Source organism: Paraburkholderia sp. CNPSo 3272 (assembly GCF_024206495.1).
GTDB lineage: Bacteria > Pseudomonadota > Gammaproteobacteria > Burkholderiales > Burkholderiaceae > Paraburkholderia.
The window spans coordinates 1-57,014 of sequence record NZ_JAMBPQ010000004.1 but is presented as its reverse complement, the minus strand read 5'-3'; the positions used below and the strand labels follow the sequence as shown (position 1 = coordinate 57,014).

Below are 57,014 nucleotides of genomic sequence, written 5' to 3'. Positions count from 1 at the left end.
AGCGCGTCGCACACGCTCTCACCCGGTTTGGCGTCGATGACCGCGCCTTCAGGGCACAGTTCGACATGGGGCAGCACCACGATTTGAGGCATTGTGATTTCCGTATCCAATAACTTTCATATCGGGCGCATGCCCCGCCTCCGACGGCGGCATGTGCCCATTCTACTGTCGGTGCGCGCTCAGCCACATCGGGAAAGCACGCACGCATGCGCCGTTTGCTAACGACGCGTTCGCCTTTAAGCTGTCGAGGCTGTTGACGCGCTCCTGGCCGCGCCTTTAGCCGATCTCGTCGAGCTTCTTGCCTGCCAGCGCGCGCTTGATGCCCTTGTCCATGCGGCGCGCGGCGAATTCGTCGGTGCCTTCGGAAAGCGCCTTCGTGGCGGCTTCGATCGCGCCGGCGTCCTCGCCCTGTGCGACTTGCGCGAGCGCGGCGATCAGCGCATCGACTTGCACGCGTTCGGCTTCGTCGAGCAGTTCGCCATCGGCGCCCAAAGCGGCGTTCGTCGCTTCGATGATGCGTTGCGCCTCGACCTGCGCCTCGCGCAGCGCGCGGGCGCGCATATCGACTTCGGCGGTCTTGAAGCTGTCTTCGAGCATGCGGGCCACGTCGTCGTCGGCGAGACCGTAGGACGGTTTCACCACCACCGAGGCTTCCACGCCCGATAGCTGCTCGCGCGCGAAAACCGACAAGAGGCCGTCCGCATCCACCTGGTAAGTCACGCGAATGCGCGCCGCGCCCGCCGCCATCGGCGGAATGCCGCGCAGCTCGAAACGCGCGAGCGAGCGGCAGTCGGCGACTAGCTCGCGCTCGCCCTGCACCACGTGAATCGCCATGGCCGTCTGGCCGTCCTTGAAGGTCGTGAAGTCCTGCGCACGCGCGACCGGAATGGTCGAATTGCGCGGGATGATCTTCTCGACGAGGCCACCCATCGTCTCCACCCCGAGCGACAGCGGGATGACGTCGAGCAACAGCCAGTCATCGTCGCCGCCGCGGTTGCCCGCCAGCAAGTCGGCCTGGATCGCCGCGCCGAGCGCGACGACCTGATCGGGGTCCAGGTTCGTGAGAGGCGCCTGGCCGAAGTGCTGCTCCACGGCGCGGCGGATCACGGGCATGCGCGTCGCGCCGCCGACCAGCACCACGCCCTTCACGTCCTTCGCGGCCACCTTCGCGTCGCGCAGCGCCTTCTTCGTCGGCGTGAGCGTGCGCTGCACGAGCGCTTGCGTGAGCGCTTCGAAGCGCGGCTCGTCGATCGTCAGCGCGACCTGCTGGCCGCTCGACAGCGTTGCCTCGATGCGCGCTTCGGGCGCCGACGAGAGCGCTTCCTTCGCATCGCGCACGCGGTCGAGCAACAGACGCACGTCTTCGGGCGCGAGCGCCGCGCGCTCGATGCCGGACTGCTCCAGCGCATAAGCAAAGAGCGCATGGTCGAAATCATCGCCGCCGAGCGCCGAATCGCCGCCGGCCGCCAGCACTTCGAACACGCCCTTCGTGAGCTTGAGGATCGACAGGTCGAAGGTGCCGCCGCCGAGGTCGTAGACCGCGTAGAGGCCTTCGGCGCCGTTGTCGAGCCCGTACGCGATCGCCGCCGCGGTCGGCTCGTTGAGCAGACGCAGCACGTTCAGGCCCGCGAGACGCGCGGCGTCCTTGGTCGCCTGGCGCTGCGCTTCGTCGAAATACGCCGGCACCGTGATGACGGCGCCCACGAGCTCGTCGCCGAGCGTGTCTTCGGCGCGCTGGCGCAGCGTCGCGAGAATTTCCGCCGAAACTTCGACGGGGCTCTTCACGCCGTCAATCGTCCGGATTTGCACCATGCCCGGCGCGTCGACGAAGTCGTACGGCGCGTTGGCCGCGCCTTCGACCTCGGACTTGCCGCGGCCCATGAAGCGCTTGACCGACACGATCGTGTTACGCGGATCGGTCGCGGCTTGCGCCTTCGCCGTGCGGCCGATGCGGCGGCCGCCGTTCGCGAGATAGCGCACGACCGAGGGCAGCAGCACGTGGCCGTCTTCGTCGGGCAGCACGTCGGGCACGCCGCTGCGCACTGCGGCGACCAGCGAGTTCGTCGTGCCGAGGTCGATGCCGACGGCGAGTCGCCGCTGATGCGGCGCCGGTGCCATGCCGGGTTCGGAGATTTGCAGTAAGGCCATCTGTGTGTTTTAACCTGATGGGCGACAAGCGCCCGATATCCGTTTGCGCGCCCGGCTTCAGCCTTCGAGCCGCTCGATCTGCGAGTCGATTTCGCTCGCCACGCGCTCGATGAACATGAGCTGGCGCACCGCCTCGGCCGCGGGCTGGTTCGAGCCGCTGTCGAGCAGCGCCGCGAGCTTCGTGAAGCGCACGCGTTCGTCGTCGCGCAGCTCGCCCGCGAGCGCGTCGAGCGCATCGACGTTCTTCGCGCCGACCGCGTCTTCGATCGCCTCGCGCCACTCCATCTGCTGCATGAGGAACGCGGGCTCCATCGCGGTATTGTTCTCCGCGCCAACGTCGATGCCGCGCAGATGCAGCAGATACTTCGCGCGCTTGAGCGGATCGCGCAGCGTCTGATACGCCTCGTTCGTGCGCGTGGCCCATTGCATGGCGATGCGCTTTTGCGCCTCGCCGGCCGCGGCGAAGCGGTCGGGATGCACCTGCCCCTGCACCGTGCGGTAGGCATGGTCGAGCGCGTCCGCGTCGATCGCGAACTGCTCGGGCAGGCCGAACAGCACGAAGTGGCTGTCGGAAAGCGACCGGGAAGGCGTGGAAGGCGGGCTCATCGGCTGGAACGTTCTTGTGGGGCTATGAGGGCTGACGGGCCCTAACAGCTACGGCCGTCAAAATCAAAAAGGCGGCACAGGCCGCCTTTTCACCGCTCTACGCGGGCTCAAACGCGGAAGGACTCGCCGCAGCCGCACTCGTCCTTCACATTCGGGTTATTGAACCGGAAGCCCTCGTTCAGGCCTTCGCGCACGAAGTCGAGCTGCGTGCCGTCGATATAGGCGAGACTCTTCGGGTCGACGATGACCTTCACGCCGTGGCTCTCGAAGACGTTGTCCTCGGGCGCGAGTTCGTCGACGTACTCGAGCTTGTACGCGAGGCCCGAGCAGCCCGTCGTGCGCACGCCAAGACGCAGGCCCACGCCCTTGCCGCGACGGGTCAGGTACTTTTGCACGTGCTGTGCCGCTTTTTCAGTCAACGTAATTGCCATAGCATCTTCGCCGCGCCTCGCGCCGCCAGTTGGGCTTTCGCCTTCCCTCGCGTCGCGACGCAACCCTGCTGCATCCAAAATCGTTAGTCCAGAGCGCCGAACTCGTGGGCTCGACGCCGTCCTGCGTCTACTACGCCGCAGCGCTGTGCTTTACGCCGCGTCGGCCTTCGCTTCGGTCGTGTGACGCTGGCGATAGTCGGCAACCGCTGCCTTGATCGCGTCTTCCGCAAGAATCGAGCAGTGGATCTTCACCGGCGGCAGCGCCAGTTCTTCGGCGATCTGCGTGTTCTTGATGTCGAGCGCCTGGTCGAGCGTCTTGCCCTTCACCCACTCGGTCACGAGCGAGCTCGAAGCGATCGCCGAGCCGCAGCCGTAGGTCTTGAACTTCGCGTCTTCGATCACACCGTCCGCGCCCACGCGGATCTGCAGCTTCATCACGTCGCCGCACGCCGGCGCGCCGACCATGCCGGTGCCCACTGCGTCGTCGTCCTTCGAGAACGAGCCAACGTTGCGCGGGTTTTCGTAGTGGTCCAGAACCTTGTCGCTATATGCCATGATCACACTCCTTCAATTCGTGTTTGCCGCGCTGCACGCAGTTGACTGCACTAGTTGCCTGCTGGTTGCGCTGCGGCGGGTCGTTGTTCGCTGCTGACTGCGCCGCTTTGCTCAGTGCGCTGCCCACTGGATGGTGGACAGATCGATGCCGTCCTGATGCATTTCCCACAGCGGCGAAAGCTCGCGCAGCTTGGCGATCTTCGTCTTCAGCAGGTTGATCACGTAATCCACGTCCTGTTCCGTCGTGAAGCGGCCCACCGTAAAGCGGATCGAGCTGTGCGCCAGCTCGTCGTTGCGGCCGAGCGCGCGCAGCACGTACGACGGCTCGAGCGATGCGGACGTGCACGCCGAACCCGACGACACCGCCACGTCCTTCACCGCCATGATCAGCGACTCGCCTTCGACGAAGTTGAAGCTGATGTTCAGGTTGTGCGGGACACGCTGTTCCATGTCGCCGTTCACGTAGGTTTCCTCGATTTCCTTCAGGCCGCGCAGGAGCTTGTCGCGCAGCATGCGCACGCGCTCGTTTTCCGTGGCCATCTCTTCACGCGCGATGCGGAACGCTTCGCCCATGCCGACGATCTGGTGCGTGGCCAGCGTGCCCGAGCGCATGCCGCGCTCGTGGCCGCCGCCGTGCATCTGCGCTTCGATGCGCACGCGCGGCTTGCGGCGCACGTAAAGCGCGCCGATGCCCTTCGGGCCGTACGTCTTGTGCGCCGAGAACGACATGAGGTCGACCTTGAGCTTTTGCAGGTCGATGGGCGCCTTGCCCGTGGATTGCGCAGCGTCGACGTGGAAAATGATGCCCTTTTCGCGGCAGATCTCGCCGATCGTCGCGATGTCCTGGATCACGCCGATCTCGTTGTTCACGTGCATGACGGAAACGAGGATCGTGTCGGGGCGCAGCGCGGCCTTGAACGCTTCGAGGTCGATCAGGCCGTCGTCCTTGACGTCCAGATACGTGACTTCGTAGCCTTCGCGCTCGAGTTCGCGGCAGGTGTCGAGCACGGCCTTGTGCTCGGTCTTCACCGTGATGATGTGCTTGCCACGGCTCTTGTAGAAGTGTGCAGCGCCCTTGATCGCGAGGTTATCCGATTCGGTTGCACCGGAGGTCCAGATGATTTCGCGCGGGTCGGCGTTGACGAGCGCGGCGACCTGCTCGCGCGCTTCTTCGACTGCGCGCTCCGCATCCCAGCCATAGGCGTGGCTGCGCGACGCCGGATTGCCGAACTGCTCGCGCAGATACGGAATCATCTTGTCCACCACGCGCGGGTCGACGGGGGTCGTCGCGCTGTAGTCCATGTAAATGGGCAGGTGGGGAATGTCGTTATTCATCTATCGCTCCGGGGAATCTTGTGTACTGCGCTGTACTGTCTGTTTTGCCCAACTACGGCGTTCTGGCGGCGCTCGAAGGCGTTACGAACCCGCCATGTTGAAGATCGAGTTCGGACCCAGCGGCATCGCCCTGACCGGCTCCACCGCCGGCGCCTCGGCGCGGCGGTCGCGCAGGACGGCGGGCGCGGCGCCTTCACGGGCGCGCTGCTTGTCGACCAGATCCTTGAGCGACACCGAATCGAGGTACTCGACCATTTTCTGATTCAGCGTCGACCAGAGTTCGTGGGTCATGCAGTGGCCGTCGTGCTGCTTGGTGCCCTCGCAGGCGCCCTTGCCGCCGCACTGGGTGGCGTCGAGCGGCTCGTCCACGGCGATGATGATGTCCGCGACCGTGACGTCCTCCGCGCGGCGCGCGAGGTTGTACCCGCCGCCCGGCCCGCGGACCGATTCGACGATTTCGTGACGGCGCAGCTTGCCGAACAGCTGTTCGAGGTACGACAGCGAGATGTGCTGCCGCTGGCTGATACCCGCAAGCGTCACCGGGCCCTGCTCCTGGCGCAGCGCCAGGTCAATCATCGCCGTGACGGCGAAACGGCCTTTAGTGGTGAGTCTCATGATGTATGGGAACCGCAATTCTCGACAATTTTCGTCAAGTATAAATACATGACTAGTTTAGTCAAGTATCAACGTCGCGATCTGGGTTATTAGGTGCGCAGCGAATCGCAAAAAATGGCGCGATTTCCACGTTCGGCGGATTCGCGCCGCTCATCTCAATCCGCCAGTTGCGGACGCAATGCGGCGAGCAAACCCGCGCAGGCGGCCTCGCACTGATCGAGCACCGTTTCGAAGCCCGCATCACCACCAAAATAGGGATCCACCACAACGCGCGTTTCGGCCTCCGGTGCGAACTCCATCAGCAAACGGATCTTGTCGCGCTCGCTCGCCGGGCAGACGCCCTGAAGCGCGGTGACGTTGGCATCGTCCATCGCCACGATCAGGTCGAAACGGCGAAAATCGTCGGCGGCGATCTGGCGGGCGCGCAACGCGGCGAGCTCGTAGCCTCGCAGGCCGCCGGCGCGCTGGGCGCGCTCGTCGGGTGCCTCGCCGATATGCCAATCACCCGTCCCCGCCGAATCGATCTCGACGCGCCCCGCCAGCCTGGCCTCGTCGACGAGACGCAGCATCACGGCCTCGGCCGTGGGCGAGCGGCAGATATTGCCAAGGCAAACGAAGCAGACGGAAACCTTTTTCATTCGTGGGGGCTGGGGCGACGGAAGGCGTTCAGCGCGCGTCGGCGAATCTCAAATTATACAAAGCGCGCGAAGCACGCGCGGCGCGTTCGCGCCAGCGCGATCTTCAGATTGCGTTCGAGCGCGGCAGCGTAGCGATGCCGTTCATCGCCTTCACCGGCGTCTTGCCTTCGCCGCCCACGAGGCCGTACGACACGGCGCGCGCGAGTTCTGCCGTAACCTGATCGGCGGCGAGCGGCATTTGCTGCTCGGCGGTCTTCCATGCATGGATCCATGCGATCACCGCGAGCGGCAGGATCAGCGCCAGCGGCCAGTACACCGTTATTTTCTTTCTCATGATGCGACTCTCTATCGACTGTGAAGCGACAGGTGCGGACGCACTATCGCCAGTCGAGATGATATAGAGAGTCGCAATCAGGAAAAACCCGGTACGGACGAACACACTGTTGCGCCAGCTTAAATAGTCGACAACCTGGACTTGACCGAAGCGCGAGTGTCAGGCCTGTTCCGGGCGCTTCGTGGTGTCCAGATGCGTGTGCCGCGCCGCGTACAACTCGCGAAACGTGCGACCGACCGGCGCGGGCATGTCGCGCCCGTTGGTCCAGCCGCGCGCGAACGGCAGCTTGCGAATGAGCCTCGTGTGGCCGCCCATGCGCTCGAGTATGCGCACGCCGAGTTTGGTGAGCAGCGCATAGGCCGTTGGGTGAAGCGCGAGCCAGCCCCAGGCTGCAAGCGCCGCGCGCTCGCGCCACGGGCGCAGATGCCGCTCCGTCTGTTTCTCGCGCAGTTTGCGCAGCAGGTCCGAAAGCGGAATGCCCACCGGGCAGACGCTGTTGCACTCGCCGCACAGCGTTGCGGCCTGCGGCAGATCGAGTGTCTTTTCGATGCCGACGTAGCTTGGCGTGAGCACAGAGCCCATCGGTCCCGGATAGACCCAGCCGTACGCGTGGCCGCCCACCTTCTGATAGACCGGGCAGTGGTTCATGCACGCCCCGCAACGGATGCAGCGCAGCATCTCCTGGAATTCGCCGCCGATCAGGCCGGTGCGGCCGCCGTCCACGAGCACGACGTACATGTGCTCGGGGCCGTCCTGGTCCTCGGGTCCGCGCGGGCCCGTGAGCACCGAGAAGTAGTTCGACGTGGCCTGCCCCGTCGCCGAACGCGGCAACAGACGCATGGCCGTGGCGAGGTCTTCGAGCGTAGGCAGCACCTTCTCGATGCCCGTCACCGCCACATGCACGCGCGGCATCACGGTGCACATGCCCTCGTTGCCCTCGTTAGTCACCAGCACGACCGAGCCCGTCTCCGCAACGAGGAAGTTGCCGCCCGTCACGCCCATGTCCGCCGAGAGAAAATGCGGTCGCAGGACTTCGCGCGCCTCGCGGGTCATGTCGGGAATCTCGGTCAGGCGCGGCTTGTCGTGCGTCTTCGCGAAGAGATCGGCGATCTCGTCCTTGTCCTTGTGGACGACGGGCGCAATGATGTGGCTCGGCGGCTCGTTGTCGTTGATCTGCAGGATGTACTCGCCCAGATCGGTCTCGATGGACTGCACGCCCATTTCTGCGAGCACCGTATTGAGCCGCATCTCCTCGGAGACCATCGACTTCGTCTTGATGACCTTGCGCACGTCGTGGCGCCGCGCGATGTCCGCAACCAGCTTCGCGGCGTCTTGCGCCGTTTGCGCGTAGAGCACGGTCACGCCGCGCCGCGTCGCCTCGGTCTCGAACTGCTCGAGCCAGACGTCGAGGTTTTCGAGCGCCCGATTGCGGCGCGCCTTGAGGGCCGCGCGCGTGGCGGGGAAATCGATCGCGGTGATCGCCTCCGCGCGCGCCGAGACGAATTTGGTCGAAAGTTTCTTGAGGTTGTGCTGCAGACGCTGATCGGCCAGCTTCTGACCGGCGCGCGCCTTGAACTGCATCGATTGGACTTGCATGGCGTGAGGGCGAGGTTGAGCGGTGTTCGGCGAAGTCTGGGGCCGAGTTTTGCGTCTATATGCAGATTGCGTGCGAAACGAGCGGCGGCAGTCGGCGGCGCATCACACGTCGCCGGCCAGCACTTGCGCAATATGCAGCACGCGCGTGGTGGTGTCGCCGGTGCGACGCAAACGCCCTTCGATGTTCAACATGCAGCCGAGGTCGCCGAGCACCACCGCGCTCGCACCGCTCGCCTGAACATTCGCGCATTTTTCGTCAGCAATGGCCGTCGAGATGTCGCCGTACTTCACTGCAAAGGTCCCGCCGAAGCCGCAGCAGTGCTCGCAGTCCTTCATCTCGCGCACTTCGACGCCGCGCTGGGCGAGCAACGCGCGCGGCTGCGTCTTGACGCCAAGCTCACGCAGGCCTGAACACGAGTCGTGATACGTCACCGGCCCGCTGAACTCCCCTTGCGGCAGCGCGACCTTTGCGACGTTCACGAGGAAATCCGTGAGTTCGTAGACGCGCTCGCGCAACTTGCCGTAGCGCGCCATCAATTCCGGATCGTCACGAAACAGATCGCCGTAGTGCACGCGGATCATGCCGCCGCAAGAACCCGAAGGGACGACGAGATAGTCGAACTGCTCGAATTCGCGCAGCGTCTTTTCAGCGAGATCACGCGCGATGGCGCGCTCGCCGGAGTTGTAGGCCGGCTGGCCGCAGCAGGTTTGCGCAGCCGGCACAACGACTTCATAGCCCGCCTCTTCGAGCAATTTGAGCGTCGAAAAGCCAATTTCCGGACGCATCGTGTCGATGAGGCACGTGACGAACAAACCGACTCGCATGGGGACTCCTCGTTAAAACCGTCCCCGATTATCCGCTGTTTCGCCGCCATGACCAACGCCGGCCTGCGTTGCCTTCGCCGGTCGGGTGCAATGCCGCAGTGCAGCGAGAGCCTCTGTTCCGGCGCTTACTTTTTTCACAATACGAGATACAATGCATTTTCCGCCTCACGTGTCAAACGAATCTGAACTCATGAGCGACACCCATCCAGATCCGAAGACCTCGATCCAGGTGATCGAGCGCATGATGCGCCTGCTGGATGCGCTGGCCGCGCACACCGACCCGGTCAGCCTGAAGGAGCTTGCGCAGCGCACCGAACTGCATCCTTCGACTGCACACCGCATCCTGAACGATATGGTGAGTTGCCGTCTCGTCGACCGCTCCGATCCCGGCACCTACCGGCTTGGCATGCGGTTGCTCGAACTCGGCAATCTCGTAAAAGCGCGGCTTTCGGTGCGTGACGCGGCACTCACGCCGATGCGCGAACTGCACCGTCTCACGGGCCAGACCGTCAACCTTTCCGTGCGCCAGGGCGACGAAATCGTCTATATCGAACGCGCCTATTCGGAGCGCTCGGGCATGCAGGTGGTGCGCGCCATTGGCGGCCGGGCCCCGCTGCACCTCACTTCGGTCGGCAAGCTCTTTCTGGCGGCCGACGAAGCGAACCGCGTGCGCGCGTACGCCACGCGCACCGGCCTGTCGGGGCACACCCGCAACAGCATTACCGACCTCGGGCGCCTCGAGCGCGAACTCGCTCACGTACGCCAGCAATTCTGCGCACGTGATAATGAAGAGCTCGAACTGGGTGTGCGCTGCATCGCCGCCGGCATCTACGACGACACGGGCAAACTCGTGGCGGGCCTTTCGCTCTCGGCGCCCGCGGACCGCCTGCAGGATTCGTGGCTCGGCCAGTTGAGCAAGACGGCGCTCACGATTTCGGAGTCACTGGGCTATCACCCGGAGCCCGCTGAAGGCAACGTGCAGCCCGCCTAAAGTCAAGGCGAAGCAACATCGAGAAGAGCGGAGGCGCGCCCTCCGCTTTTTTTGCTTGCTGCCTGCCTCACACGTCGACACCGGACGAACGGCACACGCCAGAAAGCAAAACGCCCCGCAGTTGCGGGGCGTTTGTCGGGTAAAGCCGAAAAGGCCGAGATCAGGTACCAGCGCCGCCTGCATCGGCGCTCGTGATGCGCGGCTGCTGGTCGGCGCCGCCATTGTCGAGCCATGTGCGCACGCGCGTGGCATCCGCGAAGCGCGAGTACTTCCCGCTCGAATCGAGCAAGACCATGATCACCGGACGGTTGTGAATCGTCGTCTGCATGACGAGGCACTCACCTGCTTCGTTGATGAAGCCCGTCTTTTGCAGGCCGATGTCCCACGACGCATTGCGGACCAGTGCGTTCGTGCTGTTGTAGGCGAGATTGCGCTTGCCCGTGAACACATCGTAGCTGCGGTCGGTCGAGAACTGCCGAATCATCGGGTACTGGTAGGCCGCGTTCACCATCTTCACGAGATCACGCGCGGTCGAGACGTTGTGGCTCGTGAGCCCCGTCGAATTCTCGAAGTGCGTATCGGTCATGCCGAGTTGCTTCGCCTTCGCGTTCATCGCCGCGATGAACGCCGGACGGCCCCCCGGGTAATAGCGCGAGAGCGCCGCAGCCGCGCGGTTTTCCGACGCCATCAGTGCGATGTGCAACATGTCCTCGCGCGAGAGCACAGAGCCCACCGAAAGTCGCGAACCCGTGTTCTTCTCGTAGTCGCGGTCTTCGTCCGTGACTTCGATCTGTTCCGAGAGCGACTCCTTCGAGTCGAGCACGACCATCGCGGTCATGAGCTTCGAGATCGAGGCGATCGGCACGACGGCGTGCGAGTTCTTGTCGAACAGCGGCTCGAGCGTGTTCTGATCGACCACGTACGCCACGCCCGAGCGCAGCATCAGCGAGTCGGGCGACTCGTGCAGACCGAACGCCTGACCCACCGTCGGCTGGCGCGGTTCGAACGCGACACGGCGCACCGCCGAGTGATGGCGCCCGTTCATCGTATAACTGACGCGGCGTTTTTTGGCCACCGGACGCGCGTCCTCGTCCTTTGCGGCGACGGTGCGGACTGCGGTCGCCTTATTGCTGGCTTTGGCCGTTTCCGCCTCGGCCTTCGCAACCTTCCTGGTGGCTTTTTTCGCCTTGGCCGTCTTGGCCGGTGCAGCGTCTTGCGACGCAGCAAAGGCGCCCTCAGGCGCCACGAGCGTCGCACTGATCGCGACGGAAACAGCAACCGACAATGCGGTGCTGATAACCGACGACGGTATCAGTGAGAACGACAGGAGCTTGTCGGATTTCATTGGTGTTCTTGATGGAGCGGCGGGATCGTTCGCCAAGTGTAGTAAAACCACGAAAAATTCGCAAATTGAAGCACTTATAGGCGCTCATTAAACCGAAGTATGACCTCCGATTGATCTAGCCAATGCACTTCCCGCATTCGATGGAGCCAGACAATTGCCAAGTCACTCCTCTCCCCGCGACGCCGCTTGCTGACAACGTTTGCGGCACACGCAAAATGCGCTTGCTGCGTTAACGGCGTTCGTCGCAGGAACTTGAACTGAGGAGAATACGGGTGAGATTTGTCTGACCACCAGTGCCGCCGTGCCGCGCGACGCGCGTTCGACCGCAATGGATCATTAACGTTCCATGAAGGATTTCGGTGGACCCACCCAGGTAAAATCCTATAGGCGCGTTCACCTGATCCATGCCGCATCTTGCCAGAAGCCGCGTTTGCGCGCTCGCGCCACCCTGCGCGCGGCTCCGGCAAGGCGCCGTGAGCGCCACGCGACGGGCATTGGCATGTTGTCGCGCTTGCGCCATGCGCGGGGCATAAGTGTTTGTTTAATAATAAGTTATCGATATTGTGCGACGCACCAGAAAATCTTGACTTTCTTCCGGAGCGTCCTAAAATCGAGTCAATGTTGCGACGCACAAAGCGAGCGACAGAACACCAGCGTCGTGCCACTTAATTCAGGCGACCCACGAAGGCCGCCGACATCCAGGAGCGTAAACATGAGTCTGCTGACCCCTGAGCAATTCGCCGCTGCCCAGAAAGCCAACCTCGAAACCCTGTTCGGCCTCACCGGCAAGGCATTCGAAGGCGTGGAAAAGCTCGTCGAGTTGAACCTTCAGGCCGTCCGCTCGAATCTGGCGGAATCGCAGGAACACGCCCAGCGCGCACTGTCGGTGAAGGACGCGCAGGAATTCCTGGCCCTGCAAACGAGCTATGCCCAGCCGCTGACCGAAAAGCTGCTGTCGTATGGCCGTCATGTGTATGAAATCGCCTCGGCCACCCAGGCTGAGTTCGCAAAGGTCGCCGAAGCCCACTACGAAGAGCAGAACCGCAAGGTTCAATCGCTCGTCGACAACGTCGCGAAGAATGCGCCGGCTGGCTCGGAAACCGCAGTCGCCGTGATCAAGTCGGCCATCAACGCCGCGAACACGACCTACGAAACGGTCCACAAGGCGACGAAGCAAGCCGTGGAAATGGCGGAAAGCAACTTCAACGCCGCCACCGCTGCCGCGAGCAAGGCCGCCGCTCAGGCGTCGCGCTCGGCTGCCGCTTCGGCCAAGAAGCCTGTCTGAACGTTGTGGCTTGATCCGGTGCGTGCGCTAAAGCAGCCGCGCACCGGTCGCCGGACTGAACGCTCCGGCATGCCGCCTGGCATGTCACTTGCCCGGTCGCCGACCGGGAATCTTTTTTACGCTCCGGCGCCTCTCGTAGCAGATACTGCGGAACCCAAAAGCAAACGGCGCACCCCTCACGGAGTGCGCCGTTGCTTCATGTGCGCCGCAACGAGCGGCGCGGCAAGAACTTACTTCTTCTTCTGCGGCGGCAGGTCGGTACAGACGCCTTCGTACAGCTCGGCGGCCATGCCGATCGACTCGCCCAGCGTCGGGTGCGGGTGGATCGTCTTGCCGATGTCGGTCGCATCCGCGCCCATTTCCACCGCGAGGCAGACTTCACTGATGAGGTCGCCCGCGTTCAGGCCGACGATGCCGCCGCCGATCACGCGATGCGTCTCTTCGTCGAAGATCAGCTTCGTGAAGCCCTCGTCGCGGCCGTTGGCGATCGCGCGGCCCGAAGCGGCCCACGGGAACACGGCCTTGCCGTACTTGATGCCTTCGGCCTTGCACTGGTCTTCGGTCTTGCCGGCCCACGCCACTTCCGGATCGGTGTAGGCCACCGAAGGAATCTGCAGCGCGTCGAAGTACGCCTTCTCGCCGTGCGCCGCTTCCGCCGCCACGTGGCCTTCATGCACGGCCTTGTGCGCGAGCATTGGCTGGCCGACCACGTCGCCGATCGCGAAGATGTGCGGCACATTCGTGCGCATCTGCTTGTCGACTTCGATGAAGCCGCGATCCGTCACCGCCACGCCGGCCTTGTCCGCGCCGATCTTCTTGCCGTTGGGCGAGCGGCCCACGGCGACCAGCACGAGGTCGTAGCGCTGCGGCTCGGCCGGCGCCTTCTCGCCCTCGAACGACACGTAGATGCCGTCGTCCTTCGCCTCGGCGTTCGTGGTCCTGGTCTTGAGCATGACGTTCGCGAAGCGCTTCGCGTTGTACTTCTCCCAGACCTTCACGAGGTCGCGGTCCGCACCGGCCATCAGGCCGTCGAGCATTTCCACGACGTCGATCTGCGCGCCGAGCGTCGCGTAGACGGTGGCCATTTCCAGACCGATGATGCCGCCGCCGATCACGAGCATCTTCTGCGGAATCTGGCGCAGTTCCAGCGCGCCGGTCGAATCGACCACGCGCGGATCTTCCGGCATGAACGGCAGCTTCACGGCCTGCGAACCCGCAGCGATGATCGCCTGCTTGAATTTGACGATCTTCTTGCCGTTCTCGCCCGCCACTTCCATATGGTTCGGATCGAGGAACGCGCCCACGCCGGTCACAACTTCGACCTTGCGCGCCTTCGCCATACCGGCGAGGCCGCCCGTCAGCTTCTTGACGACGCCGGACTTGAAGTCGCGCAGGCGGTCGAGATCGATCTGCGGCTTGCCGAACGTGATGCCGTGTGAGCCGAGCGCTTCGGCTTCGTCGATCACGAGCGCCGTGTGCAGCAGCGCCTTCGACGGAATGCAGCCCACGTTCAGGCACACGCCGCCGAGCGTCGAATAGCGCTCGACCAGCACCGTCTTCATGCCGAGGTCGGCGGAACGGAACGCAGCCGAGTAGCCGCCGGGGCCCGCGCCAAGAACGAGCATGTCGCATTCGACGTCGGCGCTGCCGCTGAAGCTGCCGGCTTGCGGCGCCGCGGTCTTCGAAACTTCTGCGGCCTTCGGTGCTTCCGCTGCCTTGGGCGCTTCCGCCTTCGGTGCTTCGGCCTTCTGAGCCGGCGCAGCCGCAGCTTCCGACGCTTCGACCAGTGCGATCACCGTGCCCTGCGAAGCCTTGTCGCCAGCTTTGATCTTCACTTCCTTGACGGTGCCCGCGACGTCGCTGGGCACTTCCATCGTGGCCTTGTCCGACTCGAGCGAGAGCAGCGTCTGCTCCTTCTCGATGACGTCGCCCGCCTTGATATTGACTTCGATGACGTCGATGTCCTTGAAGTCGCCGATATCCGGCACTTTCACTTCGACGAGACTCATGGTGTCCCCTACCCCTAAAGGATGACCGGCCGCGCCTGCCGCAGCGCGCACGTCGTAGACGTGCGGCGCGTTAGCGCGAGCCGGTCAAATCGGTTTTACAGAATCACGCGGCGGAAATCGCCGAGGATCGAAGCGAGGTACGCGTTGAAGCGCGCGGCCGCTGCACCGTCGATCACGCGGTGATCGTACGAGAGCGACAGCGGCAGCGTGAGGCGCGGCACGAACTGCTTGCCGTCCCACACCGGCTTCATCGCGCTCTTCGACAGGCCGAGGATCGCCACTTCCGGGGCGTTGATGATCGGCGTGAAGTGCGTGCCGCCGATGCCGCCGAGCGACGAGATCGAGAAGCAGCCGCCTTGCATCTGCTCCGGCTTGAGCTTGCCTTCGCGCGCGAGCTTCGAGAGCTCGGCCATTTCCTTTGCGATGTCGACGAGGCCCTTCTTGTCCGCGTCGCGGATCACCGGAACGACGAGGCCGTTCGGCGTGTCGGCCGCAAAACCGATGTGGTAGTACTGCTTGAAGACGAGGTTGTCGCCGTCGAGGCTCGCATTGAACGCCGGGAACTTCTTGAGCGCGGCGACGCAGGCCTTGATGACGAACGCGAGCATCGTGAACTTCACGCCCGCCTTCTCGTTTTCCTTGTTCAGCTGCACGCGCAGCGCTTCGAGGTCGGTGATGTCCGCTTCGTCGTTGTTCGTGACGTGCGGGATCATGACCCAGTTGCGATGCAGGTTCGCGCCGGAGATCTTCTTGATACGCGACAGCGGCTGCGTATCGATCGGGCCGAACTTCGTGAAATCGACCTTCGGCCAGGGCAGCAGGTTCAGGCCCACGCCGCCTGCAGCCGGTGCGGCTGCTGCGCCGGCAGGCGCCGCAAGCTGGCCCGTCATCACGCCCTTGACGAACGCGGTGACGTCGTCCTGGGTGATGCGGCCCTTCGGACCCGTACCCGTGACACGGGCAACGTCCACGCCGAGTTCGCGCGCGAACTTGCGCACGGACGGCGAGGCGTGGCTCGGACGGCGCGAGCCGCCTTCGCCTGCCGGAATGATCGGCGCCTGCGCGAGCGCAGAAGGCGCTGCGGCAGCAGCCTTGGCCGGCGCTTGCTGGGGCGCGTCCGCCGGCTCTTCGACGTGCTTCGCAGCCGGTGCGGCGGCGGGCGCCCCGGCGCCTTCCGCTTCGACGACGACGATTTCGGTGCCTTCCGACACGTTATCGCCGACCTTGACCTTGATCTCCTTGACGACGCCGGCCACGGGGCTCGGCACGTCCATCGTCGCCTTGTCCGACTCGAGCGTGACGAGCGACTGCTCCTTCTCGACGCGGTCGCCAACCTTCACGCCGATCTCGATGACCGGTACGTCCTTGTAGTCGCCGATATCGGGGACCTTGACCGACTGCACGCCGCCGCTTGCGGCGGGCGCTGCAGCGGGGGCCGGCGCAGCCGCCTGCGCGGGCGCGGCGGCAGGAGCGGCCTTCTCCGCCTTCGCGGCGGGAGCGGCAGCCGCGGGCGCGGCGCCTGCACCGGCGCCGTCCAGCACCAGCACGAGCGAGCCTTCCGATACGTTATCGCCGACCTTGACCTTCACTTCCTTGACCGTGCCCGACGCCGGGCTCGGCACGTCCATGGTCGCCTTGTCCGACTCGAGCGTGATGAGGGACTGCTCTTTTTCGACGGTATCGCCCGCCTTCACCAGCACCTCGATCACAGGAATGTCCTTGTAATCGCCGATGTCCGGCACCTTGACTTCGATCGCTTGACTCATTGTTAGTGTCTCCGGGGCCGCATACGACGCGCCTCCCCGCTTCGGGGAGGCGCGCATGCCATGCACAGGGGTGATGGGTTAGACGGTCATCGGGTTGGGTTTGGACGGATCGAGGTTGTACTTGGCGATCGCCTCGCCAACCACCTTGCGCTCGATCTTGCCTTCGTCTGCGAGCGCATTGAGCGCTGCAACCGTGGTCCAGTAACGATCGACTTCGAAGAAGTGACGCAGCTTCTCACGCGTGTCCGAACGGCCGAAGCCGTCGGTGCCGAGCACCACGAACTTGCGTGGCACCAGACCGCGGATCTGGTCGACCAGCGCACGGACATAGTCGGTCGAAGCGATGATCGGGCCTTGCGTGTCCTTGAGCAGCTTCTCGACGTGCGATTCGCGGCGCGGCTCGCTCGGGTGCAGCAGGTTCCAGCGCTCGACTTCGTGACCTTCGCGAGCGAGTTCGGTGAAGCTTGGCACGCTCCAGAGGTCGGCTTCGACGCCCCAGTCGTTCTTCAGCAGATCGGCGGCGGCGATCACTTCGTTGAAGATCGTCCCCGCGCCCATGAGCTGAACGCGCGGCGCCTTGGCGTTCGCGCCGGCCTTCCTGAACGAGTACATGCCCTTGATGATGTCGGCCGCCACGCTCTCGCCCTGCGGAATCGCCGGGTGCTCGTAGTTCTCGTTCATCACCGTGACGTAATAGAACACGTCTTCCTGGTCCTGCACCATGCGGCGCAGACCGTCCTGCATGATGACCGCGAGTTCATAGCCGAACGTCGGGTCGTAGCTCACGCAGTTCGGCACCGAAGCCGCCCACAGGAGCGAGTGGCCGTCTTCGTGCTGCAGACCTTCGCCGTTGAGCGTCGTACGGCCCGCCGTGCCGCCCAGCAGGAAACCGCGCGAGCGCATGTCGCCAGCGGCCCACGCCAGGTCGCCGATCCGCTGGAAGCCGAACATCGAGTAGAAGATGTAGAACGGGATCATGATCTCGCCGTGCGTCGAGTACGACGTCGCAGCTGCGATCCAGTCCGACATGCCGCCGGCTTCGTTGATGCCTTCCTGCAGGATCTGACCGGTTTCCGATTCCTTGTAGAACATCAGCTGGTCGGAATCTTCCGGCACGTATTTCTGGCCTTGCTGATTCCAGATGCCGATCTGGCGGAACAGGCCTTCCATACCGAAGGTACGCGACTCGTCCGGCACGATCGGCACGACGCGCTTGCCGAGCGCCTTGTCCTTCAGCAGGATGTTCAGGATCCGCACGAACGCCATCGTCGTGGAGATCTCGCGGCCTTCGCCCGTGCCCTTGAGCAGCGGCTCGAATGCGTCGAGCGCCGGCACCGGCAGCGACTCGGCCTTCTGGCGGCGAGCCGGGAGGTAACCGCCGAGGTCCATGCGCTTCTGGCGCATGTACTCGAGTTCCTTCGAGCCTTCCTCGAACGTGAGGTACGGCACGTCGACGATCTGCTCGTCCGTGATCGGCAGGCGGAACTGGTCGCGGAACTTCTTGAGCTGGTCCACCTGCATCTTCTTCTGCTGGTGGGTGATGTTCATGGCCTGGCCCGCTTCGCCCATGCCGTAGCCCTTGATCGTCTTCGCGAGGATGACGGTCGGCTGGCCCTTCGAGTTCGAAGCCTCGTGGAACGCCGCGTAGATCTTGTGCGGGTCGTGGCCGCCGCGGTTCAGGTTCCAGATGTCGTCGTCGGACCAGTCGGCGACCAGCGCCTTCAGTTCCGGCGTGTTGAAGAAGTGCTCGCGCACGAATGCGCCCGACTCCGACTTGTACGTCTGGTACTCGCCGTCGACCACTTCCATCATGCGGCGCATCAGCGCGCCCGACTTGTCGCGTGCGAAGAGCGCGTCCCAGCGGCTGCCCCAAATGACCTTGACGACGTTCCAGCCGGCGCCGCGGAATTCGCTTTCGAGTTCCTGGATGATCTTGCCGTTACCGCGCACCGGGCCGTCGAGGCGCTGCAGGTTGCAGTTGATGACGAACACGAGGTTGTCCAGACGCTCGCGGCCGGCCATGCCGATCGCGCCGAGCGATTCCGGCTCGTCCGTTTCGCCGTCGCCAAGGAAGGCCCACACCTTGCGGCCATCGGTTTTGGCGATGCCGCGCGCCTGCAGGTACTTCATGAAGCGTGCCTGGTAGATCGCCATGATCGGGCCGAGACCCATCGAGACGGTCGGGAACTGCCAGAAGTCCGGCATGAGCCACGGGTGCGGGTACGACGAGATGCCCTCGCCGCCCACTTCCTGGCGGAAGTTGTCGAGCTGCTTCTCGGTCAGGCGGCCGAGCAGGAACGCGCGCGAGTAGACGCCCGGCGACGAGTGGCCCTGCACGAACACGAGGTCGCCGCCATGCTCAGCCGAGGGCGCGCGCCAGAAGTGGTTGTAGCCGACGTCATAAAGCGTGGCCGCCGATGCGAACGAAGCGATATGGCCGCCCACGTTCGTGTGCTTGCCCGCGCGCAGCACCATGGCCATGGCGTTCCAGCGCGTGTACGAGCGGATGCGGTGTTCGATGTCCTGATCGCCCGGGTTCCTGGCCTGGTTGGCAACGGGGATCGTGTTGATGTACGGCGTGTTCGCCGAGAACGGCAGATGCTCGCCGTGCACGCGGGCGAATTCGATCTGCTTTTCGATCAGGTAGTGGGCGCGATCAGGGCCGACAGTCGAAATGACGCCGTCCAGCGCTTCGAGCCATTCGGCGGTTTCCTGGGCATCCTCGTCCTTGTCGGCGGCAACGTACTTGAGGACTTCGTCGGGTACAGCGGACATGCTTGTCTCCTGGATATAGGGGAACGCTGTTGATCGGACCATGCGGGCGGCGACGCTTAAGACGTGACCGGGCCAACCGCAGCAGCTTCGGGGCGATTGTAATGACCCCCCTGACCATCGCGCAACAAAATTTTCGAATTGCGAGATGCGATTTTATAATGCGAAAAATTGCTGCAGCGCACGCTTAATCGTTCGCGCCCTTGAGCCGATAACGGCCAGTTTGCACCCGTTTATCGGCGATTTACGGCTTTTTTCGCGGCATTTCCGTGTCTTACGCTGAGCTACAATCCTTGCCATGTTGACCGAACGGCTTTTCGCACGCTCGGCGCGGCCGCCCGGAACGCCCGGCGAGTCGTCGCCATCTCGCTGGCACCACGGACCCTGGTGGTCGAATTCCTATTTGCTGACGCCGCTCCTGTCGATCCTCGTGTTCCTGATCGTCATGAGCCTGATTTTGTGGAGCCTGAACCGCCGCGAGCAACAGCAGCAGGAAGACACGCTCTATCGCAACGTCGCATGGGCTCAACAGCAGATCCGGCTTTCCATGACAGGCGCGCAGGAGCAGCTGCAGGCGCTCGCTCGCGACCTCGCGGCGGGCCACAGCGATCCGCAGTATTTCCAGACGTCCACCACGGACATCATGCAGGGCCATCCGGAGATCCTCTATCTCAACTGGTACACGAGCCAGGAGGCGCCGCGCTGGCCCAACACGGCGATGCCGGTATTCGGCCAGCGCCTCGCGAAGCCCAACGACGCGCAAATGGACGAGGCCGTGAAGGCCGCTTTCGCGGAGGCGCGCGCCACGCGCCGCCAGGTGTATTCGCCGCTTATTTACGATGACGTCGGTAACGGCTACATCACGCTGCAAACGCCGGTATACCGTGATCGTGAATTTCTTGGGTCGATCGCGGCCGTGTTCTCGGTCGAAGGCATCCTGAAGCACGACATCCCGCCCGAGCTGTCGGCCAAGTACAAGATTTCGATTCTCGACGCGAACAACCGCGAACTCGCGACGACCTCGACGCGTCCGCGCCTGCCGCGCGACGTCTATTACGATCTGCCGCTCGACCCGCCTGGCCAGGGCGTTTCGGTACGCGTGTACTCGTATCCGCAGATGACCAACTTCACGAACAACACGCTCGTGTGGCTGGTCGCGGGGCTGTCGTGCTTCGTGCTGTGGAGCCTCTGGAGCCTCTGGAAGCACACGCGCCAGCGCTTCGAGGCGCAGCAGGCGCTCTATGCGGAGGCGTTCTTCCGCCGCGCGATGGAAAACTCGGTGTTGATCGGCATGCGCGTGCTCGACATGCACGGTCGCATCACGCACGTGAACCCGGCGTTCTGCCGCATGACGGGCTGGGACGAAAGCGACCTCGTGGGCAAGAACGCGCCGTTCCCCTACTGGCCGCGCGACGCCTACCCCGAAATGCAGCGCCAGCTCGACATGACGCTGCGCGGCAAGGCGCCTTCCTCGGGGTTCGAACTGCGCGTGCGCCGCAAGGACGGCTCGCAGTTCCACGCGCGGCTCTATGTCTCGCCGCTCATCGACAGCTCGGGCCGCCAGACCGGCTGGATGTCGTCGATGACCGACATCACGGAGCCCAAGCGCGCACGCGAAGAACTCGCCGCCGCGCACGAGCGCTTCACCACCGTGCTCGAAAGCCTCGACGCCGCCGTCTCGGTGCTCGCCGCCGACGAAGCCGAACTGTTGTTTGCGAACCGCTACTACCGCCACCTCTTCGGCATCCGTCCGGACGGCCATCTGGAACTCGCGGGCGGCGGCGGCTTCGATTCGGCGAGCGCCTCTTCCGATTCGATCGACATGGTCGACGCCTTCGCCGGCCTGCCCGCCACCGCGCTCACCGAGAGCACGGCGGACGCGCAGGAGGTCTATGTCGAGAGCATCCTGAAGTGGTTCGAAGTGCGCCGCCAGTACATTCAGTGGGTGGACGGCCACCTCGCACAGATGCAGATCGCAACCGACATCACCACGCGCAAGCAGGCGCAGGAACTGGCCCGCCAGCAGGACGAGAAGCTCCAGTTCACGAGCCGCCTGATGACGATGGGCGAAATGGCCTCGTCGCTCGCGCACGAGCTGAACCAGCCGCTCGCCGCGATCAACAATTATGCTTCGGGCACCGTCGCGCTCGTGAAGTCGGGCCGCGCCGCCCCCGACAACCTGCTGCCCGTGCTCGAGAAAACGGCGCAGCAAGCCGTGCGCGCGGGCATGATCATCAAGCGCATCCGCGAGTTTGTGAAGCGCTCCGAGCCCAAACGCCAGGCCACGCGTGTGGCCGACATCGTCGCCGACGCGGTGGGCCTCGCCGAGATCGAGGCGCGCAAGCGCCGCATCCGCATCGTGACCGACATGCGCTCGCGCATGCCCGTGATCTACGTCGATCCGGTGCTGATCGAGCAGGTGCTCGTCAATCTCTTGAAGAACGCCGCGGAAGCGATGGCCGAGGCGCGCCCGAATGCGATCGACCCGGTGATCCGCGTGATCGTGAAGCGCGAAGGCGGCAACGTCTGCATCAGCGTGGTCGATCAAGGCCCCGGCGTCGACGAAGCCACGGCCGAGCGCCTCTTCGAACCCTTCTATAGCACCAAGTCGGACGGCATGGGCATGGGCCTGAACATCTGCCGTTCCATCATCGAATCGCACCGCGGGCGTCTCTGGGTGGTCAACAACGTCGAATCCGACGGCCACATCAGCGGCGCAACGTTCCATTGCAGTCTGCCCATCGGCGAATCGGACACCCCCTCGCGGAACACCGAAGAACCGACTCCACAAACCGTTACGGGAGAGTCATGAACAGCCCAGTCACCACCCAGGAAACCGTCTTTGTTGTCGATGACGACGAGGCCGTACGAGACTCCCTGCGTTGGCTCCTCGAAGCGAACGGCTACCGCGTCCAGTGTTTCAACAGCGCGGAGGAGTTCCTCGAGGCATACCAGCCGGCGCAACAGGCCGGCCAGATCGCCTGCATGATTCTTGACGTGCGCATGCAAGGCATGAGCGGCCTCGAACTGCAGGAACGTCTGATCGCCGAAAACGCCTCGCTGCCGATCATCTTCGTGACGGGCCACGGCGACGTGCCGATGGCCGTCTCGACCATGAAGAAGGGCGCGATGGACTTCATCGAGAAGCCCTTCGACGAAGCGGAACTGCGCAAGCTCGTGGAGCGCATGCTCGACAAGGCGCGCAACGAAAGCAGCAACGTGCAGCAACAGCGCGCGGCCGCCGAGCGCCTCGGCAAGCTCACGGCGCGCGAGCACCAGGTGCTCGAGCGCATCATCGCGGGGCGCCTGAACAAGCAGATCGCCGACGACCTCGGGATCAGCATCAAGACGGTGGAGGCGCACCGGGCCAACATCATGGAGAAGCTCAACGTCAACACGGTCGCCGACCTGCTGCGTCTCGCGCTCTCCAACAAGCCGCAACAGGCGCAGCAGTAAGCGCGTCTTTCTCCGGCGACATGCGCGCACCACGGCGCGCGCATGCCGCCGGCGGCGTTTCGCCGCGACCTCTTCCCTCCCCCATCGTCCGTTCAGGCAGGAGCACTGCCGCTGCGCGGGTATAATATCGCCCTTCGAATGGCGCCCGCCCCACGCGCGCCAGCGCTCGCGTCCGAACGAGCCCGAACGAGCCCGAACGAGCCCAAACAGAGCCCGCATTGCCCACTCTCGACCCCGACCGACCATGACTGCCACTATCATCGACGGCAACGCCCTCTCCAGGAAACTGCGCGCGCAAGTCGCCACACGCGCCGCCGCCCTCACCGCCCGCGGCCATCAGCCGGGACTCGCCGTCGTGCTGGTCGGCGACAATCCGGCGAGCGAAGTCTACGTGCGCAACAAGGTCAAGGCCTGCGAGGACAACGGCCTCTACTCGTCGTACGACCGCTATCCCGAGTCGCTTTCCGAAGCCGACCTGCTCAAGCGCATCGACGAGTTGAACCGCGACCCGAAGATCAACGGCATTCTCGTGCAGTTGCCGCTGCCGAAGCACATCGACAGCCACAAGGTGATCGAAGCCATCGCGCCGGAGAAGGACGTGGACGGCTTTCACGTCGCCAACGCGGGCGCGCTCATGACGGGCCAGCCGCTCTTTCGCCCCTGCACGCCCTATGGCGTGATGAAGATGTTCGAGGAATACAGGATCCCGCTCGAAGGCGCGAACGCCGTGGTGATCGGCCGCTCGAACATCGTCGGCAAGCCGATGGCGCTCCTGCTGCTCGAAAAGGGCGCGACGGTCACGGTCTGCCACAGCAAGACGCGCGACCTCGCGAAGCACACGCGCGACGCCGATATCGTGGTCGCCGCGGTGGGCAAGCGCAACGTGCTGACCGCCGACATGGTCAAGCCCGGCGCGACCGTGATCGACGTGGGCATGAACCGCGACGACAACGGCAAGCTCTGCGGCGACGTCGATTTTGCGGGCCTGAAGGACGTGGCCGGCTTCATCACGCCGGTGCCGGGCGGCGTCGGCCCGATGACCATCACGATGCTCCTCGTGAATACGATCGAAGCCGCGGAGCGCGCGGCAGGCGCGTAAGCAACACGCTGCGACGCGCCGCAGCACGACGTTACCGAAGCGGCCCCTCACGGGCCGCTTTCTTTTTTGCGGCGCCGCGCGCTCGTACGGCGACAGCCGCGATTGCGCCATCGCCTCCCGACATCTGTTAATTTGCTCGGATAACCCGGTTGGAAAGCGCGACTGGCGCCCCAATACTCTGCCTGTCGGGCGCACGCATGCCGCGCCCCGACCCCCTAACCCGCGACAGACAGGAACAGGAAGCATCATGGCTACTACCCCCTCCGACAATCCGCTCCTCGACTTCACCGGACTGCCGCGCTTTGGCGAAATCCGCCCCGAACACGTGACGCCGGCGCTCGACGTCCTGCTCGCGAACGCGAAGGCCGCGGTCGAGCGTGCCGCGCAACCCATGACGCCGGCGCAATGGAGCGACGTGGTCGAACCGGTCGAGCGCGCCAGCGAGCCGCTTTCGCGCGCCTGGGGCGTGGTCGGCCACCTGAACGCCGTCGCCGACACGCCGGAACTGCGCGCCGCCCACGGCGAGAACCTGCCGCGCGTGACTGAATTCTGGTCGAGCGTCGGCCAGAATCTCGAGCTTTTCAAGAAGTACAAGGCCATCACGAATCACAACTCGTTCGAGCTGCTCTCGGGCGAGCGCAAGAAGATCCTCGACAATTCGCTGCGCGACTTCCGCCTCTCCGGGGCGGAATTGCCCGAAGAGCAGAAGCCGCGCTTCGCCGAACTGCAGGAGCGCCAGGCCGCGCTGGCCAAAGCCTTCTCCGACCATGTGCTCGACGCGACCAATGGCTACGCGTTCTACGCCACGAATGAAGCCGACCTGGCGGGCCTGCCCGAAGACGTGATCGCCGCCGCGCGCGAAGCCGCGGAGCGCGAGAACAAGGAAGGCTGGAAGTTCACGCTGCACTTCCCCTCTTATTTCCCAGTGCTGCAGTACTCGGAAAACCGCACGATGCGCGAGACGATGTACCGCGCCTACGTCACGCGCGCGTCCGAGCTTGGTCCCGTCTACGGCGGCGGCAAGGCCGAATGGGACAACACGGCGATCATCGAGGAGCAACTGAAGCTGCGCGCCGAAGAAGCGAAGATGCTCGGCTATAACAACTTCGCCGAAGTCTCGCTCACGCCGAAGATGGCGGAAACGCCGGCTCAGGTGATGAGCTTCCTCGAAGACCTCGCCACGCGCGCGCGCCCGCACGCCGAAAAGGACTGGGAAGAGCTGCGCGAGTTCGCCGCGAGCGAACTGGGTCTCACGCAGATCGAACCGTGGGACATGGCGTTCGCCGCCGAGCGTCTGCGCCAGAAGCGCTATTCGTTCTCGGAAAACGAAGTGAAGCAGTACTTCCCCGAAGACTTCGTGCTGCAAGGCCTCTTCAAGGTCACGGAAACGCTCTTTGGCGTGCGCATCAGCCCGGACAGCGCGCCGGTGTGGAATCCCGATGTGCGTTTCTTCCGCGTGGAAAACGCGGACGGCACGCTCGTCGCGCAGTTCTATCTCGACCTCTATGCACGCGAAGGCAAGCGCGGCGGCGCATGGATGGACGACGCCCGCTCGCGCCGCAAGCTCGAAGGCAACGACGTGCAAACGCCCGTCGCGTATCTCACGTGCAACTTCTCGGCGCCGGTCGGCGGCCGCCCCGCGTGCTTCACGCACGACGAAGTCATTACGCTCTTCCACGAGTTCGGTCACGGCCTGCACCACATGCTCACGCGTGTGGACGAACTGGGCGTCTCGGGCATCAACGGCGTGGAGTGGGATGCCGTCGAATTGCCCTCGCAGTTCATGGAAAACTTCTGCTGGGAATGGGACGTGGTGCGCGAAATGAGCTCGCATGTCGAGACTGCCAAGCCGCTGCCGCGCGAACTCTTCGACAAGATGCTCGCCGCGAAGAACTTCCAGAGCGGTCTCGGCACGCTGCGCCAGATCGTGTTCTCGATGTTCGACATGGCGCTGCACGTGGACTTCGACGCTTCGAAGGGCAAGAGCGCGAACGACCTCGCACGCGAGATCAACGAGCGCTACCACGTCATTCCGCAGGCATCGTTCTCGCGCTGGCCGAACACGTTCAGCCACATCTTCGCGGGCGGCTACGCGGCCGGCTACTACAGCTACAAGTGGGCCGAGGTGCTTTCCGCCGATGCCTATGCCGCCTTCGAGGAAGCCGCGCAAGCCGCGAAGTCGAGCGTGCTCGACGAAGCGACCGGCACGCGCTACCGCAAGGAAATTCTGGAAGTGGGCGGCAGCCGTCCGGCGATGGAGTCGTTCAAGGCCTTCCGCGGCCGCGAGCCAAACATCGACGCGCTGCTGCGCCACAACGGCATGGAGCAGCCGCCGGCACAGCAGTGACCACATGACTCGCTCGTAAGCAATCCGAACGAAAACCGCGCATGAGTGTGTAACCCATGCGCGGTTTTTTATCGCCTCGCGTTTTATCGATGCAGCCTGAAATCGACGCTTTGCGGCCGCCCTTCGAGCGCAAGCGCCGCGCGCTGCGCGGGTTGCCGGCTCACCACCCTGCCCCGGCTCACGACCGCGATCCGTGCCGCGCGCAGCCGGATCGCCTCGATGGGATCGTGCGCGTCGAGCACCACGAGGTTCGCCGCGCAACCGGGCGCCACACCGTAGCCTTCGAGTCCGAGGATCGTCGCGGCATTCACGGTCACCGCGTCGAACGAGGCGCGTGAGGCGTCGGTGCCCGTCATTTGCGCGACGTGCAGGCCCATGTGCGCGACTTCGAGCATGTCGCCCGAGCCGAAGCTGTACCACGGGTCCATCACGCAGTCGTGGCCGAACGCAACGGTCACGCCTGCCGCCATCAACTCGGGCACGCGCGTCATGCCACGGCGCTTCGGGTAGGTATCGGCGCGCCCTTGCAGCGTGATATTGATGAGCGGATTCGCAATCGCCGCGACACCCGACTCGCGCATGAGCGGGATCAGCTTGCTCACGTAGTAGTTGTCCATCGAATGCATCGACGTGAGATGCGAGCCGGCTACGCGCCCATGCAGGCCCAACCGGTGCGTTTGCGCCGCGAGCGTTTCGATGTGGCGCGAGAGCGGGTCGTCGGATTCGTCGCAATGCATGTCCACGCGCAGGCCCTTTTCGGCGGCGAACTCGCAGAGCAGACGCACCGATTCGGCGCCGTCGGCCATCGTACGCTCGAAGTGGGGAATGCCGCCTACCACGTCCACGCCCATCGCGATTGCGCGCTTGAGATTGTCGAACGCACCGGGGCTGCGCAATACGCCATCCTGCGGAAACGCCACGAGCTGGAGATCGAGATACGGCGCGACACGGCGCTTCACTTCGAGCAGCGCCTCGACGGCGAGCAGCCGTGCGTCGCACACATCGACGTGAGAGCGAATCGCAAGCAGCCCGCGCGCGACGGCCCAGTCGCAGTACTGCAGCGCGCGCTCGACGAGCGCCACTTGCGTGAGATGCGGCTTGAGCTCGCCCCACAGCGCGATGCCCTCCAGCAGCGTGCCCGACGCATTCACGCGCGGCAGGCCATACGAGAGCGTGGCGTCCATGTGGAAATGCGCATCGACGAACGGCGCGCTCACGAGCGCACCCTCGGCATCGATCTCTTCGCGCGCCGCCGTCGTGAGATGCGGCTCCACCGCGGCAATGCGCCCCGCCTCGATGCCGATATCCACCGTCGGATATCCAGCGGGATGCGCATGCGCGAGCACCGCGCGGCGAATGATCAGGTCCATCTGCGGCTCCTTGTTCTGTCGTGGCGCTTTCGTTAAGACTCGCGTCGATTCTATCGGCGCCAGAATCGCACTGCCAGCGGCGTGACCGGCCTCCACGCAAACGCGTCAGACGAGAGCAATCGGGCCGTCGTCTTCGGCGGGATCGTCGTCGAAGAGCGCGAACTGCCCGCGCAGTGCCGGGTTCTCCTCTTCGAGCCGCACGCCCACGCCGAGCAGACGCACCGCCAGCTTGCGCCGCGCGAGCCCTTTTTCGAGCATCAGCAGGAGGGTACGCACATCGGTGGCATCGGCCACGCACTCGACCGTCGTACGCTGGAAGTCGGCGAAGCGGATCTTCACGAACAGCTTGCGCACCGCGTGTGCGCAACCCGCGCGTTCAATGCGCGCATCGAGCTGCACCGCAAGGCGCTTGAGCTCCTCGCTGCACGCTTCGAGCGTGAGCAGATCGTTCACGTAGGTCGTCTCGACGCTCACCGACTTGCGCTCCTGATCGGCGCGCACAGGCCGGTCGTCCAGGCCGCGCGCGAGTTCGTAGAGCCGCTTGCCGAACGCGCCGAAATGCCGATGCAGATCGAACAGCGACCATGTGCGCAGTTGCGCGCAGGTGGTGAGCCCGAGGTTTTCGAGCTTCGCTGCCGTGACCTTGCCGACGCCGTGAATCTTGCGTACGGGCAATGCGGCGACGAAGGCATCGACGTCAGGCGGCCGCACGACGAAGAGGCCATCGGGCTTGTTCCAGTCCGAGGCGATCTTGGCGATGAACTTGTTCGGCGCGACGCCGGCCGATACCGTCACGCCCACGGTTTCGCGCACGCGCGCGCGTATTTCCTCGGCGATCAGGGTGGCGCTGCCCTTGCAGCGCGAGGCACGCGTGACGTCGAGATAGGCTTCGTCGAGGGAGAGCGGCTCGACGTCGGGCGTGTAGTCGCGGTAGATCGCCATGATCGCGCGCGAGGCGGTGCGGTACTTCTCCATTGCCGTGGGCAGGATCAAGAGCTCGGGACACTTGCGCATGGCGAGCGCCGACGACATCGCCGAATGAATGCCGAAGCGCCGCGCCTCGTAGTTGCAGGTGGCGATCACGCCGCGCTGGTCGGGCCGGCCGCCCACGGCTAGCGGGCGGCCGCGCAACGAGGGGTCGTCGCGCATTTCGACCGACGCATAGAAGCAGTCGCAGTCGCAATGGACGATCTTGCGAGCGGCGGCGGCAAGTGCTGCGGCGGTGCGGCCCGGGTCGGGCGCAACCGGCGGCGCGAGGTTGGAAGAAGGCGCGTTCACGGTCCCGATACTGTACAAAAACACAGTACCATTTTCAAGACAAGTTGTGTCCGCGCCCTTTGTCGGCTCCCGTACCGCTTCGGATCGGCCGGACCGTCTCTGGTCTGCCGGCTGCGCGGGCCTATACTCGTGCGGATTGAACAGGCCACGAGCGTGAGGAACGGATCGATGAAAACGATCGGCGTGATTGGGGGGATGAGCTGGGAATCGTCGGCCGAGTATTACCGGCTGCTGAACCGCCACGCGAAGGCGCGTCTGGGCGGCCATCACAACGCGCGCAGCCTGATGGTGACCGTGGACTTCGCGCAGGTCGAAGCGCTCCAGCGCGCGGGCGACTGGGACGCGCTAGGCGTGCAGATGGCCGAAGCCGCGCAGCAGCTCGAACGCGGCGGCGCCGATATCGTGCTGCTCGCGACGAACACGATGCACCGCGTGCGCGCCTCGATCGAGGCGACGATCTCGATCCCCTTCCTGCATATCGCGGACCCGACCGGGGAGGCGCTGCGCGCCGCGGGCTTCACGCGCGCGGGCCTGCTCGGCACCCGCTACACGATGGAACAGGACTTCTATGTGGGTCGATTGCGCGAGACGCATGGCGTCGAAGCGATCGTGCCGAACGAACACGATCGCGCGGACGTGCACCGGATCATTTACGACGAGCTGTGTCACGGCAACGTTGATGCGCAGTCGCGGCGTGTGTATCAGCGCGTGATCGAAGACCTCGCGGCACGCGGCGCGCAGGCGGTAATTCTCGGCTGCACGGAAATCACGCTGCTAATCGGACAGAACGATTCGGCCCTGCCGGTGTTCGAGACGACCGCGTTGCACGCTCAGGCCGCGGTGGATTGGGCGATTGCGAGCGAAGCAGGTGCTTGAGCGATGGCACTCGTTGCAGCTTCGAGCGGCAGAAAACAAAAAACCCGCTCAGAGCGGGTTCATTGATTGGCACGAGGCCTTGCTACTTAAGACGTTTGGTTGCGGGGGTAGGATTTGAACCTACGACCTTCGGGTTATGAGAATTTTCAGTATCACCCGGTGCCAGTCAGTGCCAATCCTTTGTTTTTCAAGGCTTTCCGGCGCTTGTATGTCTCTGTCAACGCCACCCAGTCGCGCCCGGTGCCAAACGGCAAATGTCCTGGATTTGTACTACCGGCCCGGCGCGAAGCAGAGTGCGACAGACGATGGGAACGAAACACCAGCGCTTCCAGATTGATCGGGATTTCACGCGCGCGCTGCGCGTCACGGGCGACTATCAGGCGTACCAGTGCGACGAACTACCGGGCTTCGAGGTGAAGGTGACACCCGCAGGTTCGGCAAGCTAGACATACCGTTGGACGAAGCCCGTCGGCACCCACGGCCGCAAGACGATCGGCTATTGCCCCGCCATGAATCCCGTCGACGCGCGCAACGCGGCGAAGCGCGAAAGCGGGATTATCGACCATAAGGGCGACACGCTCACCGTTGCGGCTGCGGTGACGGCAAGCGAAATCGCCGCGACCGCGAGAAAGTAGCTTTTCATGTTTGCCGTTAGAAGAAAGCCCCGCCGAAGCGGGGTAGTTGGCTTACGAAGGGGATTTTGCGGCGCAAGCCTTTACGTCTACGGCATGCTTTAGTCCACCTGGCACAGACTCCGGTTGATCTTTATCAGGTGGCTCTATCGTCACACTGTCAATGTGCTCTTTGATACGAACGGCCTTTTTTAGATTTCCTTTAACAATATTTCCAGCCGCGTCAATAAAATCAGTGTACGTGTTGATCGTTAGAATTACCGGCTTCGCCCCCGAGTTTCCACGCCAGTTTGCCCACATGGAATAAGGACCGATTCTGGAGCCGCCCAGAGCCTTTGATTGAATATCCCCAATGCGCCCCCCCATCGGATCGCTAACGATATCGAAGTTACAAAGAACAAATTCTTTGAACGTCGTGTTTTGATTCAAAAGCGGAACAATAGCCGAATCAAAATCGACAGACCCTGTGCCGTCTAACGCCAAAACGGCAAACGGGAAGAATAGCAATATTGGAAATACTCGCTTCATTTAGTAACGTAAGAATTTAACCCGCGCATTTTGCAAGTCGCCCCCCGGACGCTTGCCACGTGCGCGAAGCGGCGCTACCGGGACCGCTAAAGTGGTCAATATGTGCGCCGCGAATACCGCCGCCCGTGTCGTCGGCCGATCGTTCGCCAACAACTCGACCACCATCGCTGGAGGCAATATACACCCGTGACCGCCCCGGAATAACAGTAGGATCAACAGCTATCGAACGATTCGCAACAACATCACCAAAGCGGCCATGTGCGGCGTCAGTTTCGCTCAAACGCGCCTGTGCGGGATTGTTCAAGATATCCGGGTGCCCATGCGCATTGTTATGCCAACCGCCGCCACCGCCATCGTAACGAACAAAACGGCCGTCTAGTGTTTCGCCAGTTCCCTGCATTGGTACGCCGCCAGCGCCGTAAAGAAAATCTTGGCGATGACTACCACACACGCCGGGCGCTTGAACCATCGGACCGCGCGCGTCGTGTTCGTCTGCAATAATGTAATGGGTGATATGGAAACCGGATTCGTACCATGCTTCTTTCAACGTAACACGCAGCGGAACCGCCGTGATATCGCCATCCGTCACCGTTAGCGTCACGTCTCCGGGTTCGCGCGATTCAAGAACGACCAGTGCGCAACCGCTCGAATCAGTCGGACCCGATACCCGCACGGTATCGTTACTGCGGTTACTTTTGACTGTGAGGCTACGGCCGGACAGTGGAGCGCCGCCACGGCTTTTTACCGTCGCTTTGATTGGGACATGGTAGAGAATCTTCCCGTGTTGTACGCGCGACGCAGATGGAATCATAGGCAATTTATCGCCGTACTTGTTATCGGGAATCTCCCACGACAACAGATTTGCAGCAATCTGAACGACAACGCATGAATCGGGGTTTGTGTTTGTGCAGGCGGTATCGTGGACCGTTACATAGTTTGTGTTATCCGGCAATTCCTATTTCTCCGATTGAAGTTTGAGGCTTGATGCGCTGCGCGTAACCACTCGCTCAGTGTGGCCGCTTGCGTTCGTGGTTCCCGTTATTACCCGTTCGCCATCAACGATGATTCTGTAACGCATATCCGCAAGCGGGCGGCGCGCTTCTTCGAGCAAGGTGAATTGCTCGTCGTAGAGTGTGTCTTGCGCTACGTCGCCGGGTGATTGTGTCGCTCCTACGCTTTCAGTGTCCGAAGCGACGTGGACGAAACACCCAACACCTTCGCCCGCGATAACACGATTCTTGCCGCACGGGCATAGCACGCGATCACCCTGGATTACTACCTGCGTTCCATCATCGCTCATGCCGTAGCCGGTGCCGACCATTGGCCACGAACCTTTGCAGTTTCCGCACGTTGCGCGCTCGCCGTGTAGCGCTATGCTTCTCTCCTGTTCAATGCTCCACTTCGAGCCTTAACGCCTGGCTTCCATTCGTTACTATCCGTTGCGTACGGCCGCCCGAATCAGTTACGCCGCTTGCTAACACGTTCGAACCGGTACGGACGCGATAGCGAACATTGCGCAACGGATTTCCTTCGCGATCGGTGAGCGTGAAACGTTCGTCGTAGATATCGCGCGATGGCGTTTGGGCCTTCAAGAGCCGCGCCGAATCCCCTATATCGTCCATGCTTTCGGAACGACCGTAGACCGCCATAACCACGGGCATCGGTTCACACTTGCAAATAACCCCGTCGCCGCTTACCGCCTGTGCGCCGCGCTTGTGATGATCGGTGCGCAGATAGCGCGCAATTCCCGCATGAGGCACGAGAACGCCCCAAGTTTTGCAAGCCTCGCAGTAAGCCTGATCGCCCAGATAGGCGACGGCCCGTTCCCTACCATCCGGGCCTTCGATCCACTCGTCACGTTCAAGGACGTGAACATTCCCGCCGCTGGAGATTGGATCGCCGTCCACGATTGCATAGTACGTCGTCATCGTTGCCCCTTTGCTCCGTGCGCGACATCGAGACAAAGGCGCTTCATACCGTCGGTAGGGATGCGCCTTGTCTTCCCGCTCGCGTCAGTGACACCGCTCAAAACGGCTGATTCGTTGTATCGAACGCGGTAGCGGACACCCGCAAGCGGGCGACCTCCTGAATCAGTTAGCGTGTATTGCTCATCGTATGTCGCGTTCTGACCGGCGAAGGATTGCGGCCCACTCGTTGCGCGTGCAACGGCGCTATAGTCTTCGTCATCGCACCATGATTCGCCCGCAAGCTTCGCAATGATTCGGGGTGGCGTTGCGCAGTTGCATAGGACGATATCGCCGTCCGCTGCGGTTTCACCCATAAAGTTGATTCGGCGCGGGCCTCCAGATTTCGCAATAACGCCCGTGCTTTTGCATGCCTCGCAATACGCAGAGCCGCCGATTAATGCGACCTGGTGGCCGCCGTCGCCCCACGCGCAAAGCGGGGCTTCGTAATGGTCGATTTGCCCGCCTGTACTGAGTTGGTCTCCTACAACCGCTACCCGTCGCATCATGGCTATTCCCCTTGTTCGTTACTGGCGCGACAATTCGACGCCGTGTTCGTTCAGAGGGACAAATATGTTGGGCGTGCGCACGTCGCGATGCGGGCTATCGTTTATCACGTCGCCGTTATCCAGCAGGCTACCAACGACCGCGAAGGCGTAATCGGGTTTGCCAGGCACTCCGATTCCGGTAATGATGCGTGCGCGGGTGCCGTCGGCGTACTCGATGAAATCGCCGATGCGCCCCGCGCGTTGCTGCACGTCGCGAACCTCGTATGTGCCGGTAGCCTGCTTGAGAACGCCGCCGCGTTTTGTCGTTGCCCCGGCTACCGCGAAGCGGGCCGATGGCTCGCGGGGCGCGGGCACCCATTCAGGATCGAACAGACCTTCAATGGCTTTGCCTTCTTCCACGAAGATTCCGCGCCCCGTCCATACGGTCGAAATAATCCGGTCGCCGTTGCTGAGTCGGCTTCCGACAAGCGCGGCGGGTTTGCCGCATATGACCGACGCATTGCCTGCGCCGTCCGCAATGACTGCTTCGCTTCCGTCGCTGTACGTCACAATGTCATCAACGCAAGCGAGCGGAAGCCCCCCGATGCGGATTCCCGAACCGCTCGTAACGCACCCGCCGCGCTCGGTGCGCGCGCCGACTGTTGCAAATTCATATTTGGTGCCTTTGCGTTCCTGCTGATCCGACATTTACAGTGCTCCCAAGAAAAAGCGCGGTGGCCGCGCGAAAGCGACGAAGCCAGAAATTGGGTTTCGTTCGCAACCTCTACGACGGTAGTACGCATTTGCCCCCTAATACAATGGGACAAGTCTGAACAATGGTTAAACACCCATGCGAGGCAGATAAACCTCGCAATATTTGGCGTCTTTCCATTCTGGATTGGGATAACTGCCCGCGCAGCACCGCGCTCCGCAAGAGCACTTGAGCGAGCGCGGCGCGTAGGCAATGACAAGCAACGCGCGCGGTAGCGGCGCGAGCCGATCGAGCTGGCGACGCACGCGCGCGGCCTGTGCCGTGGCATCGGTGCCCGTGAGCGTGGACGGTGACGGTACGCCTTGATGAAGCACGCCTAGCGAAGACATACCGCCGCGCTCTACGGCGTGGCGCAGCGCGTCGCGCAAGGCGGCGGCGTGACTGGCGTATAGGTCGCGCATGGCGAGCTTTTCCAGGGGGAGGTACGGCCAGAAACGACAAAGCCCAAAGACAACTACCGCGATTGCGGACGCGCGCTCGGCGTGGACTTGGTAGCGAATCCCGATTGCTCGCAACCGATGACACGCTAGCCGCGCGGTCGGCGGCTTGCTTCTGGTCGGCGCATGGCTGCAGCGAAGCCGCAGACAAGGGCGACTTTGCGCGAACCACGAGCGTTATCAACGCCCCGGCGATGGACCAGCAGGCGAAGCGCGAAACCTATTGGGCCATAGCCAAGAGCGCATTTGCGCTTGCCTGATTCGCACGGTGCAGATGAGCGGCGGCCATGTGGCAAGCGTTTGTCGGTCTGTGGACGGGCGACGAAGTACACGCGGCAATCGGCGTAGGCAATGTCTGCGGCGCATTCGTCTATCTGCTTGAAACGACGGAATGGCGACGGTGGAAAAAAGGCGGGTATGCGGTGATAGCCGGTAGCCAATCCGGCGCCGTAGCGATTAAGTATGTACCCGTGGGGGTGAGCGCGGAGCCACGCAAGATAGTCCGCATCGGTGCGGACACCGTCGAACACGATTGCGCTCATGGAGTACTGCATCGGGGGGCATAGATCAAGCGAACAACAAAAAACCCGCTCAAGGCGGGTTTCTTTTTTCAGGCAAATTCGCCTAGGCTGCACGGCGATTGTCCTGAGAATTTCTTACGGGCAATACAGGGCGATTCTGGGAGACACACAAAACCGGCTGTAAGCGTTGCTACTTAAGACGTTTGGTTGCGGGGGTAGGATTTGAACCTACGACCTTCGGGTTATGAGCCCGACGAGCTGCCAGACTGCTCCACCCCGCGTCCGTCAGAGAAAAGAATTATAGGGTGCACGCGCTTGTCCGTCAAGGGTCTTCTTCACATGACTGAAACAACGCGGGTTCGGACACCGTCGGCAGGCAATCGCAACACCCGAATTACTTCGGACAACCTGGCAAATTTCACTGCGCCTGCACGGGTTCCACCAGCGTGCGCACCTCTTCCGCCCAGGCAAGCCACATCTCCTGCGTATGAATGCCCGCCTTGAGGATCGCGTACTGCAACCGCTGCCCGCGCGTGAGCGATGCCGCGCCGAAATCGCGCTGCTCGATCTCCCGATAGGTCGCGAGACGCGCGCGATTTGCTTCGATGAGCCGCGCGAGTTCCTCGGCGAGGCCGAGCGGCCCGATCACGGCATCGGCGCGCAGCTTGAGCAGGAACACGTTGCGCGAATCGAGGTCGAGCGCGGTCTCACGCACCCAGCGCGCCACTTCATCTCGCCCCACAGGCAACACGCAATAGACCTTCTTGCGCGACGCGGCGGCCGTCTCGTCCTCGATGACCGACACCCACCCCGCCTCGACCATGCGGCCCAACTCGCGATAGATCTGCTGATGGGTGGCGTGCCAGAAGTAGCCAATCGCGCGGTCGAACCGGCGCGCGAGGTCGTAGCCCGACGAAGGCTTTTCCAGCAAGGCGATGAGGATGGCATGCGGCGTCGACATGCGGCGATTCTAAACCACGTCCCACCAACGCCCAATCTGTTGCGGACCGAATTTTCCCACTATGCAACTGGTTGCATAGATTCGACGGCTTTGCTATGTTTGAGCTTGCCAGCCGGCTCGCACGCCGGCGCATCGAATCACGCGACGGCAGCCGCACCCGGCCGCCGCCCCAGTCAAGGAGATATGGATGTCCCTGCCCGCCGTGCTGCGCCGCGGCCTGTCGATTCCCGTCGTCGGCTCGCCCCTGTTCATCATTTCGAATCCCGATCTCGTGATCGCCCAGTGCAAGGCGGGCGTCGTCGGCTCGTTCCCCGCGCTCAATGCGCGGCCGGAGCACGTGCTCGGCGAATGGCTCGACCGTATCACCACCGAACTCGCCGAGTACAACGCGACGCATCCGCACGCGCCGGCGGCGCCCTTCGCCGTCAACCAGATCGTGCACAAGTCGAACGACCGCCTCGAGCACGATCTCGGCGTGTGCGCCCAATACAAGGTGCCGATCGTCATCACGTCGCTCGGCGCGCGCGAAGAAGTCAACCACGCGATCCACGCATGGGGCGGCATCGTGCTGCACGACGTCATCAACAACACGTTCGCGAAGAAGGCCATCGAGAAAGGCGCGGACGGCCTGATCGCCGTGGCTGCCGGTGCAGGCGGCCACGCCGGCACGCTCTCGCCGTTCGCCCTCATCCACGAAATTCGCGAATGGTTCGACGGCCCCCTGCTGCTTTCGGGCGCGATCGGCAACGGCAACGCGATTCTCGCGGCGCAGGCGGCGGGCGCCGATCTCGCCTATATCGGCTCGGCGTTCATCGCCACGCATGAAGCGAATGCCGTCGACGCCTACAAGCAAATGATCGTCGAAGGCGGCGCGGGCGATATCGTGTACTCGAATCTCTTCACGGGCGTGCACGGCAACTATTTGCGCCAGAGCATCGTGGCAAGCGGACTCGATCCGGAGGCGCTGCCGCAGTCGGACCCGTCGGCGATGAATTTCGGCTCGACGCGCGTGAAGCCGTGGAAGGACATCTGGGGCTCGGGCCAGGGCATCGGCGCGGTGAAGAGCGTGTTGCCGGCAGCTGAACTCATCGCGCGTCTGAAGCGCGAATACGAGGCGGCGCGCGTGCGTCTGGGCGTGTTCAGCGCGCCGCAAGCCGAGGAACAAACGGTGGAACAAGCCGCGCTTTGATGCGCGGCGCGAGGCGGAAGCGATCATGCCGCGTCCGCCTCGCCTCGTAATGAAGCGCCGCCTTTTACGCGTGCGATTTCACGCGCGCGATTTCCTCTTCGACATCGCGCAACTGATCCTTGCCAAAGTACATTTCCTCGCCGACGAAGAACGTCGGCGAACCGAACGCGCCGCGCTCGAACGCCGATTGCGTGTTCGCAAGCAGCGTGGCTTTCACATCGGCGTCCTGAATTGCCGTTTCGAATGCCGTGGCGTCGAGGCCATCGGCCTCGAGCGCCGCGCGAATCACGGCGCGGTCGTCCATCTTGAGGCCCTCTTCCCACATGTGCACGAACATGCGGTCCACGTAGCGCTCGTACGTACCGAAGCGCTGCGCCGCAACTGCGCCGCGCATGATATGCAATGTGTTCACCGGAAAGTGCGGATTGGGCCGATAAGCGCTCAGCCCATGCCGCTCGATGAAGCGCCTCATCTCGAGCATCATGAACTTGCGCTTGTTTTCGATGTCCGCGAAGGCCTCGGCCGGCGAGCGATTGCCGCTCAGTTTGAAAAGGCCGCCAAGCAGGATCGGCACATACTCGAAACGCACCTGCTGGCGCGCTTCGATGCCGCCGATCACCTTGTGGCACAAGTAAGCGTTAGGACTACCGAAGTCAAACAGAAACTGCACCTTGATGTCACCCATCGTGTCTCCCCTATATAAATACGCGCACCTTTGCCCGGACGCGCCGACGTCCTAAGATACCTGAAACCGGGCCGCTGTAATCGACAGTGAGACAAACATCATGACGCAAAAGAAAGCCGTACTCGTAATCGGCGCAGGCGATGCCACCGGAGGCGCCATCGCGCGCCGCTTCGCACGCGAAGGCTACATTGCGTGCGTGACGCGCCGCAACGCCGACAAGCTCGCGCCGCTCGTCGCGCAGATCGAAGCCGAGGGCGGCGAAGCGCACGCTTTCGGCTCGGACGCGCGCAGGGAAGAGGACATGATCGCGCTCTTCGCGGACATCGAAACGCGCATCGCACCCATCGAGGTGGCGATCTTCAATATCGGCGCGAACGTGCGCTTCGGCATTACCGAAACCACGGCGCGCGTCTATCACAAGGTCTGGGAAATGGCCTGCTTCGCCGGGTTTCTGATGGGCCGCGAAGCCGCGAAAGTCATGCTGCCGCGCGAGCGCGGTTCGATCTTCTTCACGGGCGCGACCGCGAGCCTGCGCGGGCGCGAGGGCTTTGCGGCATTCGCGGGCGCGAAGCACGCGCTGCGCGCCCTTGCCCAGTCGATGGCGCGCGAACTCGGGCCGCAGGGGATTCACGTCGGGCAGATCATTGTCGATGGCGCGATCGACACCGAGTTCATCCGCGAGAATTTTCCCGAGCGCTACAAGCTCAAGGAACGCGACGGCATCCTGAACCCCGAGCACATCGCCGACGCCTACTGGACACTGCACCAGCAGCCGCGCGATGCATGGACGCACGAACTCGATCTGCGGCCGTGGCTGGAGCAATGGTGAGGCAACTGTTGCCCGCTTTGCGAAGCAGGCGATAATGGCGCCGAAGTGCAACAAAAGCACACCGTCACCCTATCGAGCCTCACATGAAAATCGCAACGTGGAACGTCAACTCCCTCAAGGTCCGTCTGCAGCACGTCATCGACTGGCTCAACGAGAGCAAGACCGACGTGCTCTGCCTCCAGGAGCTCAAGCTCACCGACGACAAGTTCCCGCGTGCCGAACTCGAGGCGCACGGCTATCGCAGCTGGTTCGCGGGCCAGAAGACCTATAACGGCGTGGGCATCCTCGTGCGCGAAGGCCTGTTCGTCGACGAGGCCACGGTCGTGCGCAACATTCCGGGCTTCGAAGATCCGCAGCAGCGCGTGATTGCCACGACCATCGGAAACGTGCGCCTGGTGAGCGCGTATTTCCCCAACGGCCAGGCGCCCGGCACCGAAAAGTTCGCGTACAAGCTGCAATGGCTCGACGCCATGCACGACTGGCTCGCGCAGGAGATGCAGCGCTATCCGAAGCTCGCGCTGCTCGGCGATTACAACATCGCGCCCGAAGACCGCGACGTGCACGATCCGAAGGCATGGGAAGGCCAGAACCTCGTCTCGCCCGAAGAGCGCGCGCAGTTTCGCCGGCTGCTCGAACTGGGTTTCGTCGATGCGTTCCGCCAGTTCGAGCAGCCCGAAAAGCTCTTCACATGGTGGGACTATCGCATGTTCGCGTTTCGCCGCAACGCGGGCTTGCGCATCGACCATATCCTGCTCTCGCCCGCGCTTGCCGGGCACCTCACCGCGTGCGAAGTGGACAAGGTGCCGCGCAAATGGGAACAGCCATCCGATCACACGCCAGTGATCGCCACGCTCGATCTGGCGGGCTGAACGCGCGCCTTACCAGTTTCCCGCGAGCGTGGTCCACAGAAAGCGATAAACGAGCGCGTCGTACTCCGCGCGCTCGAGCGAATCGCTGCCGGGGCCGTGACCGCCTTCGGTGTTCTCCAGATACCAGACATTCGCGTGCCCCTGCTGCTCCATGCGCGCGACCATCTTGCGCGCGTGCGAGGGATGCACGCGGTCGTCGCTCGTCGAAGTCGTGAACAGCGACGGCGGATACACGACGCCGGGCTTCACATGGTGGTAAGGCGAATAGCCAGCCAGCGCGCGTGATTCTTCGGCATCCTCAGGATCGCCATATTCGTCGATCCATGACGCACCCGCATGCAGCAGCGGGTAGCGCTGCATGTCGAGCAGCGGCACCTCGCACACCACGGCGCCGAACAGCTCAGGGCGCTGCACCATGCACGCGCCCACGAGCAGCCCGCCGTTGCTGCCGCCCTTGATGCCCAGTTGCGCGGCGCTCGTATAGCCATCGGCGATCAACTGTTCGGCCACCGCGATGAAGTCGTCGAACGAGCGCTGGCGACGCTCGCGCTGGGCCTCGACGTGCCAGGCGGTGCCGTACTCGCCGCCGCCGCGGATGTGCGCGATCGCCACCACGCCGCCCTGCTCCAGCCAGCCGATGCCGGAGCCCACGAGATACTGCGGCGTGAGCGCGATTGCGAAGCCGCCGTAGCCTGTCAGCAGGCACGGCGACGCCTTGCGTGACTCGCCTTCGAGCACGGCCTTCGGGCCAACTACGGTGAACGGTACGCTCGTGCCATCCGCCGAGCACGCGTGCGAGCGGATGACCGTGAGCGGCCCGGAATCGAACTGCGTGGGCCAGCGGTCGAGCAATTCCCACTGCTGGAGATCAGTTTGCGCGAGATCGGCGAGCCAGTATTCGGGCGGCAGCAGGTAATCGTCGACGTCGACGAATACCTCGTCGTTGAGTGTATCTTCGATGGGCGAGACATCCACCTGCGAACTCGCACGCGCAGGGAACACGCGCGACTCCCAGCGCCACGCGCTATCTTCCTGGTGCGGCTGCCAGAGCATCGTGCGGCTCTCGACATCGTCGAGCCAGGAGACGATCAAGACGTTTTGCGTATTGGTCCAGTCGCATGCCGACGTCACCGGCGTGGGCGTGAAGAGCGTCGTGAACGCGCGCTCGCCCGCGAGGAAGTCGTCTTCGCGGATCACGAGCAACGCACCGCCCTTGTACGTCACACCGGAGACGGTCCAGTCGAGGCGCGGCTCGAGTAGCAACCAGCCGTGCCAGGCGCCCACCGAAACATGCGTGGGCACGTCGTACACCTGCCAGTCACCGCGCTTATCCAGACGATAGGTGTATGAATCGAAGAAGTCGACGCTGCGCACCACGTCGTGGCGCTTCTCGACCGGATCGTAGTCGCCTTCCACACTGATGTCGTCGAACTCGCCGCTGAACACCACGGGCGCGTCGGCGAGCGCGGTGCCGCGCGTCCAGCGGCGCACCTCGCGCGGGTAGCCCGAGCGTGTGAGCATCTTCTTGCCGCTCTTGCCGCCCGCGTCCCATCCCAGGTACACGGTATCGCGATCGATCCACGAGATGATGTGCTTGCCTTCCTTCGCGATGGCGAAACCATCGTCGAGGAATTCGCGCTTCACGATGTCGAATTCACGCACGATGACCGCGTCGGAGCCGCCATCGGAAAGCTGGATCAGCGCGCGGTCGCCGTCCGGATAGAGAATGTCGATGCCCGCGCACACCCATGGCCTGCCCTCTTTCGCACCGAGCGCGTCGAAGTCGATGAGCGTTTGCCACTGGGGCTTGTGGGCGCGCCAGTCGGCCCAGAGCGCGCGGCGCCACAGGCCCTTGGGATTGTCCTCGTCCTCCCAGAGATCGTAGGCCCACTCCTGCCAGCGGCTCGGGATCACGGGCCGCTCGCGCGGCAAGTAGGCCTGCGCGAGGCGCGTTTCGAGCGCCTCGAAGCGCGCACCACCCTGCCACGCGGCGCGTGTGCGCGCGTTCTGCGTTTCGACCCAGTCCATGACGGCGGGGTCGTCGAGCGATTCGAGCGAAAGGAACGGATCGGCCTCGGTGGGCCAGGGAGAAGTCACGGGCATGATCGGTCGTCGACAGGAAAACAGCGTCGATTATGCCCTGTGTGGGCGCCGATGCACTGCGCGCCGGGCCGGCTCGCGTGGCGCGAGGCCGGCCCGGTGTCCCATGCTAGTCCGCGCTCATTCCAGATTGAGCTCCTGGATCTTGCGCGTGATGGTGTTGCGGCCGATGCCAAGACGCTCGGCCGCCTCGACCTTGCGCCCGCGCGTGAAGTCGAGCGCCTCGCGGATCACGGCGGCTTCGAAGCGGCGCGAGAGTTCGTCCATGACGTCGGCGCTGTTTTCGCGCAGCAGGCGCGCGACCTCCGTGCGCAGACCGCTCTCCCACACGCTCAGCGTCGAGATCGCGGCAGCGGCGCCGTTGGACGCGCCGAACGCGGGCGTGCCGAACACCACACCGCCCGGGATGCCGCCGATCGCGCCGGGCAAGCCCACGCCCGCCACGGCGCCCGCAACCGGTGATATCCCGCCCGCGCCATTGGCCGCCGCGCCCGCTTCGGACGCAGCCGCAGCATCGGCGAGATGCACCGCCGCCCCCGCCGAGCCGTGCACAGGCACGAGGTCGGGCGGCAGATCCTTGATCTCGACGGTCTGCGCGGGCGCCATTACGGTGAGCCAGTTCGCGAGATTCTCGAGCTGACGCACATTGCCCGGAAACGGCAGCGACGACATCCACGCGAGCGCCTCGTCCGACACGCGCTTGGGCTCGACACCCAGCTCGCGCGCGCTTTTCTGGAGGAAGTGGCGCGTGAGCAGCGGAATATCCTCGCTGCGTTCGCGCAGCGCAGGCAAACGCAAACGAATTACGTTGAGCCGGTGATACAGGTCCTCGCGGAACAGCCCCTGACGCACGCGCGTTTCGAGGTTCTGGTGCGTCGCGGCGATTACGCGCACGTTCGCACGCAGCGGGTTGTGCCCGCCCACGCGGTAGAACTGTCCATCGGAGAGCACACGCAAGAGGCGCGTTTGCAGGTCGAACGGCATGTCGCCGATTTCGTCGAGGAACAGCGTGCCGTTCTCGGCCTGCTCGAAGCGGCCCTGGCGCATGGCCTGTGCGCCCGTGAACGCACCGCGCTCATGGCCGAACAGTTCGGATTCCAGAAGATCCTTCGGAATCGCCGCGGTGTTCAGCGCGATGAACGGACCGTTCGCGCGTGGGCTATGTCGGTGCAAGGCGCGCGCGACAAGCTCCTTTCCGGTGCCAGACTCGCCCGTGATGAGCACGGTCGCCGCCGAATGCGAAAGCCGCCCGATGGCGCGGAACATGTCCTGCATGGCCGGCGCCTGGCCGAGCATCTCGGGCGCTTCGGCGGGACGCTCGTCCCACTGCTGCTCGCCGCGCATGCTTTCGTCCACGGCGCGGCGAATCAGCTCGACGGCCTTGTCGACGTCGAACGGCTTGGCGAGATACTCGAACGCGCCGCCCTGAAACGCGGCGACCGCGCTGTCGAGGTCGGAGAACGCCGTCATGATGATGACGGGCAAGCCCGGCACGCGCTCACGCACGGTTTGCAGCAGCTCGAGACCCGAGCCGCCCGGCATGCGGATGTCGGAGACGAGCACCTGCGGGCTGTCGTGATCGAGTGCGCTCGCGGCTTCGCGCACGTTCGAAAAGCTGCGAGTAGCTAAGTTCTCGCGGGCAAGGGCCTTTTCGAGCACCCAGCGTATCGATTGGTCGTCGTCTACTATCCAGATCGGCTTCATAAGATCGGTCAGAAGTCCTGGTGGCGTGCGGTATCGGTAAATCTAAATTCAGGTCTGGCTATCGATTCAACTATCGAGCGGCAGCAATATCTGAAACTCGGTGTGGCCCGGCCGGCTATCCACTTCGATCAGTCCGTCGTGCTGCTGGACGAACGTCTGCGCGAGCGTCAGGCCGAGACCGCTGCCATCCTCGCGTCCGGAGACAAGCGGATAGAAGATGCGGTCGCGAATGTCATCGGGAATGCCGGGTCCGTTGTCAGTGATATGCAAGTCCAGTGCCAGCTTGCACAAGCGTTTGGAAATCGTGATCTTGCGCGCGATGCGCGTGCGCAATTCAATGCGCGCGTCGCCCTGCGAAATGCGTTCGCGCAGCGCCTGCGCCGCGTTGCGCACGATGTTCAGCAGTGCCTGGATCAACTGCTCCTTGTCGCCACGCAGGTCGGGCACGCTCACGTCGTAGTCGCGCTCGATGGTGAGGCCGCGCGGGAATTCCGCGAGGATCACGGCGCGCACGCGCTCGCAGACTTCGTGAATATTCACGTCGCCGACGATATGCGGATGCCGATGCGGCTCCAGCAGACGGTCGACGAGCGTCTGCAGGCGGTCCGACTCCTTGATGATCACCTGCGTGTACTCGCGCAGCTCGTCGCGCTCCAGCGCGCCGAGTTCGAATTCGAGCAGCTGTGCCGCGCCGCGAATACCGCCGAGCGGATTCTTGATCTCGTGCGCGAGATTGCGGATCAGATGCTTGTTCACGGCCGTGAGGTCGTGAATGCGCTCCTCGCGGTCGCTGCGCAAATGCCGCTCGTTCTCGAAGAGTTCGAGCAACACGTAATCGGGCGTGCTTTCGAGAAAGCCCACGACCACGTGCACATTCAGCGGTTCGCGTCCGGGGCGTTCCAGCGAAGCGTCGAGCCGCGTCGCGTGAAAGCGATGCTCGGCGATCGACGCGATCGTCGAGAGCAGTTCGTCCGCATTCGAGAAGAGATCGGACCACGCCATCTGTGCGAGTTGACGGCGCGAGAGATCGAGCATCGCCTCCGCCGAAGGATTCGCGAAAGCAACGCGCAATGTGCGCTTGTCGAGCACGAGCACGACCGTGGGCAGCGCCTCGAAGCCGGGCAGCAGGCCCGACTCGACGAGCGGCGCGTCGTCGGAGAGCGGTTCGGCGTGGCCCTTTCTTGCCTTGATCAGATTCTTGAGCACCATGTTTCAGGCCGGCCGCCATACGGCGCGCCAGCAACGGTCCTGGTCGTTAATTCTGGTCAATACGCTGGTCAACTAGCGGGTCAAGACGTCTCGTCGACAAGCGACAAGGCGTCCCAACGAAAAAGGGACGGCACCGCCGTCCCTTGGAGACCCAACGCGCACGCGTCCTGCGAGTCGAAGAAACTGAACCGGCGCTTCGCTGTGTAGCATGCAGCGAAGCGCCATCGCCAATTACAGCGAGTAGTACAGTTCGAACTCGACCGGGTGCGTGGTCATACGCACGCGTTGCAGTTCGCTTTCCTTCAGCGCCAGGTACGCGTCGATCATGCCGTCGGTGAACACACCACCGCGCGTCAGGAACTCGCGATCCTTGTCGAGCGCTTCGAGAGCCTGGTCGAGGCCGGCGCAGACGGTCGGGATCTTTGCATCCTCTTCCGGCGGCAGGTCGTACAGGTTCTTGTCGGCGGCTTCGCCCGGGTGGATCTTGTTCTGCACGCCGTCCAGACCTGCCATCATCAGTGCCGAGAAGCACAGGTACGGGTTGGCGAGCGGATCCGGGAAGCGCGTTTCGATACGGCGGCCCTTCGGATTCGACACGTGCGGAATACGGATCGATGCCGAACGGTTGCGTGCCGAGTAAGCGAGCTTGACCGGCGCTTCGAAGTGCGGCACGAGACGCTTGTACGAGTTCGTACCCGGGTTCGTGATGGCGTTCAGCGCGCGAGCGTGCTTGATAATGCCGCCGATGTAGAACAGCGCGAATTCCGACAGACCAGCGTAGCCGTTACCCGCGAACAGGTTCTGGCCGTCCTTCCAGATCGACTGGTGAACGTGCATGCCCGAACCGTTGTCGCCGACGACCGGCTTCGGCATGAACGTCGCCGTCTTGCCGTACGTGTGCGCGACGTTGTGGACGATGTACTTCAGTTGCTGCGTCCAGTCCGCGCGCTGAACCAGCGTCGAGAACTTCGTGCCGATTTCGTTCTGGCCCTGGCCCGCCACTTCGTGGTGGTGCACTTCGACCGGAATGCCGATCTGCTCGAGCAGCAGACACATCTCCGAGCGGATGTCCTGGAACGTGTCGACCGGTGCGACCGGGAAGTAGCCGCCCTTCGTGCCCGGACGGTGGCCCGTGTTGCCGCCTTCGATTTCGCGGCCCGACGACCACGGTGCTTCATCCGAGCCGATCTTCACGAAGCAGCCCGACTGATCCGTGTTCCACTGGACCGAATCGAAAATGAAGAATTCCGGCTCCGGACCGAAGAAGGCGGTGTCGCCGAGGCCCGTGCTCTTCAGGTACGCTTCAGCGCGCTTGGCGAGCGAGCGCGGGTCGCGCTCGTAGCCCTTGCCGTCGGCCGGTTCGACTACGTCGCAGGTCAGCACGAGCGTCGATTCTTCGTAGAACGGGTCGATGAAGGCCGTGTTCGGGTCCGGCACGAGCAGCATGTCCGAGGCTTCGATGCCCTTCCAGCCGGCAATCGACGAACCGTCAAACGCATGACCCGACTCGAACTTGTCTTCGTCGAATGCCGACAGCGGAACCGAAACGTGCTGCTCCTTGCCGCGCGTGTCCGTGAAGCGGAAGTCGACAAACTTGACGTCTTCGTCCTTGACGAGTTGCATGACGTCGGCCACGGATTTACTCATAACCTATTCTCCTGATTAACGATTTCGGCGAACGCTGCCGCCGTCCCAATCTTGTTGATCCCCGCCGGCCGCCTCCTTCCCGGGCCTGTCCTGCTGACCCTGGCTGGCCGGCTGCGAAATCGATCGAGACATATAAAGCAGCTTCCATGCCATGCATGCGCCAACGTGGCGCAAATCCCTTTCGCGACACGCACTTGGAGTCAAAAATCGTGCGCAGCGCTTGTGTCGAGCCGCCGGCACGGCGGCTCATCGGCACTAAATTCGTGCACTCCCGAATTTGGCGCGCGAATCTCTCTTCATTATGGTGCAAACCACCGGGAATGCACCATTTCAATGCATCGCGCGCTTTCGACCGGCCAAGCTTCGCGCAGTTACGGTGTTGCCTTGGCCCGGGCCGTCCAACCCGCTCCGTCCCCGCGCGCTAGAATGGTTTTTTGGTCCCACGCGAAACAGGAGATCCGTTGTCATGAGTACGCTCGAACAGTTGTACGCCCAGGCCGAGAAACGCCGCGTCGAGAGCCAGCTGCCCTACGCGGGCGCGGTGTCGCCCGCAGAGGCATTCGAGCTTCTGCAGCTCGACCCGCGTGCGCGCCTCGTCGACGTGCGCACGCGCGCTGAACTCGACTGGGTCGGCCGTCCCGTCGTGGGCGACGGCCAGTATTCGCACGTCGAATGGACCCGCTATCCGGGCGGCGTGCCCAATGCCGAGTTCCTCAGCCAGCTCAAGAGCGCCGTGGAAGCCGACGCGCCAGTGCTGTTCCTTTGCCGCAGCGCCGCGCGCTCCAAGCTCGCCGCCATCGAGGCCGCCAAGGCCGGCTTCACGAAGGCCTATGACCTGCTCGAAGGCTTCGAAGGCGACAAGGACGGCCAGGGGCATCGCAAGACCGTTACCGGCTGGTGCTTCCGCGGCCTGCCGTGGATCGGCGCCTGACACCCAGAAACCGCCCCGCTCCAACCCAACGGGCCACTCTGAGCGCCCCGTGTGACATGCAGATGATGCGCCGCCTGCCCTACGGCCGCACGCGGCGCACCTTCGCGCGCTGAATCAAAAACCGGCGCGCGACCCGCTGCGGCGCTTGCGATCGGGCGTATCCTCGCCCGGCGGCGCCGGCTCGACCACATCGCCGCCCAGTTCGTGCACGCCTTCGCGCAGCTTCACGAAGGCGGCCGCCACGGCCTCGGGCTCGCCCTTCACGCCCAGATCGATGTGCCGGCGCGCATAAATGCCGCCCCGCTCCGCATCGCCCACGCTCGGCAGGCTGAACACCCGCACGCCCGCAAAATCACGCTCGATGCTCTCCATGAGCGGCGTGAGCGTCGACTCCGGCAGCTCGAACACGAGCAGCGACTTCTCGGCGTGCGGCGTCTGGTGATGCAGGTGCGCGTACTTCGTGTCGAGCACCCACTCGATCATCGGCCACGCCATCACGGGGAAACCGGGCACGAAGTGATGATCGCGAATCGAAAAACCCGGAATCTTGTTGTAGCCGTTCGGGATGATCTCGCAGCCCTGCGGGAACGTGCCCATCTGGAAGCGGTGCAGATTCTCGGGCGACTGGTAATTCACGGGATCGTCGCCCGCGTGCATGTCGCGGATGCGCTCGCGGATCGCCGCCTCGGCGTCAGGATGCAACGCGAGCGGCACGCCCAGCGCCGCAGCCGCACACTGGCGCGTGTGGTCGTCCGGCGTCGCGCCGATGCCGCCCGTCGAGAACACGATGTCGCCCGAAGCGAACGAGCGCCGCAGCGTCTCGGTGATGCGCTCGGGATCGTCGCCCACGTACTGGGCCCACTCGAGCGAGAGGCCGCGCGCGCCAAGCAGTTCGATGACCTTCGGCAGATGCTTGTCGGAGCGGCGCCCCGAGAGAATCTCGTCGCCGATGATGATGACGCCAAATGCCATGGGACGCCTCTTTGAATTGTCTCGATGATTAAGCGGTTAGTGCACGATCGTCACGTCACCGGACGCTTGCTGCACTTCGTGCGCGCGCATGCGCTGCAGCGCGCGCAGGCAGTAGTGCCCGAACCAGAGCGCCGTGAACACCAGAATGAACGCATAGATCCAGATGGTCACCGCCGCCAGCACCGGAAAGAACAGCAGCAGCCACGCGGACACGGCCCAGATCGCCGTGGGCAGGGAGCCGAGCAGTCCGCTCACTACGCCGATCACGAGCAGCGGCAGCCGGTGGCTGCGCACGAGCGCGCGGCGCTCCTCGACGGTTGCGTGCAGCGCGAGCGCATCGTACGTCATCACCCGATACGTGAGCCAGCCCCACAACAGCGGCGGAATCAGCGCGAAGAACGGCGGAATGAGCCACAGCGGCAGCGTCACGATCATCACGATCAGGCAGACGAGCGTCGTGACGAGCGAATAGAACAGGCTGCCGTACCAACTGCCGCCATGCCGGATCTCGAGCGTCCCGTACTGGCGCTTCGACAGATGGCGGATCACGCGCGGCATCGAAATGGCGACGATCAGCAGCAGCACCGAGATCACGATGAGCGGAATCGTCAGGACGATGACGAGAAACGGCGCGAGCGTCGCACGCAGCCAGCCGAAGCCGAGCGCGTCGAACAGATGATAGAGGTAGGCCGTGGAGGACCAGTTCGCGAGCGCGCCGCGCATGAGGTCGAGCAGCGGCTGCCAGAACACATAGAGCACGGCGCCCCACGCCGCCGCCGCCACGAGAAATGGCACGAAGGTGAGCAGCAGCATGGCGGGATGGAACACGCTCGCGAGCGCGCGTCCGAACGAGCGCAACAGGTCATTCATGCGAGCGGAATACGGCGAAAAGGACAGGTAGAGGACACGGTGTCGGCGAAATCGGTACGGCCAAGCCGACAGCATAAACCACCGCGCGCACGGCGGGTAAGACGGTGCGAGGACGGGCAAGGACGCCGCCACGTCCCACGTGCCCTCCCACGATCCGGGGTCCTTCAGTGTCCCGTGCTGTCCTGCGGTGTCCTTTAGGCCCCGTTCGGCGCCGTGACGGGCGCGCGATCGTAGAAGTAGATGCCATGCGGCGAGCGGCCCACGGCGATCGTCTTGATGAGCTTGCGGGTTTGCATGTCGATGAGGCCGATGTGCTTCGCGAAACGGAACGTCACCCACAGGTAGCGCTTGTCGGCGGTCAGCTCCATGTCGTCGGGGCCGGGCATCAGGCCGCTGATTTCGCCGGTCTTTTCGAGTGTGTCCTCGTCGATGATGCTGATGACGTTCGCCACGCGGCTCGACACCAGCACGTGGCGGCCGTCCACGAGCGAGCGGAAGTTGTGCGCGGCCTTGCCCACCTGGATCGTCTTGACGATTTTCTGGTTGCGCCAGTCCACCACCGCAACGTAGTCGGCGCCCGTCATGCCGACCAGCAGGTACTTGTCGCCAGGCGTGAACCACAGGCCTGCCGGCGCGGCACCGACCTTCATCTTCCAGAGCACCTTCTGCGTCGGCAGATCGACCGCGGCGATTTCGCCCGACACCTGCAGCGAAACGAACACGGTGCGGCTGTCGTTCGTGAACGCCAGGTGGCTCGGCATGGCCGAGAGCGGCAGGCGTTTGGCGAGCGTGATGTTGCTGCCGCCCGCGTAATTGTAGATGTCGAGGCGGTCGAGGCGCAGGCCCGTGGTCACGAACCACTTGCGGTCGGGCGAGAAGCCGAGCTGGTACGGGTCTTCGACGTTTTCGACCCAGCGCTGCGCCTTGCCGGTCTTCGGATCGACGAACAGGAGGTTGTTCGACACGGAGTTCGCGACGATCAGCGAGGCGTTGTCCGGCGTGGGAAAGAGGTGGTGCGGTTCCTTGCCCGTGGGCACGGTGCCGACGACTTCGTGCGTCTTGTCGTCGATGAGGCTCAACGTGGCTTCGCCCGAATTCAGGACGATGATGTTGTTCGCGTAGGCGGCCGTGGAGGCGAAGGTGGCGACTGTCGCTGCGCAAGCGAGGGCGAAAGCTGCGGCCTTGGCGGCGACGCGGCTAAAAGCGTTGTTGTTCGGCATGAAGAATTGTTCCCGGGCAGATTCGTGATTGTAGATCGTCTACCCGCACCCAAGGTTGACGGAGAGCCCTTGAAATATGCGAGGGGCGCAATTAAGCGCCCCTTTTTTCGAGCAATATTGAAGAACTGTTATGGCCCGCAATGCGCCTTATCGCTGCATCGACTCCCATACCTTGTGGAGGCGCTTGACCGAGACCGGCATCGGCGTGCGCAATTCCTGCGCGAAGAGCGAGATGCGCAGTTCTTCGAGCAGCCAGCGGAACTCCGAAAGACGCGGATCGAACACGCCGCCGCGCTGCGAGAGCGCGCGCTGATACTGCTGCACGAGCGGCTGGAATTCGGCGGCCTGGCGCGCGTCTCGTGCGGGGTCGGCGCGCAGCTTGTCGATGCGCAGCGCGACGCCCTTCAGGTAGCGCGGGAAATGCACGAGCTGCGCATAGGGGGTCTCCAGAATGAAGCGCTTGCTGATGAGCGCGTCGACCTGCGCCTGCATGTCCGCGGCCGGTGCGCCGAAGGCCCTGGCCTGCACCAGCTTCTTCGCCAACGATGCGTATTCCGCGAGAATCTGCCCCACCAGACGCGCGATTTCCTGCGCGAGCAGCGAGAGACGTCCGCGGCCTTCGTCCTTGCGCGCGTGGAAGCTCGCGTCGTCGTCGGGCAGCGGGTCTTGCAGGCAGGCGCGATCGAGCGCGAGTTCGACCAGCTGGTCGCGCAGTTCCTCCTGCGTGGCGCGCGCCATGAACTGCATCGCCATCTCGCGCAGACCCGGCAGGTTCTTCTCCAGGTAGCGGATCGGCTCGCGCAGCTGCAGCGCGTAGAGGCGGCGCAACCCCTGGCGATGGATGCGCGCGGCCTCCTCCGGCGAATCGAACACTTCGACGTCGCAGTGCGTGCCGCGATCGACGAGCGCCGGATAGCCGAACAGCGTCTGTCCGCCGCGGCGGATTTCCAGCAGCTCGGGCAGCTTGCCGAAATTCCACGTCGTGAGGTTTTCATAGAGCGCCGTGGCAGGCGCGGCGTCGCCCGACGCGGGTGTGTGCGGCACGTTGCTCTTCTGCGGCACGTTGCCGGTCGCATCGCGCTCGATCTGAGCGTTCTGCGGTGCCTCACCGCCCTGCGCGTGCGTTTCCAGCGCGGCGAGCGCCGTCGCGCTTGCGAGCTTCTGGAATTGCTGCTGCGCCTGCGCGCCGAGTTCGGCGCGCAGTTGCGCGAGGTTGCGGCCCATCGCGAGCTGGCGACCGTGCTCGTCGATCACCTTGAAGTTCATGAAGAGGTGCGCGGGCAGCGTCTCCAGCTTGAAGTCGGCGGACTTCAGGGCGATCTGCTTTTGCTCGCGCACGTCGGCGATCAGCGCTTCGAGCAGGCCGCCCGCACCGAAACGCTCGCCGCCCACGCGCTCCGCGAAACCGGCCGCGTATTCGGGCAGCGGCACGCAGTGGCGGCGCAACTTCTGCGGCAGCGATTTCAGGAGCAGCTGCGCCTTCTCCTTGAGCATGCCCGGCACGAGCCATTCGCAGCGGCGCGCATCGACCTGGTTGAGCGCGTAGAGCGGCACCGCGAGCGTCACGCCGTCGCGCGGCGAGCCCGGCTCGAAGTGATACGTGAGCGCCATCGCCACGCCCGACATCGTCATGCGCTTCGGGAACAGCTCGGTCGTCACGCCCGCTGCTTCGTGGCGCATCAGGTCGTCGCGAGAGAGGTACAGGAGACGCAGCTTGTCCTCGGGCTGGCCGCCCTTCCTCACCTCGTCGCGATACCAGCGCTCGAACGACGCGCCCGAGTAAATGGCTTCCGGAATCGCCTGATCATAGAAGCCGTAAATCAGCTCATCGTCGACCAGCACGTCCTGGCGGCGCGACTTGTGTTCCAGTTGCTCGATATCGGCGAGCAGCTTGCGGTTGTGCGCGAAGAAGGCGAGCTTCGTGTCGAACTCGCCCTCCACGAGCGCGCCGCGAATGAAGAGTTCGCGGGCGCGCGCCGGGTCCTGCTTGCCGAACGCCACGCGCCTGCGTTGATACACCGGCAGGCCATACAGCACCCCACGCTCGAACGCGCTCACCTGCGCCGCGCGTTTTTCCCAATGCGGCTCCGAGAGCGACGTCTTCAGCAAATGCGCGCCGACCTTCTCCAGCCACTCGGGCTCGATCTTCGCGATGCAGCGCGCGTAGAGGCGGCTCGTCTCGACGAGTTCGGCGGCCACGACCCAGCGGCCCGCCTTCTTCACGAGCGCCGAGCCCGGCCACAAGTGGAACTTGATGCCGCGCGCGCCGAGGTAATGCGGCTCGTCGTCGGCCTTCAGGCCGATATTGCCGAGCAGGCCCGTGAGCAGCGCGTGATGGATCTGCTCGTAGGTCGCGTCGGCTTCGTTGATGCGCCAGCCATGCTCGCGCACCACCGTCAGCAATTGCGAATGCACGTCGCGCCATTCGCGCAGACGCAAGTGCGAAAGAAAATTCGCGCGGCACGCATCGAGCAGTTGCCGGTTGGACTTCTTGTGCGCGACGGCCTCTTCGAACCAGGCCCAGATCTTGAGCCACTGGAGAAACTCGGAGCGCTCGTCGGCAAAACGGCGATGCGCCTGGTCCGCCTGCTCCTGCGCCTCGATCGGCCGGTCGCGCGGATCCTGCACCGAAAGCGCGCTCGCGATGATGAGCACTTCGCGCAGCGCCTGCTCGTCGCGTGCGCCGAGAATCATGCGGCCCACGCGCGGATCGAGCGGCAGCCGCGCGAGTTCGCGGCCTAGCGGCGTGAGCGCGTTGTCCTCGTCCACGGCGCCGAGTTCGTTGAGCAGTTGATAGCCGTCGGCAATCGCGCGGCCCGGCGGCGGCTCGATAAACGGAAACGTCTCGATCGCCGTGAGATGCAGCGACTTCATGCGCAGAATCACGGCGGCGAGCGACGAACGCAGGATCTCCGGATCGGAGAAGCGCGGCCGCGCGATGAAATCCGCTTCCTCGTACAGCCGGATGCAGATGCCGTCCGCGACCCGCCCGCAACGGCCCGCGCGCTGGTTCGCCGCCGCCTGCGCAATCGACTCGATCTGCAACTGCTCGACCTTGTTGCGATACGAATAGCGCTTCACGCGCGCGAGGCCCGTATCGACCACGTAGCGGATGCCCGGCACCGTGAGCGACGTTTCCGCCACATTGGTCGCGAGCACGATGCGGCGCGCGTTCGACGGCTTGAATACGCGCTCCTGCTCCTGCGCGGAAAGCCGCGCGAACAGCGGCAGGATTTCCGTGTGCGGCGGATGATGCTTGCGTAGCGCTTCCGCGGCGTCGCGAATCTCGCGCTCGCCGGGCAGGAACACGAGCACGTCGCCCGAGCCTTCACGGCAGAGTTCGTCGACGGCATCGACGATCGCTTCCATCAGGTCGCGATCGGTGTCGCGTTGCGACTTGCCGCTCTTTTCGCGGCCTGTCGTGCCCTGCGCGTTCTTCACCGCCGGGCTGTCTTCCTGCACCGGGCGGTAGCGCACCTCGACGGGATACAGCCGGCCGCTCACCTCGATCACCGGCGCGGGCTTTTCCTCGCTGCCGAAGTGGCGCGCGAAGCGATCTGCGTCGATGGTCGCCGAAGTCACGATCAGCTTGAGGTCGGGCCGGCGCGGCAGAATTTCCTTCAGATAGCCGAGCAGGAAGTCGATGTTCAGACTGCGCTCGTGCGCCTCGTCGATGATGATCGTGTCGTAGGCATTGAGCAGCGGATCGGTTTGCGTTTCCGCGAGCAGAATGCCGTCGGTCATGAGCTTGACCGAAGCGCCCGGCGAGAGATTGTCGGTGAAGCGCACCTTGTAGCCGACCACTTCGCCGAACGGCGTATTGAGTTCGTCGGCGATGCGCCGCGCCGTGGCCGAAGCCGCGATCCGGCGCGGCTGCGTATGGCCGATCAAACCCGTACCGCCCGCGCCGAGGCCGCGGCCCAGTGCGAGCGCGATCTTCGGCAACTGCGTGGTCTTGCCCGAGCCCGTTTCGCCGCTCACGATCACGACCTGATTCTGTGCGATCGCACGCGCGATTTCCTCACGTCGGCCGGAGACGGGCAACGCTTCGGGGAACGTGACCGGCGGCACCTTGTTCGGCTCGACGTTCGTGCGTGGTGCACGCGGCGGACGTTCCTGGCGTTCGGCGCGCGGCGCGCGATCACGTTCACGTTCGCCTTCATTGCCGGGGCGCGGCGCGTGTTCTGATTTCGGCTTTGCGGGTCGCTGGGGATTCGGCTGGCTCTGCGCTTTCGCTTGCTTCGGCAGCTGCTGTACGCGCGGCGGTTGATTGCGCCGAGCCTCGGCGCGCGCCTCGCGCGATTCGTTGGAGCCGTCTCGCGGCGCGTTTCGCTGCGCCGGGCGTCGATCGTCGCGCTCCTCGCGCGGCTTGGCCGGCTGCGCGTCGCCGCGCTCGTTACGCGGTGCACCTCGCGCTGGAGACTGTGACGGAGGCTGCGGCGCAGGCTTGGTTTCGCTTCCCTGCTCAGGGCCCTGATCCGCGCGTTGATGCGGACGCCGATCCGCGCGCGGCGGCGTCTGCTGTGGCGTCTGTGGTTGCGTCTGCTCCGCACGCTTGTCCTGCACGCGCGCGCCGCCCAGCGCGCCGCCGCCCATCAGCGCGGCAAGCTTGTCCGTCGACGCGAGCTTTTGCCCGTCGCCATACTTCTGCGACGCGCCTTTCGCTTTCGCGCCGTCCTGTGCCGTTTCCTTCCCGGCCGGGGTGTTGCTGCCCTGCGCCGAGGCAGGTCTTTTGGGTACATTCGACATGGGGGCGCATTATAATCCCGGGCATGAATTCCCAAACCGACCTCGTCCCCGCCACCGCCAGCGCGCCGGCCTCCGCCGCCGCTGCGGATTCCGACTCGCAGCTCATGGCGCAGCACGCGCAGTTCGTCGACTGGATGCGATCGGTCGCGCCCTACATCCACGCGTTCCAGGGCAAGACTTTCGTCGTCGGTTTCGGCGGCGAGGTCGTGCACCAGAACCTGCTCAACGCGCTCGTCGCCGACATCGCGCTACTGCAGGCCATGGGCATCCAGATCGTGCTCGTGCACGGCTCGCGCCCGCAGGTCGAGGAGCAGATGAGCCTGCACGGCGTCGAGTCCGAGTTCTCGCACGGCATGCGCATCACGAATGCCCGCGCGCTCGAGTCGGCGAAGGAAGCGGCCGGTGAAGTGCGTCTCGACATCGAGGCCGCGATCAGCCAGGGTCTGCCGAACACGCCGATGGCGCACGCGCACATCAGCGTGGTGTCGGGCAACTTCGTGACGGCGCGGCCGGTCGGCATTCTCGACGGCGTGGACTTCCAGCATACGGGCGTCGTGCGCAAGATCGACGCCGATTCGATCCGCCACTCGCTCGCGAGCCGCAAGCTCGTGCTGCTATCGCCGCTCGGTTTTTCGCCCACGGGCGAGGCGTTCAATCTGTCGATGGAAGACGTCGCCTCGGCGGCGGCCATCGCGCTGCGCGCCGACAAGATCATTTTCCTCACGGAAACGCAGGGCCTGATCGACGAGGAAGGCGAGCTGATCCGCGAAATGTCGCTCGACGACGCCTACAAACTGCAGGAAGGCGGCACCATGCTCGGCGACGAGGGCTTCTACCTGAAGCACTCCATTCGCGCCTGCCGCGGCGGCGTGGGCCGCGCTCACATCATTCCCTACGCGCTCGACGGCAGCGTGCTGCTCGAACTGTTCCTGCATGACGGCGTCGGCACCATGATCTCGTACGAGAATCTTGAGAGCCTGCGCGAAGCCACGCCCGACGACGTCGGCGGCATTCTCACGCTGATCGAGCCGCTCGAAACCGACGGCACGCTCGTGCGGCGCGGGCGTCACCAGATCGAGCGTGACATCGACCACTTCTCGGTGATCGAGCACGATGGCGTGCTGTTCGGCTGCGCGGCGCTTTACGCGTATTCGCAGGAGCGCATCGGCGAAATGGCATGCCTCACGGTGTCACCCGAAGCACAGGGCTCCGGCGACGGCGAACGCCTCTTGCGCCGTATCGAGCAGCGCGCACGGGCGCGCGGCCTCACGCGCATTTTCGTGCTCACCACGCGCACCGAACACTGGTTCCTGAAGCGCGGCTTCGTCAAGGCAACGGTGGACGACCTGCCCGAAGACCGCCGCCGCCTCTATAACTGGCAGCGCAAATCGCTCGTGCTGATGAAACAGCTCTGAGCGCGCCGCCACCCCCACATACGACTACAGGAGAAGCACAGCATGGCCCGTATGATCCAATGCGCGAAGCTCGGCAAGGAAGCCGAAGGCCTCGACTTTCCGCCGCTGCCGGGCGAGCTCGGCAAGCGCATCTACGAAAACGTCTCGAAAGAGGCATGGCAGCAGTGGCTCAAGCAGCAGACCATGCTCATCAACGAAAACCGCCTGAACATGGCCGATCCTCGCGCGCGCCAGTATCTGATGAAGCAGACCGAGAAGTTCTTCTTCGGCGAAGGCGCCGACCAGGCTTCCGGCTACGTGCCGCCGACCGAAGGTTAAGGCTTTCCGCTGCGCGTCGGCATCTGTCCCTGAGCCGCATACACGCAGCAGATTGCATTGCAAAACCGCGCCCCCGGCGCTAATGCCGTTCAGTTAAGACCTGAACGGCGTTTTCGTTTTGGGTGTTGTAAACGGTGAGGGAGGCTGTTAACCTGCGTCCCCATGCTTGATGACGCCCTCCATTTTCTCGCTGAAGAACAGGAAACGCCCGACTGGGCTCGCCTGGGCGAGCACTTGCCCTACGAGTGGATCGAGCAGGCGGTGGCCTACACGGGACGGGCGAGTATCCGACAACGCCGCTTGCCCGCGGAGCAGGTGGTTTGGCTG

The 57,014-nt window shown here is 64.0% G+C and carries 50 protein-coding genes and 1 tRNA gene (1 of these 51 running past the window's edge); 16 read left to right on the top strand and 35 right to left on the bottom strand.

What is annotated here, in order from left to right; translation table 11 throughout:
* The 11 genes from fdx to M3I53_RS06465 all read right to left on the bottom strand — a co-directional run.
* Positions 1 to 92, bottom strand: the start of a protein-coding gene (gene fdx, locus M3I53_RS06515; protein WP_069265529.1) for an ISC system 2Fe-2S type ferredoxin. 250 nt of this gene lie to the left of the window's left edge; 92 of the gene's 342 nt are visible here — the first part of the coding sequence; it begins with the start codon at positions 90 to 92; the stop codon falls past the left edge of the window.
* Between the two features lie 184 nt (positions 93 to 276).
* Positions 277 to 2,148 carry a Fe-S protein assembly chaperone HscA gene (gene hscA, locus M3I53_RS06510; RefSeq protein ID WP_254315160.1) on the bottom strand — a complete coding sequence of 624 codons (1,872 nt, stop codon included), beginning with the start codon at positions 2,146 to 2,148 and terminating at the stop codon, positions 277 to 279.
* A 57-nt stretch (positions 2,149 to 2,205) separates the two neighbouring features.
* Positions 2,206 to 2,754, bottom strand: a complete 549-nt coding sequence (hscB, locus tag M3I53_RS06505) for a Fe-S protein assembly co-chaperone HscB (RefSeq protein WP_254315159.1) — start codon at positions 2,752 to 2,754, stop codon at positions 2,206 to 2,208.
* 107 nt (positions 2,755 to 2,861) lie between these two features.
* Positions 2,862 to 3,185: an iron-sulfur cluster assembly protein IscA gene (gene iscA, locus M3I53_RS06500; RefSeq protein ID WP_028210067.1), complete on the bottom strand. Its 324-nt coding sequence runs from the start codon at positions 3,183 to 3,185 to the stop codon at positions 2,862 to 2,864.
* A gap of 150 nt (positions 3,186 to 3,335) precedes the next feature.
* The gene (iscU, locus tag M3I53_RS06495; protein WP_028204173.1) at positions 3,336 to 3,740 is read right to left on the bottom strand and encodes a Fe-S cluster assembly scaffold IscU; all 405 of its coding nucleotides are present in this window, start codon (positions 3,738 to 3,740) and stop codon (positions 3,336 to 3,338) included.
* 111 nt (positions 3,741 to 3,851) lie between these two features.
* Positions 3,852 to 5,075, bottom strand: a complete 1,224-nt coding sequence (locus M3I53_RS06490) for an IscS subfamily cysteine desulfurase (protein ID WP_254315158.1) — start codon at positions 5,073 to 5,075, stop codon at positions 3,852 to 3,854.
* Between the two features lie 81 nt (positions 5,076 to 5,156).
* The gene (iscR, locus tag M3I53_RS06485; protein ID WP_042264865.1) at positions 5,157 to 5,690 is read right to left on the bottom strand and encodes a Fe-S cluster assembly transcriptional regulator IscR; all 534 of its coding nucleotides are present in this window, start codon (positions 5,688 to 5,690) and stop codon (positions 5,157 to 5,159) included.
* A 155-nt stretch (positions 5,691 to 5,845) separates the two neighbouring features.
* Positions 5,846 to 6,328, bottom strand: coding sequence for a low molecular weight protein-tyrosine-phosphatase (locus M3I53_RS06480; protein ID WP_254315157.1), 483 nt, complete (start codon positions 6,326 to 6,328; stop codon positions 5,846 to 5,848).
* Between the two features lie 103 nt (positions 6,329 to 6,431).
* Positions 6,432 to 6,662: a hypothetical protein gene (locus M3I53_RS06475; RefSeq protein ID WP_254315156.1), complete on the bottom strand. Its 231-nt coding sequence runs from the start codon at positions 6,660 to 6,662 to the stop codon at positions 6,432 to 6,434.
* Positions 6,663 to 6,821: 159 nt separating this feature from the next.
* A complete protein-coding gene (locus M3I53_RS06470) occupies positions 6,822 to 8,258 on the bottom strand; it encodes a lactate utilization protein B (protein ID WP_254315155.1) in 1,437 nt (478 codons plus the stop codon).
* Between the two features lie 102 nt (positions 8,259 to 8,360).
* Positions 8,361 to 9,083, bottom strand: coding sequence for a (Fe-S)-binding protein (locus M3I53_RS06465; RefSeq protein ID WP_254315154.1), 723 nt, complete (start codon positions 9,081 to 9,083; stop codon positions 8,361 to 8,363).
* A gap of 190 nt (positions 9,084 to 9,273) precedes the next feature.
* Between M3I53_RS06465 and M3I53_RS06460 the strand changes: the two genes are divergently transcribed.
* The gene (locus tag M3I53_RS06460) at positions 9,274 to 10,074 is read left to right on the top strand and encodes an IclR family transcriptional regulator (RefSeq protein WP_254315153.1); all 801 of its coding nucleotides are present in this window, start codon (positions 9,274 to 9,276) and stop codon (positions 10,072 to 10,074) included.
* A gap of 160 nt (positions 10,075 to 10,234) precedes the next feature.
* Here the strand turns inward: M3I53_RS06460 and pbpG are convergent, their stop codons facing one another.
* Positions 10,235 to 11,419 (bottom strand): D-alanyl-D-alanine endopeptidase, encoded by a 1,185-nt coding sequence (gene pbpG, locus M3I53_RS06455; protein ID WP_254315152.1) that lies wholly within the window; start codon positions 11,417 to 11,419, stop codon positions 10,235 to 10,237.
* Positions 11,420 to 12,131: 712 nt separating this feature from the next.
* Between pbpG and M3I53_RS06450 the strand changes: the two genes are divergently transcribed.
* Positions 12,132 to 12,704 carry a phasin family protein gene (locus M3I53_RS06450; RefSeq protein WP_158757564.1) on the top strand — a complete coding sequence of 191 codons (573 nt, stop codon included), beginning with the start codon at positions 12,132 to 12,134 and terminating at the stop codon, positions 12,702 to 12,704.
* A 230-nt stretch (positions 12,705 to 12,934) separates the two neighbouring features.
* Here M3I53_RS06450 and lpdA read toward each other — a convergent pair whose 3' ends face one another.
* The 3 genes from lpdA to aceE form a co-directional block, all read right to left on the bottom strand.
* The gene (gene lpdA / locus M3I53_RS06445) at positions 12,935 to 14,713 is read right to left on the bottom strand and encodes a dihydrolipoyl dehydrogenase (protein WP_254315151.1); all 1,779 of its coding nucleotides are present in this window, start codon (positions 14,711 to 14,713) and stop codon (positions 12,935 to 12,937) included.
* Between the two features lie 95 nt (positions 14,714 to 14,808).
* Entirely contained in the window at positions 14,809 to 16,479 is a 1,671-nt protein-coding gene (gene aceF, locus M3I53_RS06440; protein WP_254315150.1) for a dihydrolipoyllysine-residue acetyltransferase, read from the bottom strand.
* Positions 16,480 to 16,557: 78 nt separating this feature from the next.
* On the bottom strand, positions 16,558 to 19,254 hold the full coding sequence (gene aceE, locus M3I53_RS06435; RefSeq protein WP_254315149.1) for a pyruvate dehydrogenase (acetyl-transferring), homodimeric type: 2,697 nt from the start codon (positions 19,252 to 19,254) through the stop codon (positions 16,558 to 16,560).
* Between the two features lie 295 nt (positions 19,255 to 19,549).
* Between aceE and fixL the strand changes: the two genes are divergently transcribed.
* The 4 genes from fixL (at position 19,550) to M3I53_RS06415 (ending at position 26,153) form a co-directional block, all read left to right on the top strand.
* Positions 19,550 to 22,063, top strand: a complete 2,514-nt coding sequence (fixL, locus tag M3I53_RS06430) for an oxygen sensor histidine kinase FixL (protein WP_254315148.1) — start codon at positions 19,550 to 19,552, stop codon at positions 22,061 to 22,063.
* Positions 22,060 to 22,707, top strand: a complete 648-nt coding sequence (fixJ, locus tag M3I53_RS06425) for an oxygen response regulator transcription factor FixJ (RefSeq protein ID WP_254315147.1) — start codon at positions 22,060 to 22,062, stop codon at positions 22,705 to 22,707. The genes fixL and fixJ overlap by 4 nt, the downstream gene beginning before the upstream one ends.
* 244 nt (positions 22,708 to 22,951) lie before the next feature.
* Entirely contained in the window at positions 22,952 to 23,806 is an 855-nt protein-coding gene (gene folD, locus M3I53_RS06420; RefSeq protein ID WP_254315146.1) for a bifunctional methylenetetrahydrofolate dehydrogenase/methenyltetrahydrofolate cyclohydrolase FolD, read from the top strand.
* A 247-nt stretch (positions 23,807 to 24,053) separates the two neighbouring features.
* Positions 24,054 to 26,153, top strand: coding sequence for a M3 family metallopeptidase (locus M3I53_RS06415; protein ID WP_254315145.1), 2,100 nt, complete (start codon positions 24,054 to 24,056; stop codon positions 26,151 to 26,153).
* Positions 26,154 to 26,236: 83 nt separating this feature from the next.
* Here M3I53_RS06415 and M3I53_RS06410 read toward each other — a convergent pair whose 3' ends face one another.
* Entirely contained in the window at positions 26,237 to 27,523 is a 1,287-nt protein-coding gene (locus M3I53_RS06410) for an amidohydrolase family protein (RefSeq protein WP_254315144.1), read from the bottom strand.
* A 105-nt stretch (positions 27,524 to 27,628) separates the two neighbouring features.
* The gene (dinB, locus tag M3I53_RS06405) at positions 27,629 to 28,714 is read right to left on the bottom strand and encodes a DNA polymerase IV (protein WP_254315390.1); all 1,086 of its coding nucleotides are present in this window, start codon (positions 28,712 to 28,714) and stop codon (positions 27,629 to 27,631) included.
* Positions 28,715 to 28,969: 255 nt separating this feature from the next.
* Here dinB and M3I53_RS06400 point away from each other — a divergent pair, with 255 nt between their 5' ends.
* From M3I53_RS06400 to M3I53_RS38150, 3 genes are all read left to right on the top strand, one after another.
* Positions 28,970 to 29,677 carry an aspartate/glutamate racemase family protein gene (locus M3I53_RS06400; RefSeq protein WP_254315143.1) on the top strand — a complete coding sequence of 236 codons (708 nt, stop codon included), beginning with the start codon at positions 28,970 to 28,972 and terminating at the stop codon, positions 29,675 to 29,677.
* A gap of 305 nt (positions 29,678 to 29,982) precedes the next feature.
* Entirely contained in the window at positions 29,983 to 30,123 is a 141-nt protein-coding gene (locus M3I53_RS06395) for a hypothetical protein (RefSeq protein WP_254315142.1), read from the top strand.
* A 63-nt stretch (positions 30,124 to 30,186) separates the two neighbouring features.
* The gene (locus tag M3I53_RS38150) at positions 30,187 to 30,312 is read left to right on the top strand and encodes a hypothetical protein (RefSeq protein ID WP_302057587.1); all 126 of its coding nucleotides are present in this window, start codon (positions 30,187 to 30,189) and stop codon (positions 30,310 to 30,312) included.
* 51 nt (positions 30,313 to 30,363) lie between these two features.
* On the opposite strand, the gene M3I53_RS06390 is transcribed toward M3I53_RS38150, so the two are convergent.
* From M3I53_RS06390 to M3I53_RS06350, 9 genes are all read right to left on the bottom strand, one after another.
* Positions 30,364 to 30,837: a hypothetical protein gene (locus M3I53_RS06390; RefSeq protein WP_254315141.1), complete on the bottom strand. Its 474-nt coding sequence runs from the start codon at positions 30,835 to 30,837 to the stop codon at positions 30,364 to 30,366.
* 16 nt (positions 30,838 to 30,853) lie between these two features.
* Positions 30,854 to 31,789, bottom strand: a complete 936-nt coding sequence (locus M3I53_RS06385; RefSeq protein ID WP_254315140.1) for a 3D domain-containing protein — start codon at positions 31,787 to 31,789, stop codon at positions 30,854 to 30,856.
* Positions 31,790 to 31,792: 3 nt separating this feature from the next.
* Positions 31,793 to 32,158, bottom strand: a complete 366-nt coding sequence (locus M3I53_RS06380; RefSeq protein WP_254315139.1) for a hypothetical protein — start codon at positions 32,156 to 32,158, stop codon at positions 31,793 to 31,795.
* A 67-nt stretch (positions 32,159 to 32,225) separates the two neighbouring features.
* Positions 32,226 to 32,765, bottom strand: coding sequence for a PAAR domain-containing protein (locus tag M3I53_RS06375; protein WP_254315138.1), 540 nt, complete (start codon positions 32,763 to 32,765; stop codon positions 32,226 to 32,228).
* 563 nt (positions 32,766 to 33,328) lie between these two features.
* Complete coding sequence (locus tag M3I53_RS06370; RefSeq protein ID WP_254315137.1) at positions 33,329 to 33,997, bottom strand: PAAR domain-containing protein; 669 nt, start codon at positions 33,995 to 33,997, stop codon at positions 33,329 to 33,331.
* A gap of 132 nt (positions 33,998 to 34,129) precedes the next feature.
* The gene (locus M3I53_RS06365) at positions 34,130 to 34,462 is read right to left on the bottom strand and encodes a hypothetical protein (protein WP_254315136.1); all 333 of its coding nucleotides are present in this window, start codon (positions 34,460 to 34,462) and stop codon (positions 34,130 to 34,132) included.
* A 125-nt stretch (positions 34,463 to 34,587) separates the two neighbouring features.
* Positions 34,588 to 35,040, bottom strand: coding sequence for a hypothetical protein (locus M3I53_RS06360; RefSeq protein WP_254315135.1), 453 nt, complete (start codon positions 35,038 to 35,040; stop codon positions 34,588 to 34,590).
* A 183-nt stretch (positions 35,041 to 35,223) separates the two neighbouring features.
* Positions 35,224 to 35,300 (bottom strand) — tRNA-Met (locus tag M3I53_RS06355).
* A gap of 137 nt (positions 35,301 to 35,437) precedes the next feature.
* Complete coding sequence (locus M3I53_RS06350; protein ID WP_254315134.1) at positions 35,438 to 35,980, bottom strand: PadR family transcriptional regulator; 543 nt, start codon at positions 35,978 to 35,980, stop codon at positions 35,438 to 35,440.
* Positions 35,981 to 36,167: 187 nt separating this feature from the next.
* Here M3I53_RS06350 and M3I53_RS06345 point away from each other — a divergent pair, with 187 nt between their 5' ends.
* Entirely contained in the window at positions 36,168 to 37,169 is a 1,002-nt protein-coding gene (locus M3I53_RS06345; protein WP_254315133.1) for a nitronate monooxygenase family protein, read from the top strand.
* A 64-nt stretch (positions 37,170 to 37,233) separates the two neighbouring features.
* On the opposite strand, the gene M3I53_RS06340 is transcribed toward M3I53_RS06345, so the two are convergent.
* Positions 37,234 to 37,854 carry a 2-hydroxychromene-2-carboxylate isomerase gene (locus M3I53_RS06340; RefSeq protein ID WP_254315132.1) on the bottom strand — a complete coding sequence of 207 codons (621 nt, stop codon included), beginning with the start codon at positions 37,852 to 37,854 and terminating at the stop codon, positions 37,234 to 37,236.
* A 100-nt stretch (positions 37,855 to 37,954) separates the two neighbouring features.
* On the opposite strand from M3I53_RS06340, the gene M3I53_RS06335 reads away from it, so the two are divergent.
* Positions 37,955 to 38,683, top strand: a complete 729-nt coding sequence (locus tag M3I53_RS06335) for an SDR family oxidoreductase (protein WP_254315131.1) — start codon at positions 37,955 to 37,957, stop codon at positions 38,681 to 38,683.
* Positions 38,684 to 38,766: 83 nt separating this feature from the next.
* Positions 38,767 to 39,552 carry an exodeoxyribonuclease III gene (gene xth, locus M3I53_RS06330; RefSeq protein ID WP_254315130.1) on the top strand — a complete coding sequence of 262 codons (786 nt, stop codon included), beginning with the start codon at positions 38,767 to 38,769 and terminating at the stop codon, positions 39,550 to 39,552.
* Between the two features lie 9 nt (positions 39,553 to 39,561).
* Here xth and M3I53_RS06325 read toward each other — a convergent pair whose 3' ends face one another.
* The 4 genes from M3I53_RS06325 to glnA all read right to left on the bottom strand — a co-directional run bounded on the left by M3I53_RS06325 (position 39,562) and on the right by glnA (position 46,212).
* The gene (locus tag M3I53_RS06325; RefSeq protein ID WP_254315129.1) at positions 39,562 to 41,655 is read right to left on the bottom strand and encodes a prolyl oligopeptidase family protein; all 2,094 of its coding nucleotides are present in this window, start codon (positions 41,653 to 41,655) and stop codon (positions 39,562 to 39,564) included.
* Positions 41,656 to 41,772: 117 nt separating this feature from the next.
* Complete coding sequence (gene ntrC / locus M3I53_RS06320) at positions 41,773 to 43,356, bottom strand: nitrogen regulation protein NR(I) (RefSeq protein ID WP_254315128.1); 1,584 nt, start codon at positions 43,354 to 43,356, stop codon at positions 41,773 to 41,775.
* Between the two features lie 66 nt (positions 43,357 to 43,422).
* Positions 43,423 to 44,565 carry a nitrogen regulation protein NR(II) gene (glnL, locus tag M3I53_RS06315; protein ID WP_254315127.1) on the bottom strand — a complete coding sequence of 381 codons (1,143 nt, stop codon included), beginning with the start codon at positions 44,563 to 44,565 and terminating at the stop codon, positions 43,423 to 43,425.
* Positions 44,566 to 44,796: 231 nt separating this feature from the next.
* Positions 44,797 to 46,212 carry a type I glutamate--ammonia ligase gene (glnA, locus tag M3I53_RS06310; RefSeq protein ID WP_042264808.1) on the bottom strand — a complete coding sequence of 472 codons (1,416 nt, stop codon included), beginning with the start codon at positions 46,210 to 46,212 and terminating at the stop codon, positions 44,797 to 44,799.
* Positions 46,213 to 46,678: 466 nt separating this feature from the next.
* Here glnA and M3I53_RS06305 point away from each other — a divergent pair, with 466 nt between their 5' ends.
* The gene (locus tag M3I53_RS06305) at positions 46,679 to 47,143 is read left to right on the top strand and encodes a rhodanese-like domain-containing protein (protein WP_254315126.1); all 465 of its coding nucleotides are present in this window, start codon (positions 46,679 to 46,681) and stop codon (positions 47,141 to 47,143) included.
* A 114-nt stretch (positions 47,144 to 47,257) separates the two neighbouring features.
* Here the strand turns inward: M3I53_RS06305 and M3I53_RS06300 are convergent, their stop codons facing one another.
* The 4 genes from M3I53_RS06300 to hrpA all read right to left on the bottom strand — a co-directional run bounded on the left by M3I53_RS06300 (position 47,258) and on the right by hrpA (position 54,954).
* Positions 47,258 to 48,115 carry a molybdopterin-binding protein gene (locus M3I53_RS06300; protein ID WP_254315125.1) on the bottom strand — a complete coding sequence of 286 codons (858 nt, stop codon included), beginning with the start codon at positions 48,113 to 48,115 and terminating at the stop codon, positions 47,258 to 47,260.
* Between the two features lie 36 nt (positions 48,116 to 48,151).
* Positions 48,152 to 48,985 (bottom strand): EI24 domain-containing protein, encoded by an 834-nt coding sequence (locus M3I53_RS06295; protein WP_254315124.1) that lies wholly within the window; start codon positions 48,983 to 48,985, stop codon positions 48,152 to 48,154.
* A gap of 194 nt (positions 48,986 to 49,179) precedes the next feature.
* Complete coding sequence (locus tag M3I53_RS06290; RefSeq protein ID WP_254315123.1) at positions 49,180 to 50,205, bottom strand: cytochrome D1 domain-containing protein; 1,026 nt, start codon at positions 50,203 to 50,205, stop codon at positions 49,180 to 49,182.
* 147 nt (positions 50,206 to 50,352) lie between these two features.
* Positions 50,353 to 54,954, bottom strand: a complete 4,602-nt coding sequence (gene hrpA, locus M3I53_RS06285) for an ATP-dependent RNA helicase HrpA (protein WP_254315122.1) — start codon at positions 54,952 to 54,954, stop codon at positions 50,353 to 50,355.
* Between the two features lie 23 nt (positions 54,955 to 54,977).
* Between hrpA and argA the strand changes: the two genes are divergently transcribed.
* From argA to M3I53_RS06270, 3 genes are all read left to right on the top strand, one after another.
* Entirely contained in the window at positions 54,978 to 56,369 is a 1,392-nt protein-coding gene (argA, locus tag M3I53_RS06280) for an amino-acid N-acetyltransferase (RefSeq protein WP_254315121.1), read from the top strand.
* Between the two features lie 42 nt (positions 56,370 to 56,411).
* Positions 56,412 to 56,687, top strand: a complete 276-nt coding sequence (locus tag M3I53_RS06275; RefSeq protein ID WP_028204208.1) for an oxidative damage protection protein — start codon at positions 56,412 to 56,414, stop codon at positions 56,685 to 56,687.
* A 162-nt stretch (positions 56,688 to 56,849) separates the two neighbouring features.
* On the top strand, positions 56,850 to 57,014 hold a 165-nt coding region (locus M3I53_RS06270), incomplete at its 3' end, for a transposase domain-containing protein (protein WP_254315388.1).

Bases quoted from the DNA above. Each gene is read 5' to 3' on its own strand.
- hscA (WP_254315160.1), bottom strand. From the start codon at position 2,148: ATGGCCTTACTGCAAATCTCCGAACCCGGCATGGCACCGGCGCCGCAT.
- hscB (WP_254315159.1), bottom strand. From the start codon at position 2,754: ATGAGCCCGCCTTCCACGCCTTCCCGGTCGCTTTCCGACAGCCACTTC.
- iscA (WP_028210067.1), bottom strand. From the start codon at position 3,185: ATGGCAATTACGTTGACTGAAAAAGCGGCACAGCACGTGCAAAAGTAC.
- iscU (WP_028204173.1), bottom strand. From the start codon at position 3,740: ATGGCATATAGCGACAAGGTTCTGGACCACTACGAAAACCCGCGCAAC.
- M3I53_RS06490 (WP_254315158.1), bottom strand. From the start codon at position 5,075: ATGAATAACGACATTCCCCACCTGCCCATTTACATGGACTACAGCGCG.
- iscR (WP_042264865.1), bottom strand. From the start codon at position 5,690: ATGAGACTCACCACTAAAGGCCGTTTCGCCGTCACGGCGATGATTGAC.
- M3I53_RS06480 (WP_254315157.1), bottom strand. From the start codon at position 6,328: ATGAAAAAGGTTTCCGTCTGCTTCGTTTGCCTTGGCAATATCTGCCGC.
- M3I53_RS06475 (WP_254315156.1), bottom strand. From the start codon at position 6,662: ATGAGAAAGAAAATAACGGTGTACTGGCCGCTGGCGCTGATCCTGCCG.
- M3I53_RS06470 (WP_254315155.1), bottom strand. From the start codon at position 8,258: ATGCAAGTCCAATCGATGCAGTTCAAGGCGCGCGCCGGTCAGAAGCTG.
- M3I53_RS06465 (WP_254315154.1), bottom strand. From the start codon at position 9,083: ATGCGAGTCGGTTTGTTCGTCACGTGCCTCATCGACACGATGCGTCCG.
- M3I53_RS06460 (WP_254315153.1), top strand. From the start codon at position 9,274: ATGAGCGACACCCATCCAGATCCGAAGACCTCGATCCAGGTGATCGAG.
- pbpG (WP_254315152.1), bottom strand. From the start codon at position 11,419: ATGAAATCCGACAAGCTCCTGTCGTTCTCACTGATACCGTCGTCGGTT.
- M3I53_RS06450 (WP_158757564.1), top strand. From the start codon at position 12,132: ATGAGTCTGCTGACCCCTGAGCAATTCGCCGCTGCCCAGAAAGCCAAC.
- lpdA (WP_254315151.1), bottom strand. From the start codon at position 14,713: ATGAGTCTCGTCGAAGTGAAAGTGCCGGATATCGGCGACTTCAAGGAC.
- aceF (WP_254315150.1), bottom strand. From the start codon at position 16,479: ATGAGTCAAGCGATCGAAGTCAAGGTGCCGGACATCGGCGATTACAAG.
- aceE (WP_254315149.1), bottom strand. From the start codon at position 19,254: ATGTCCGCTGTACCCGACGAAGTCCTCAAGTACGTTGCCGCCGACAAG.
- fixL (WP_254315148.1), top strand. From the start codon at position 19,550: ATGTTGACCGAACGGCTTTTCGCACGCTCGGCGCGGCCGCCCGGAACG.
- fixJ (WP_254315147.1), top strand. From the start codon at position 22,060: ATGAACAGCCCAGTCACCACCCAGGAAACCGTCTTTGTTGTCGATGAC.
- folD (WP_254315146.1), top strand. From the start codon at position 22,952: ATGACTGCCACTATCATCGACGGCAACGCCCTCTCCAGGAAACTGCGC.
- M3I53_RS06415 (WP_254315145.1), top strand. From the start codon at position 24,054: ATGGCTACTACCCCCTCCGACAATCCGCTCCTCGACTTCACCGGACTG.
- M3I53_RS06410 (WP_254315144.1), bottom strand. From the start codon at position 27,523: ATGGACCTGATCATTCGCCGCGCGGTGCTCGCGCATGCGCATCCCGCT.
- M3I53_RS06400 (WP_254315143.1), top strand. From the start codon at position 28,970: ATGAAAACGATCGGCGTGATTGGGGGGATGAGCTGGGAATCGTCGGCC.
- M3I53_RS06395 (WP_254315142.1), top strand. From the start codon at position 29,983: ATGGGAACGAAACACCAGCGCTTCCAGATTGATCGGGATTTCACGCGC.
- M3I53_RS38150 (WP_302057587.1), top strand. From the start codon at position 30,187: ATGAATCCCGTCGACGCGCGCAACGCGGCGAAGCGCGAAAGCGGGATT.
- M3I53_RS06390 (WP_254315141.1), bottom strand. From the start codon at position 30,837: ATGAAGCGAGTATTTCCAATATTGCTATTCTTCCCGTTTGCCGTTTTG.
- M3I53_RS06380 (WP_254315139.1), bottom strand. From the start codon at position 32,158: ATGGTCGGCACCGGCTACGGCATGAGCGATGATGGAACGCAGGTAGTA.
- M3I53_RS06375 (WP_254315138.1), bottom strand. From the start codon at position 32,765: ATGACGACGTACTATGCAATCGTGGACGGCGATCCAATCTCCAGCGGC.
- M3I53_RS06370 (WP_254315137.1), bottom strand. From the start codon at position 33,997: ATGTCGGATCAGCAGGAACGCAAAGGCACCAAATATGAATTTGCAACA.
- M3I53_RS06365 (WP_254315136.1), bottom strand. From the start codon at position 34,462: ATGCGCGACCTATACGCCAGTCACGCCGCCGCCTTGCGCGACGCGCTG.
- M3I53_RS06360 (WP_254315135.1), bottom strand. From the start codon at position 35,040: ATGAGCGCAATCGTGTTCGACGGTGTCCGCACCGATGCGGACTATCTT.
- M3I53_RS06350 (WP_254315134.1), bottom strand. From the start codon at position 35,980: ATGTCGACGCCGCATGCCATCCTCATCGCCTTGCTGGAAAAGCCTTCG.
- M3I53_RS06345 (WP_254315133.1), top strand. From the start codon at position 36,168: ATGTCCCTGCCCGCCGTGCTGCGCCGCGGCCTGTCGATTCCCGTCGTC.
- M3I53_RS06340 (WP_254315132.1), bottom strand. From the start codon at position 37,854: ATGGGTGACATCAAGGTGCAGTTTCTGTTTGACTTCGGTAGTCCTAAC.
- M3I53_RS06335 (WP_254315131.1), top strand. From the start codon at position 37,955: ATGACGCAAAAGAAAGCCGTACTCGTAATCGGCGCAGGCGATGCCACC.
- xth (WP_254315130.1), top strand. From the start codon at position 38,767: ATGAAAATCGCAACGTGGAACGTCAACTCCCTCAAGGTCCGTCTGCAG.
- M3I53_RS06325 (WP_254315129.1), bottom strand. From the start codon at position 41,655: ATGCCCGTGACTTCTCCCTGGCCCACCGAGGCCGATCCGTTCCTTTCG.
- ntrC (WP_254315128.1), bottom strand. From the start codon at position 43,356: ATGAAGCCGATCTGGATAGTAGACGACGACCAATCGATACGCTGGGTG.
- glnL (WP_254315127.1), bottom strand. From the start codon at position 44,565: ATGGTGCTCAAGAATCTGATCAAGGCAAGAAAGGGCCACGCCGAACCG.
- glnA (WP_042264808.1), bottom strand. From the start codon at position 46,212: ATGAGTAAATCCGTGGCCGACGTCATGCAACTCGTCAAGGACGAAGAC.
- M3I53_RS06305 (WP_254315126.1), top strand. From the start codon at position 46,679: ATGAGTACGCTCGAACAGTTGTACGCCCAGGCCGAGAAACGCCGCGTC.
- M3I53_RS06300 (WP_254315125.1), bottom strand. From the start codon at position 48,115: ATGGCATTTGGCGTCATCATCATCGGCGACGAGATTCTCTCGGGGCGC.
- M3I53_RS06295 (WP_254315124.1), bottom strand. From the start codon at position 48,985: ATGAATGACCTGTTGCGCTCGTTCGGACGCGCGCTCGCGAGCGTGTTC.
- M3I53_RS06290 (WP_254315123.1), bottom strand. From the start codon at position 50,205: ATGCCGAACAACAACGCTTTTAGCCGCGTCGCCGCCAAGGCCGCAGCT.
- hrpA (WP_254315122.1), bottom strand. From the start codon at position 54,954: ATGTCGAATGTACCCAAAAGACCTGCCTCGGCGCAGGGCAGCAACACC.
- argA (WP_254315121.1), top strand. From the start codon at position 54,978: ATGAATTCCCAAACCGACCTCGTCCCCGCCACCGCCAGCGCGCCGGCC.
- M3I53_RS06275 (WP_028204208.1), top strand. From the start codon at position 56,412: ATGGCCCGTATGATCCAATGCGCGAAGCTCGGCAAGGAAGCCGAAGGC.